This is a genomic window from Saccharopolyspora sp. 7B (assembly GCF_020177435.1).
GTDB classification, from domain to species: domain Bacteria; phylum Actinomycetota; class Actinomycetes; order Mycobacteriales; family Pseudonocardiaceae; genus Saccharopolyspora_C; species Saccharopolyspora_C gregorii.
This window is the reverse complement of the sequence record NZ_JAIUKC010000020.1, coordinates 4847-62517: the sequence shown is the minus strand read 5'-3', so window position 1 is coordinate 62517 and position 57671 is coordinate 4847. Positions and strand designations below refer to the sequence as shown.

51 protein-coding genes (1 of these 51 cut by a window edge) are annotated in these 57671 nt (G+C 72.4%); 20 read left to right on the top strand and 31 right to left on the bottom strand.

Annotation, left to right across the window (positions count from 1 at the left end; all coding sequences use genetic code 11):
- The 3 genes from dxs to LCD33_RS04615 form a co-directional block, all read right to left on the bottom strand.
- Window positions 1-404, bottom strand: partial view of a 1-deoxy-D-xylulose-5-phosphate synthase gene (gene dxs, locus LCD33_RS04625; protein ID WP_224955418.1) — the 5' end (the start) only. Its footprint begins 1528 nt before the window's first position; 404 of the gene's 1932 nt are visible here — the first part of the coding sequence; the start codon lies at window positions 402-404; the stop codon falls past the left edge of the window.
- A 551-nt stretch (window positions 405-955) separates the two neighbouring features.
- Complete coding sequence (locus LCD33_RS04620) at window positions 956-2197, bottom strand: class I SAM-dependent RNA methyltransferase (RefSeq protein WP_224977545.1); 1242 nt, start codon at window positions 2195-2197, stop codon at window positions 956-958.
- Window positions 2194-4206, bottom strand: a complete 2013-nt coding sequence (locus LCD33_RS04615) for an APC family permease (protein ID WP_224955416.1) — start codon at window positions 4204-4206, stop codon at window positions 2194-2196. The genes LCD33_RS04620 and LCD33_RS04615 overlap by 4 nt, the downstream gene beginning before the upstream one ends.
- Window positions 4207-4444: 238 nt before the next feature.
- Between LCD33_RS04615 and LCD33_RS04610 the strand changes: the two genes are divergently transcribed.
- Window positions 4445-5110, top strand: coding sequence for a TrkA family potassium uptake protein (locus LCD33_RS04610; protein ID WP_224955415.1), 666 nt, complete (start codon window positions 4445-4447; stop codon window positions 5108-5110).
- Entirely contained in the window at window positions 5110-5769 is a 660-nt protein-coding gene (locus LCD33_RS04605) for a TrkA family potassium uptake protein (RefSeq protein WP_224966436.1), read from the top strand. The genes LCD33_RS04610 and LCD33_RS04605 overlap by 1 nt, the downstream gene beginning before the upstream one ends.
- 185 nt (window positions 5770-5954) lie before the next feature.
- Here the strand turns inward: LCD33_RS04605 and LCD33_RS04600 are convergent, their stop codons facing one another.
- The 4 genes from LCD33_RS04600 to dut form a co-directional block, all read right to left on the bottom strand.
- A complete protein-coding gene (locus LCD33_RS04600; protein WP_373689967.1) occupies window positions 5955-6734 on the bottom strand; it encodes a DUF3159 domain-containing protein in 780 nt (259 codons plus the stop codon).
- A complete protein-coding gene (locus LCD33_RS04595) occupies window positions 6731-7108 on the bottom strand; it encodes an OB-fold nucleic acid binding domain-containing protein (RefSeq protein WP_224955413.1) in 378 nt (125 codons plus the stop codon). The genes LCD33_RS04600 and LCD33_RS04595 overlap by 4 nt, the downstream gene beginning before the upstream one ends.
- 197 nt (window positions 7109-7305) lie before the next feature.
- Window positions 7306-7944, bottom strand: coding sequence for a DUF3710 domain-containing protein (locus LCD33_RS04590; protein WP_224955412.1), 639 nt, complete (start codon window positions 7942-7944; stop codon window positions 7306-7308).
- 4 nt (window positions 7945-7948) lie between these two features.
- Window positions 7949-8443 (bottom strand): dUTP diphosphatase, encoded by a 495-nt coding sequence (gene dut / locus LCD33_RS04585; protein WP_224955411.1) that lies wholly within the window; start codon window positions 8441-8443, stop codon window positions 7949-7951.
- Window positions 8444-8467: 24 nt separating this feature from the next.
- Here dut and LCD33_RS04580 point away from each other — a divergent pair, with 24 nt between their 5' ends.
- Window positions 8468-8971 (top strand): DUF3093 domain-containing protein, encoded by a 504-nt coding sequence (locus tag LCD33_RS04580; RefSeq protein ID WP_224955410.1) that lies wholly within the window; start codon window positions 8468-8470, stop codon window positions 8969-8971.
- 310 nt (window positions 8972-9281) lie between these two features.
- On the opposite strand, the gene LCD33_RS04575 is transcribed toward LCD33_RS04580, so the two are convergent.
- A complete protein-coding gene (locus LCD33_RS04575; protein ID WP_224955409.1) occupies window positions 9282-9584 on the bottom strand; it encodes a DUF4193 domain-containing protein in 303 nt (100 codons plus the stop codon).
- Window positions 9585-9941: 357 nt separating this feature from the next.
- Between LCD33_RS04575 and cei the strand changes: the two genes are divergently transcribed.
- Window positions 9942-10670 (top strand): envelope integrity protein Cei, encoded by a 729-nt coding sequence (gene cei, locus LCD33_RS04570; protein ID WP_224955408.1) that lies wholly within the window; start codon window positions 9942-9944, stop codon window positions 10668-10670.
- A gap of 70 nt (window positions 10671-10740) precedes the next feature.
- On the opposite strand, the gene LCD33_RS04565 is transcribed toward cei, so the two are convergent.
- Entirely contained in the window at window positions 10741-11547 is an 807-nt protein-coding gene (locus LCD33_RS04565) for an inositol monophosphatase family protein (RefSeq protein ID WP_224977544.1), read from the bottom strand.
- Window positions 11548-11634: 87 nt separating this feature from the next.
- Between LCD33_RS04565 and ppgK the strand changes: the two genes are divergently transcribed.
- On the top strand, window positions 11635-12393 hold the full coding sequence (ppgK, locus tag LCD33_RS04560) for a polyphosphate--glucose phosphotransferase (protein WP_224955406.1): 759 nt from the start codon (window positions 11635-11637) through the stop codon (window positions 12391-12393).
- Between the two features lie 306 nt (window positions 12394-12699).
- A complete protein-coding gene (locus LCD33_RS04555) occupies window positions 12700-14100 on the top strand; it encodes an RNA polymerase sigma factor (RefSeq protein WP_224955405.1) in 1401 nt (466 codons plus the stop codon).
- Between the two features lie 82 nt (window positions 14101-14182).
- Here LCD33_RS04555 and LCD33_RS04550 read toward each other — a convergent pair whose 3' ends face one another.
- Entirely contained in the window at window positions 14183-14797 is a 615-nt protein-coding gene (locus tag LCD33_RS04550; RefSeq protein WP_224955400.1) for a hypothetical protein, read from the bottom strand.
- A 147-nt stretch (window positions 14798-14944) separates the two neighbouring features.
- On the opposite strand from LCD33_RS04550, the gene LCD33_RS04545 reads away from it, so the two are divergent.
- Both LCD33_RS04545 and LCD33_RS04540 read left to right on the top strand, forming a co-directional pair.
- A complete protein-coding gene (locus LCD33_RS04545; RefSeq protein WP_224955399.1) occupies window positions 14945-15940 on the top strand; it encodes a pentapeptide repeat-containing protein in 996 nt (331 codons plus the stop codon).
- Window positions 15941-16752: 812 nt separating this feature from the next.
- Complete coding sequence (locus tag LCD33_RS04540; RefSeq protein ID WP_224955398.1) at window positions 16753-16938, top strand: hypothetical protein; 186 nt, start codon at window positions 16753-16755, stop codon at window positions 16936-16938.
- A gap of 67 nt (window positions 16939-17005) precedes the next feature.
- Here the strand turns inward: LCD33_RS04540 and LCD33_RS04535 are convergent, their stop codons facing one another.
- Both LCD33_RS04535 and LCD33_RS04530 read right to left on the bottom strand, forming a co-directional pair.
- A complete protein-coding gene (locus LCD33_RS04535) occupies window positions 17006-18214 on the bottom strand; it encodes a cysteine desulfurase-like protein (RefSeq protein ID WP_224955397.1) in 1209 nt (402 codons plus the stop codon).
- A gap of 72 nt (window positions 18215-18286) precedes the next feature.
- A complete protein-coding gene (locus LCD33_RS04530) occupies window positions 18287-20029 on the bottom strand; it encodes a DEAD/DEAH box helicase (protein ID WP_224955404.1) in 1743 nt (580 codons plus the stop codon).
- Window positions 20030-20356: 327 nt separating this feature from the next.
- Between LCD33_RS04530 and LCD33_RS04525 the strand changes: the two genes are divergently transcribed.
- Window positions 20357-21538 carry a YihY/virulence factor BrkB family protein gene (locus tag LCD33_RS04525; RefSeq protein ID WP_224955396.1) on the top strand — a complete coding sequence of 394 codons (1182 nt, stop codon included), beginning with the start codon at window positions 20357-20359 and terminating at the stop codon, window positions 21536-21538.
- 54 nt (window positions 21539-21592) lie between these two features.
- Here the strand turns inward: LCD33_RS04525 and LCD33_RS04520 are convergent, their stop codons facing one another.
- Window positions 21593-21847, bottom strand: a complete 255-nt coding sequence (locus LCD33_RS04520) for a DUF3039 domain-containing protein (RefSeq protein WP_224955395.1) — start codon at window positions 21845-21847, stop codon at window positions 21593-21595.
- A 60-nt stretch (window positions 21848-21907) separates the two neighbouring features.
- Complete coding sequence (locus LCD33_RS04515; protein WP_224955394.1) at window positions 21908-22228, bottom strand: DUF3099 domain-containing protein; 321 nt, start codon at window positions 22226-22228, stop codon at window positions 21908-21910.
- A 182-nt stretch (window positions 22229-22410) separates the two neighbouring features.
- Between LCD33_RS04515 and LCD33_RS04510 the strand changes: the two genes are divergently transcribed.
- Window positions 22411-23085 (top strand): 1-acyl-sn-glycerol-3-phosphate acyltransferase, encoded by a 675-nt coding sequence (locus LCD33_RS04510; protein ID WP_224955393.1) that lies wholly within the window; start codon window positions 22411-22413, stop codon window positions 23083-23085.
- A 238-nt stretch (window positions 23086-23323) separates the two neighbouring features.
- On the opposite strand, the gene LCD33_RS04505 is transcribed toward LCD33_RS04510, so the two are convergent.
- Window positions 23324-23899: an HhH-GPD-type base excision DNA repair protein gene (locus LCD33_RS04505; RefSeq protein WP_224955392.1), complete on the bottom strand. Its 576-nt coding sequence runs from the start codon at window positions 23897-23899 to the stop codon at window positions 23324-23326.
- Between the two features lie 74 nt (window positions 23900-23973).
- Here LCD33_RS04505 and LCD33_RS04500 point away from each other — a divergent pair, with 74 nt between their 5' ends.
- The 3 genes from LCD33_RS04500 to LCD33_RS04490 all read left to right on the top strand — a co-directional run bounded on the left by LCD33_RS04500 (window position 23974) and on the right by LCD33_RS04490 (window position 27285).
- The gene (locus tag LCD33_RS04500) at window positions 23974-25488 is read left to right on the top strand and encodes a methyltransferase (protein WP_224955391.1); all 1515 of its coding nucleotides are present in this window, start codon (window positions 23974-23976) and stop codon (window positions 25486-25488) included.
- The gene (gene dtd / locus LCD33_RS04495; protein WP_224955390.1) at window positions 25488-25913 is read left to right on the top strand and encodes a D-aminoacyl-tRNA deacylase; all 426 of its coding nucleotides are present in this window, start codon (window positions 25488-25490) and stop codon (window positions 25911-25913) included. The genes LCD33_RS04500 and dtd overlap by 1 nt, the downstream gene beginning before the upstream one ends.
- Window positions 25914-26316: 403 nt before the next feature.
- Window positions 26317-27285, top strand: coding sequence for a sigma-70 family RNA polymerase sigma factor (locus LCD33_RS04490; RefSeq protein ID WP_224955389.1), 969 nt, complete (start codon window positions 26317-26319; stop codon window positions 27283-27285).
- 235 nt (window positions 27286-27520) lie between these two features.
- On the opposite strand, the gene LCD33_RS04485 is transcribed toward LCD33_RS04490, so the two are convergent.
- Window positions 27521-28234 (bottom strand): tyrosine-protein phosphatase, encoded by a 714-nt coding sequence (locus LCD33_RS04485; protein ID WP_224955388.1) that lies wholly within the window; start codon window positions 28232-28234, stop codon window positions 27521-27523.
- Between the two features lie 133 nt (window positions 28235-28367).
- Between LCD33_RS04485 and LCD33_RS04480 the strand changes: the two genes are divergently transcribed.
- Complete coding sequence (locus LCD33_RS04480; RefSeq protein WP_224977543.1) at window positions 28368-30020, top strand: fumarate hydratase; 1653 nt, start codon at window positions 28368-28370, stop codon at window positions 30018-30020.
- A gap of 156 nt (window positions 30021-30176) precedes the next feature.
- Here LCD33_RS04480 and LCD33_RS04475 read toward each other — a convergent pair whose 3' ends face one another.
- From LCD33_RS04475 to LCD33_RS04455, 5 genes are all read right to left on the bottom strand, one after another.
- A complete protein-coding gene (locus LCD33_RS04475; RefSeq protein ID WP_224955386.1) occupies window positions 30177-30602 on the bottom strand; it encodes a hypothetical protein in 426 nt (141 codons plus the stop codon).
- A gap of 177 nt (window positions 30603-30779) precedes the next feature.
- Window positions 30780-31679, bottom strand: a complete 900-nt coding sequence (locus LCD33_RS04470) for an alpha/beta fold hydrolase (RefSeq protein ID WP_224955385.1) — start codon at window positions 31677-31679, stop codon at window positions 30780-30782.
- A 132-nt stretch (window positions 31680-31811) separates the two neighbouring features.
- Window positions 31812-34853, bottom strand: a complete 3042-nt coding sequence (locus LCD33_RS04465; RefSeq protein ID WP_224977542.1) for a bifunctional GNAT family N-acetyltransferase/acetate--CoA ligase family protein — start codon at window positions 34851-34853, stop codon at window positions 31812-31814.
- A gap of 84 nt (window positions 34854-34937) precedes the next feature.
- Window positions 34938-36113, bottom strand: coding sequence for an acetoin utilization protein AcuC (locus tag LCD33_RS04460; RefSeq protein WP_224955383.1), 1176 nt, complete (start codon window positions 36111-36113; stop codon window positions 34938-34940).
- 83 nt (window positions 36114-36196) lie between these two features.
- Complete coding sequence (locus tag LCD33_RS04455) at window positions 36197-37048, bottom strand: sulfurtransferase (protein ID WP_224955382.1); 852 nt, start codon at window positions 37046-37048, stop codon at window positions 36197-36199.
- 150 nt (window positions 37049-37198) lie between these two features.
- Between LCD33_RS04455 and LCD33_RS04450 the strand changes: the two genes are divergently transcribed.
- Genes LCD33_RS04450 through galE form a run of 3 tightly spaced genes read left to right on the top strand, consistent with a single transcriptional unit; the run spans window position 37199 to window position 40095 of the window.
- The gene (locus LCD33_RS04450; RefSeq protein WP_224977541.1) at window positions 37199-37897 is read left to right on the top strand and encodes a metal-dependent transcriptional regulator; all 699 of its coding nucleotides are present in this window, start codon (window positions 37199-37201) and stop codon (window positions 37895-37897) included.
- Entirely contained in the window at window positions 37894-39072 is a 1179-nt protein-coding gene (gene galK, locus LCD33_RS04445; protein ID WP_224955380.1) for a galactokinase, read from the top strand. The genes LCD33_RS04450 and galK overlap by 4 nt, the downstream gene beginning before the upstream one ends.
- A 60-nt stretch (window positions 39073-39132) precedes the next feature.
- Window positions 39133-40095, top strand: coding sequence for a UDP-glucose 4-epimerase GalE (galE, locus tag LCD33_RS04440; protein ID WP_224955379.1), 963 nt, complete (start codon window positions 39133-39135; stop codon window positions 40093-40095).
- Window positions 40096-40184: 89 nt separating this feature from the next.
- Here the strand turns inward: galE and LCD33_RS04435 are convergent, their stop codons facing one another.
- Together LCD33_RS04435 and LCD33_RS04430 are read right to left on the bottom strand one after the other, a co-directional pair.
- Window positions 40185-41315, bottom strand: coding sequence for a DUF4192 domain-containing protein (locus LCD33_RS04435; RefSeq protein ID WP_224966429.1), 1131 nt, complete (start codon window positions 41313-41315; stop codon window positions 40185-40187).
- Between the two features lie 104 nt (window positions 41316-41419).
- Complete coding sequence (locus LCD33_RS04430) at window positions 41420-44749, bottom strand: phosphodiester glycosidase family protein (RefSeq protein WP_224966428.1); 3330 nt, start codon at window positions 44747-44749, stop codon at window positions 41420-41422.
- A 193-nt stretch (window positions 44750-44942) separates the two neighbouring features.
- Here LCD33_RS04430 and LCD33_RS04425 point away from each other — a divergent pair, with 193 nt between their 5' ends.
- Window positions 44943-45242 carry a hypothetical protein gene (locus tag LCD33_RS04425; RefSeq protein WP_224955376.1) on the top strand — a complete coding sequence of 100 codons (300 nt, stop codon included), beginning with the start codon at window positions 44943-44945 and terminating at the stop codon, window positions 45240-45242.
- 111 nt (window positions 45243-45353) lie between these two features.
- On the opposite strand, the gene LCD33_RS04420 is transcribed toward LCD33_RS04425, so the two are convergent.
- From LCD33_RS04420 to LCD33_RS04410, 3 genes are all read right to left on the bottom strand, one after another.
- Complete coding sequence (locus LCD33_RS04420) at window positions 45354-48182, bottom strand: vitamin B12-dependent ribonucleotide reductase (RefSeq protein ID WP_224955375.1); 2829 nt, start codon at window positions 48180-48182, stop codon at window positions 45354-45356.
- Window positions 48183-48306: 124 nt separating this feature from the next.
- Window positions 48307-48798 (bottom strand): transcriptional regulator NrdR, encoded by a 492-nt coding sequence (gene nrdR, locus LCD33_RS04415; protein ID WP_224955374.1) that lies wholly within the window; start codon window positions 48796-48798, stop codon window positions 48307-48309.
- Between the two features lie 274 nt (window positions 48799-49072).
- On the bottom strand, window positions 49073-49426 hold the full coding sequence (locus tag LCD33_RS04410; RefSeq protein ID WP_224955373.1) for a LysM peptidoglycan-binding domain-containing protein: 354 nt from the start codon (window positions 49424-49426) through the stop codon (window positions 49073-49075).
- A 442-nt stretch (window positions 49427-49868) separates the two neighbouring features.
- Between LCD33_RS04410 and lexA the strand changes: the two genes are divergently transcribed.
- Window positions 49869-50537 (top strand): transcriptional repressor LexA, encoded by a 669-nt coding sequence (gene lexA / locus LCD33_RS04405; RefSeq protein WP_224955403.1) that lies wholly within the window; start codon window positions 49869-49871, stop codon window positions 50535-50537.
- 55 nt (window positions 50538-50592) lie between these two features.
- Here the strand turns inward: lexA and LCD33_RS04400 are convergent, their stop codons facing one another.
- The 5 genes from LCD33_RS04400 to LCD33_RS04380 form a co-directional block, all read right to left on the bottom strand.
- Window positions 50593-51699, bottom strand: a complete 1107-nt coding sequence (locus LCD33_RS04400; RefSeq protein WP_224955372.1) for a hypothetical protein — start codon at window positions 51697-51699, stop codon at window positions 50593-50595.
- A 64-nt stretch (window positions 51700-51763) separates the two neighbouring features.
- The gene (hflX, locus tag LCD33_RS04395; RefSeq protein ID WP_224955402.1) at window positions 51764-53134 is read right to left on the bottom strand and encodes a GTPase HflX; all 1371 of its coding nucleotides are present in this window, start codon (window positions 53132-53134) and stop codon (window positions 51764-51766) included.
- 288 nt (window positions 53135-53422) lie between these two features.
- Window positions 53423-54274 carry a diaminopimelate epimerase gene (gene dapF / locus LCD33_RS04390; protein WP_224955371.1) on the bottom strand — a complete coding sequence of 284 codons (852 nt, stop codon included), beginning with the start codon at window positions 54272-54274 and terminating at the stop codon, window positions 53423-53425.
- A gap of 10 nt (window positions 54275-54284) precedes the next feature.
- On the bottom strand, window positions 54285-55202 hold the full coding sequence (gene miaA / locus LCD33_RS04385) for a tRNA (adenosine(37)-N6)-dimethylallyltransferase MiaA (protein ID WP_224955370.1): 918 nt from the start codon (window positions 55200-55202) through the stop codon (window positions 54285-54287).
- Between the two features lie 42 nt (window positions 55203-55244).
- Window positions 55245-55955, bottom strand: coding sequence for a hypothetical protein (locus LCD33_RS04380; RefSeq protein WP_224955369.1), 711 nt, complete (start codon window positions 55953-55955; stop codon window positions 55245-55247).
- A gap of 278 nt (window positions 55956-56233) precedes the next feature.
- Between LCD33_RS04380 and LCD33_RS04375 the strand changes: the two genes are divergently transcribed.
- Window positions 56234-57562, top strand: coding sequence for a DUF349 domain-containing protein (locus LCD33_RS04375; protein WP_224955368.1), 1329 nt, complete (start codon window positions 56234-56236; stop codon window positions 57560-57562).
- Window positions 57563-57671: the final 109 nt, after the last annotated feature.

The window sequence follows — 57671 nt, the reverse complement described above, 5'->3', positions numbered from 1 at the left end:
CCGCCGGTGAGCTGGAACGACCGGGCCAGCCCGTCCGCGTAGGACAGCGAGGTGGAGGCGTGCGAGTTCTCCACCAGGTCGTGCTCGCTCTCGGCGCGCGACGGGTAGCCGGACAGGCCGTCCCGCTTGCGCAGCCGGTCGAAGCCCTCCTGACGACCGGTCACGATCTTGTGCACGTACGCCTGGTGCCCGGTGTCGAAGACCACCGCGTCCCGCGGTGAGTCGAACACCCGGTGCACCGCCAAGGTCAGCTCCACGGCGCCCAGGTTCGGGCCGAGGTGCCCGCCGGTGCGGGACACCTTCTCGATCAGGAAGGAGCGGATCTCAGCGGCCAGCTCCACCAGCTCACCGTGCTCCAGGCGTTTCAGGTCGGCCGGACCTTGCACGGATTCCAGCAGCGTCACCGCTCCACCTCGTTCGTCATCCCGCATCACATGCCTTCACCACCGGGGCGGGGCGCCTCGCGACGGCCGGGCTCACCCTCGGGGAACCGCGACCAGTCTACGGAGCACGACCACCCGCTCCGGACAAGGTACGCACGCCACCGGGGAGGCCGGATCACCGGTCAAGGCGACGCCCGCACCGGTCTCACCGGCCACAACGAACACCCGGCGACAACTGGGAACGGCTTGCGCAGCGGGATTTCCTCCAGTCGAGCGGACCAGCACCACCCGTTCCGACCAACGCGACCACTCACCGCACACGTCGCACGTTCGAGGCGGACGACCACCCGGCCCGGGAAGCCGGCCGCGTCATAGCCCTGTCCTGTCAGCGGCGAAGCCGATGAGCAGCGCCCACGCACGCAACAGGACCACCCGCGGGTTCTCAGCGGGATTCTCGCGAGGACAGCTTTTTTCCTCGTGGCCGAGCCACTAGGGAAAAAGATCCCGCAGCGAGAATCCCGCTGAGGTTCCGCCGCCCCAGCCCTACGCAGCAGAAGACAGCGAGACAGGCATCAGCCGCGGGTCAGGAGGGCTATGCACTCCATGTGATGAGTCATCGGGAACGCGTCGAACGCCTCCAGGTCCGCGAGCCGGTAGCCCTGCTCGGCGAACAGGCTCACGTCCCGCGCCAGCGCCGCCGGATCGCAGGCCACGTGGACCACGCGCTCCGGCCCCGCCGCGCACACGGCCTCGACGATGCGGCGCCCGGCGCCCTTGCGCGGCGGGTCCAGCACCACCACGTTCGGTGCGGGCAGCTCCTCGTCGGCCAGCACCTCCTCCACGGTGCCCGCCCGGAACGACACCTGCGGCAGGTCGCGGAGGTTCGCCACGGCGTCCTCGGTGGCGCGCCGCGAGGACTCCACCAGCAGCACGTCCCCGGCGGGCCCGGCCTGCTCGGCGAGCACCGAGGCGAACAGCCCCACCCCGCCGTAGAGGTCCCAGGCCACCCCGCCCGCCGGAACCTGCGCCATCCGGGCGACGGCCCGCGCGAAGGTGTCGGCGGCCGCCGGGTGCACCTGCCAGAAGCCGTCCGCGGACACGTCCCAGGAGCGGCCGGCGGCCTGCTCCCGCGCCGTGGCGGAACCGTGCACCGGCGTGCTCACGACGGCACCGCGCTTGCCGCGGCGGCGCTGCGGGGCGCGTTCGCGCAGCGTCAGGTGCACCGCGGAGTCCGCGTCGGCCGCGACCTCCAGCTCGGCGCCCTGCGGCCACTCCCGGTCGGTGAGCCCGTCCAGCGCACCGCGCACCGTGATCGGGCAGTCCTGTACCGGCAGCACCCGGTGGCTGCGGTGCGGGTGGAACCCGGGCCGCCCGACCCGGTCCACGGCCAGCCGCACCCGGGTGCGCCAGCGCAACGGCCCGCCGGGCAGCTCCTGCACCTCGACGGACCGGTCCAGCCCGGCGAGGCGCTGCAACTGCTCGTGCAGCACCGCCGCCTTCAGCTCCCGCTGCGTGCCGTGGTCGGCGTGCTGCCAGTCGCAGCCGCCGCAGCGGTCGTGGCCCAGCGCCATGTCGGCCAGCGGGCACGGCGGCGCGACGCGCCCCTCCGCGGCGGTGAACACCTCGACGGCGTCCGCCCGGCAGAAGCCCTTGCCCGGGTCGTCGGTGACCTCGGCCAGCACCACCTCGCCGGGCAGCGCGTGGCGCACGAACACGACGCGCCCCTCGTGCCTGGCCACGCAGTGGCCGCCGTGCGCGACCGGCCCCACGTCCAGCTTCAGGCGCCTGCCGGTCCAATCCAACTTCTCGGTCACCGACGTTCAGTCCCCTTCGATTCGCCCAAACCGCGGCGCAACGCGCCCGGCATCACCCGGGTCTTGGCGCGCTGCTTCGCCCGGGTCGACGACGCGAGCTGCCACGGCACGCTCGTCACCATCACCCCCGGCTCGAACAGCAACCTGCCTTTGAGCCGCAACGCGCTCTGGTTGTGCAGCACCTGCTCCCACCAGCGCCCCACCACGTACTCCGGGATGAACACCGTGACCACGTCACGGGGGCTGTTGCGGCGGATCCGCTTCACGTACTCGATCAGCGGCCGGGTCACCTCACGGTACGGGGACTCGATGACCTTCAGCGGCACCGGCATGTCCTTCGACTCCCAGATGGCGGTGAGCTTCCTGGTCCCGGCGTCGTCGACGTTCACGGTGACCGCTTCGAGCGTGTCGGGGCGGGTGGCGCGCGCGTAGGCCAGCGCGCGCAGCGTCGGCAGGTGCAGCTGCGAGACGAGCACCAGGGCGTAGTTGCGCGACGGCAGCACCGCGGGCTCGGCGTCGTACTCCGCCAGCTCCTCCTGCACCGAGTCGTAGTGCCTGCGGATCGCCGTCATCAGCAGGTAGATCGCGCCCATCGCCGCCAGCGCGATCCACGCGCCCTTCGCGAACTTCGTCACCAGCACGATCACCAGCACCGATCCGGTCAGCACCAGCCCGAACGCGTTGATCGCCTGGGAACGCCGCATCCGGCGCCGCGCCGCCTGGTCCTGCTCCTTGCGCAGCAGCCGGTTCCAGTGCCGCACCATGCCGGTCTGGCTCACCGTGAACGACACGAACACGCCCACCACGTACAGCTGCACCAGCCGGGTGACCTCGGCGTCGAAGGCCAGCACCAGCACCACCGCGAACGCGGCGAGGAACAGGATCCCGTTGGAGAACGCCAGCCGGTCGCCCCGGGTGTGGAACTGGCGCGGCAGGTAGCGATCCTGGGCGAGGATCGATCCGAGCACCGGGAACCCGTTGAACGCGGTGTTCGCCGCCAGCACCAGGATGATCGCGGTCGCCGCCGTCACGAAGAACGCACCGGGCGGGAACACGTCGAACACCGCGCCCGCGATCTGCGCCACCATCGTGTGCTGCACGTAGCCGGGCGGCGCCGAGGTGATCTGCGCCGCCGGGTTCTCCGCGAGCCGCACCCCGGTGAGCTGCGCGAGCCAGATCAGGCCCATCAGCATCGCCACCGAGATGGCGCCCATCATCAGCAGCGTCGTCGCCGCGTTGCGCGACTTCGGCTTCTGGAACGCGGGAACGCCGTTGCTGATCGCCTCCACCCCGGTCAGCGCGGCCGCGCCCTGCGAGAACGCGCGCATCACCAGGAACACGAACGCGAGCCCGGCCAGCTGGTTCTCGTCCGGCATGACCTCGACGCCCGCGCTCTCCGCGCGCATCGGCTGGTCCAGCACCACGGCCCGGAACAGGCCGAACACGATCATCCCGAGCACGCCGAGCAGGAACGCGTACACCGGCACGGCCAGGAAGCCGCCGGATTCGCGCAGGCCGCGCAGGTTGATCGCGGTGAGCACCACGATCGCCGCGACCGCGAACCACTCCTTGTGGGTGGCCACGAACGGGATCAGCGCGCCGACGTTCGCCGCCGCCGAGGAGATCGACACCGCGACGGTCAGCACGTAGTCGACGAGCAGCGCGCTGGCCACCGTCAACCCGGCGTGCCTGCCGAGGTTCACGGTCGCGACCTCGTAGTCGCCACCGCCGGACGGGTAGGCCCGCACGTTCTGCCGGTAGCTGGCCACCACGGTGAGCATCACCAGCGCGACCAGCGCTCCCACCCACGGCGTCCACGCGTAGGCGGACAGGCCCGCCACGGACAGCACCAGGAAGATCTCCTCCGGTGCGTACGCCACCGAGGACATGGCGTCGGAGGCGAACACGGGCAGCGCCAGCCGTTTCGGCAACAGCGTGTGCGACAACCGGTCACTGCGGAACGGACGCCCTACCAGCAGGCGTTTCGTCGCGGTCGCGAGCTTGGACACGGGCATGAGCGTAAGTGCTCCGCTCGCGCGCGCCGCCGGGCCCGCCCGTGGCGCAGGTCTCCCCGCCCCCGGCCGCGTGACCGGCGCCGTCGGCCTCGGCTACCGTGCACACGCTGAGAGCGGCGGTTCCCCGCCGGCGAGCGTGCGGCAGCCGCGCAGCCGCCTCGCCGGGTACCGTCACGCTGGCGCGGCGGTCGGCCGCCGTGCCGCCGACCGCCCGTGATGAGGAGACAAGGCCGTGCACGTCGTGATCCTGGGCTGCGGCCGGGTGGGGGCATCCCTCGCCGCCGCCCTGCAACGGCTCGACCACACCGTCGCCGTGGTGGACAAGGACGAGGGCGCGTTCCACCGGCTCGGCAAGGACTTCACCGGCCGCCAGGTCACCGGCAACGGATTCGACCGGGACGTGCTGACCGAAGCGGGCATCGAATCCGCCGCGGCGTTCGCCGCCGTCTCCAACGGCGACAACTCGAACATCATCGCTGCCCGGGTGGCGCGCGAGACGTTCGGCGTGGAGCACGTCGTCGCCCGCATCTACGACCCGAAGCGCGCCGCCGTGTACGAGCGGCTCGGCATCCCCACCGTGGCCACCGTCCCGTGGACCACCGACCGGTTCCTGCGGATGCTGCTGCCCGAAGGGGTCGCGACCGCCTGGCGCGAACCGTCCGGCGCCGTCGCCGTGCTGCAGCTGCCGCTGCACGAGGACTGGGTCGGCAGGCGCGTCGTCGAGCTGGAGGACACCACCGGCGCCCGGGTGGCGTTCGTGATGCGCTTCGGCGGCGGCGTGCTGCCCGACCGCAAGACCGTCATCCAAGCCGACGACGACGTCTACGTCGCCGCGCTGTCCGGCACCGTCACCGACGTCACCGCGGCGGCGCTGCGCGCACCAGAGGAGACCGAGTGATGCGCATCGCGATCGCCGGCGCCGGGGCCGTCGGCCACTCCATCGCCGGTGAGCTGCTCGACGGCGGCCACCAGGTCATGCTCATCGAGCGCGGCACCGAGAACTACCGGCCGAAGACCCTCCCCGACGTGGAGTGGGTCCTCGCCGACGCCTGCGAACTCGCCTCGCTGGAGGAGGCCGGGTTGCAGTCCTGCGACGTGGTCATCGCGGCCACCGGCGACGACAAGGTGAACCTGGTGGTCTCGCTGCTGGCGAAGACCGAGTTCGCGGTGCGCCGCGTCGTCGCCCGGGTCAACGACCCGCGCAACGAGTGGCTGTTCACCACCTCCTGGGGCGTCGACGTGGCCGTGTCCACGCCGCGGATGCTCGCCGCCATGGTCGAGGAGGCCGTCAACGTGGGCGACCTGGTGCGGCTGATGACGCTGCGGCAGGGCCAGGCGAACCTCGTGGAGATCACCCTGCCCCAGGACACCTCGCTCGCGGGCCGCCGGGTGCGGGACCTGGCGCTGCCGCCGGACGCGGCGCTGGTGACGATCCTGCGCGGCGGCCGGGTCATCGTCCCGCAGCAGGACGACCCGGTGGAGGCCGGCGACGAGCTGCTGTTCGTGGCGGCGGCCGAGGTGGAGCCGCAGATCCGCGAAGCGGTCCACGGCCGCTGAGCGACTGGTAGCGGAGTCCCCCTGCTCCCGCAGGCGGGGAGCCAGCCACCATCTGGGCAGCAGGGCCCCGCGGGTGCTTCAGCGCCGCCCTCGCGGGGACGGCGCCCCCGTGCGGCGGAGCCGACGATCCCGCGACGAGGACGGGAGGTTCACCCGTCCCCGCGGCGAGCGGAGGCGGGAGGAGCTCAGTTCTCGCCTTCGGGCAGGGTGTGGCGGGCGTAGGCGGCCCGGTCGGCGGCGTCGCGCTCGGCCTGCTCGCGGTCCGCGGCCTCCTGCGCGATCTTCGAGGCGCGGCGAACGGCCCACACGGTCACCAGCAGCGCCAGCACCGTCAGCGGGTAGCCCATCGCGATCCGCGCGAACCCGAGCCACGCGGTCTCGTCCGCGTTGTACAGCCACTGCTGCACCACGTACTTGGCGGCGAACACGACCACCCACGCGAGCGTGGCGATGTCGTAGGCGCGCAGCGCCGCCCGCTGCTTGCGCCAGCCGAAGCCCAGCGAGTTCAGCGCCGACCAGGCCACGCCCACCAGCGGCCAGCGCGCCAGCACCGACAGCAGGAACACGCCGCCGTACACCAGGCTGGTCCAGATGCCCAGCAGGAAGAAGCCCTTGGCGTCCCCGGAGCGGTAGGCGATGAACGAGCACACGGCCACGCCCAGCACCCCGGAGATCGCGGGCTGCAGCGGTTCCTTGCGCACCAGGCGCCACACCGCGATCGCCACCGCCAGGCCGATCGCCGACCAGATCGCGGGCATCATCCCGGTGAACGCGTTCACCAGCACGAACACCACGATCGGCACGGCCGAGTAGGCGAGGCCGGAGACCCCGCCCATCTGCTCCAGCAGGGTCTTTTCGGACAGCGGGGTCGCGGCGTCGTCCGCGGCGCCCGGTGGCACCTGCCCGGTCTCGGGCTCGGCGGCGGGCCGCTGGTGGTCGGCCGCCGGTGTCTCGCGTTCGCTCATGCGGTGTTCTGCAACTCGTAGTAGGGGTTGTACAGCACCTTGCAGCCGTCCCGGACCGCGATCCGGCCGCGGGCCTTGATGGTGCGGCCCGGTTCGATGCCGGTGATCCGGCGCCTCCCCAGCCACACCAGCGTCACGCCTTCGGTGCCGTCGAACAGTTCGGCTTCCAGCGTCGGAGCGGAGTTCTTCGGCGACATGTCCACGCTGCGCAGCCTGCCCAGCACCACGGCCTCCTGGCCGCACCGGCAGTCGCAGGCGCGCTGCGCCCCGTCCGCCTGCGCGCGCTCGGAGAGGTCGTCGGCGTCGAGCTCGGCGACGTCGCTGGTCAACCGACGCATGAAGCGGCGCCAGTAGCCGCCCCCGGTGTTGCTCATCGCTAGCGCTCCACGTACGCCTGGGACTGAACACGATCGGCGGAAGCCCGTCGGAACGGCGGGCCACCGGGTCTTCCGATGACTTCTCGGGGCACTGCTGCGCGCTCCGAACACCAGCGTAGCCCGCGCTCAGCCGCGCGTCGCCACCCTGGCGCCAAAACGAAGTCGATCACCCGAAAGCGTGATCAACTTCGGGATCAGGCCTGCTGCTGCTCGCCGTTCTGCGCCTGCTGGATGTGCCGCGCGATGGATTCGGGCAGCTCGATCGGCAGCGGCGTGCGCACCGGCAGCGGGTCCTCACCGCGGACCACCACGGTCTCGTCGAGCACCGTGTACAGCAGCTTCGAGCAGGCCTCCGCGGTCTCCGCCGGCCCGGCGGCCACCCCGCGGACCATCCAGCGCGGGCCGTCGACGCCGACGAACCGCAGTGCGGCGCGCGGCGAGTCGCCGACCAGCTCGCGGCCCCACTCGCCGTCCTCCTCGTGGACCGTGGCGCCGTCCCGGCGCAGCTGCGCGGTCAGCTCGGCGCGGACCTCCGGCCACAGCTCGGCGCTGCGCGGCGCGGCGAACGCGCTGATGGTCAACCGGCCCACCCGGGTCACCAGGTGCACCGCGCGCACCGGGCCCGCCGGGTCCACCTCGACCTGCAGCTGGCTGCCCTCCGGTACCGGCAGCCGCACCGAACCCAGGTCCAGCCTCTCGACCTCGTCGCCCGCGGGCAGCTCACCGAGGTCGTAGGGCCCCAGGCCCGACTCCGACCCGGCGGCCTCCGCGCTCTCCGCCGGCACGCCCTCGTCCTGCCGCGAGTCCCGCCCGCGACGGCCCAATCCGAACATCCCCTCAGACCTCCGTCCTGTGCTCGGAACCGGCGGACGCCGGTCCCGTCAGCACCTCGTGCCCGCCGGTGGATCCGTGGCCACCGGTCCCCCGCTGCGATTCGGGCAGCGCCTCGACCTCTTCGAACACCGCGCACTCCACGCGCTGCACGACCAGCTGGGCGATGCGGTCGCCGCGCCGCAGCGACAAGGTCTCAGCACGATCATGATTGATCAAGCAGACCTTGATCTCACCGCGGTACCCGGAATCGATCGTGCCCGGGGAGTTCACCACCCCCAACCCGGCGCGCGCGGCCAGCCCGGAACGGGGATGCACGAACCCGGCGTACCCCTCGGGTAACGCGAGCGAGACGCCGGTGCCGACGAGCGCTCGCTCGCCGGGGCGCAGCACGAGGTCGCTGGTCGTCACCAGATCGGCGCCGGCATCACCGGGCCGGGCGTACGACGGGATCGGCACTTCGGGGTCGAGACGGGTCAGCAGGACCTTCACGTTCGGCACGGGCGGCGAGACTACCCTGGAGGCGTGTCGGAGAGCGCAGAAGCAACCAGCCCCGCCGCGGACGCCCCCGGTCAGGGGAACGTCGGCGAGTCGCGGACCTACCGGGAACGGCTGTACGCGGCCTGGTGGACCTGGCCGTTGCCGCTGGTGATGGCGGGCCTGCTGGCCGCCGAGGTGCACATGGGCTATCCGGGGATCCGGGCGTGGCTGCCGTACGTGCTGCTGCTGCCGATCGCGGTGGCGGTCCCGCTGTGGCTCGGCCGGACGAAGATCGAGGTCACCCGCGGGGAGCTGTGGGTCGGCGACGCGCACGTGCCGCTGCGCTTCATCGAGGACGCCGAGGTGGTGCCCGCCGCGGAGAAGCGGCGCGCGCTGGGCCCGGAACTCGATCCGGCCGCATTCGTGGTGCACCGTCCCTGGGCACCCGCATCGGTGCGGATCTGGCTCGACGACGAAGACGACCCCACCCCCTACTGGGTGGTGAGTTCCCGCCGTCCGGAGCAATTGGCCGCCGCATTGCGGAGTTGAGCGGATCCGCGGAGCACACCGCGCCACTCCGGCCGTCGGCCACCGGAAACAACAAACCTGGGCGCACGACCACTCGTGAGCCCAGGTCCGTGTTCGGTCTTCGCCGTTCCCATTCGCCGCGTCCGCCGACTCGCCGCAGCCGATCAGCCCGCCCCGGACCGGTGGCCCACCGGTCCGAAGCCGCCGGGTCGTGCTGCGCCCGGACAGCCGTGGCCCGACCGCGAGAACGCCCCTCCAGGTCGCCCTCGCCACCAGGCCCGTCCGGGCGTCACCGCAGGCCACCCCGCCTGCGGACCCCGTCCGGTACTGCTCAGGCAGCGCAGTCGCGGCAGATCAGGCCGCCGTTGCGCTCCTCGGCCAGCCTGCTGCGGTGGTGCACCAGGAAGCAGCTGGAGCAGGTGAACTCGTCGGCCTGCTTGGGCAGGACCTTGACGGTCATCTCCTCACCGGACAGATCGGCTCCCGGCAACTCGAAGTTCTCCGCGATCTCCGATTCATCGGCGTCGACGACGCCGGATTGCGCTTCGTTGCGCCGCGCCTTGAGCTCCTCCAACGAGTCTTCCGTCATTTCCTCGGACTCGCTGCGGCGCGGAGCGTCGTAGTCGGTCGCCATCGTGATTCACCCCTGCGATAGTGGAGACTGCAATGGTGTGCCGCTGGTAAACGTTCCAGGGCTCTCATTTGTGCCCGGAGGCATGCGTGACGGTGATCTCGCCTGCTGCGCCCCAAGTTCCCCCTGAAACGAGCCGCTCTCGCTCCCCGTCACTGCCCGAGGCGCCGAGAGGGTAGCCCATCCTCGAACCGCAGACGCATGAGGTCACCCATATGTGTGGTGTGCACTGCACCGAGGCATCCGACAAGATCACCCGAACGTCTGCTTCAGCAGACGCAACGAGTGCGACACGACGGCCTGTCCGGCGACGCGGAACCGACCGCCAACGCCTAGGCTGATCGCGCAACGTCCGATCCGATGACGGCAAGAGGAGAGTGGCAGGACGTGTCAGCCGCGACTTCACGCTGGGGCGCCCAAGGCCCCCGATACCGGCGACGGCGACCGCTGCCAGCTCTGCTCGTGCTGGGGCTGCTGGTCGTCCTGTCCGGTCTGATGTGGACCCGGGTCTTCGAGACCACCGAGGACGTCGAGACCGCCACCCGGTGCACCGTCCCGGGCGCGCCAACCGCGCCGCCCGAACCCGACGCCGATCCGCAGCAGGAACCGCCCGCGCTGGGCCAGATGCTGCCCCGCGACGCGCTGGACCGCACCAACCCCATCCCGGCCCACGACGTGAAGGTGCGGGTGCTCAACGGCAACGGCGAGGCCAACCAGGCCGGTCTCATCAGCCAGGAGCTGACGAACTACGGGTTCGCGCCCGGCGGTGAGCCGGACAACGACCCGGTCTACCCGAACTACGACCTCGACTGCCACGGCCAGATCCGCTTCGGCGCGGCCGGGGCGAGCGCGGCCCGCACGCTGAGCCTGATGGTCCCGTGCGCGCAGCTGGTGCGCGACGACCGCAACGGCGACACGCTGGACCTGGCGCTGGGCAAGGACTTCCGGGACATCCGGAACAAGCCGGAGGCCCGGCAGATCCTGCAGGAGCTGAAGAACCGGGAGCCGCAGGGCGCCGCCGAGCAGGAGGTCCGGGCGCCGCAGATCGACGAGGAGCTGCTGGAAGCCGCCCGCGACGTGGCCTGCTGAGCCGGCACCGGCTCCCCGAACGCGGCGATGCCCGCCTGCCGCCCCGGACGGCAGGCGGGCATCGTGGCGTTCACACCTCGAACGCCCCCACTTCGCGCAGCACCGCGGTCAGCCGGTCGGCGACGCCCGGCGCCGCGCAGACCATCGCCTCGTCACCGAGCCCGTCGGACGTCCCGGCCGCGGGCAACCGCAGCAGCGCACCGGCCTCCTGCGCGATGAGCGCTCCGGCCGCCCAGTCCCACCGCTTCAACCCGACCTCGTAGTAGGCGTCGAGCCATCCCGCCGCGACCGCGCACAGGTCCAGCGAGGCCGCGCCCGAACGCCGGATGTCGCGCACCCGCCCCAGCAGCCTGCCGGTCGCCGCGGCCTGCCCGCGGCGCCGCTCGACGTCGTAGGCGAACCCGGTGCCCACCAGGGCCAGGTCGAGCCGGTCAGCAGCGGAGGCGCGCAGCCGCTCCTCGCCGCAGAACGCACCACCGCCCTCGGCCGCGCTCCACACCCGGCCCGAAACCGGCTCCACCACGGCCCCGGCGATGGACCGGCCGTCGACCTGCGCGGCCAGCGACACGGCGTACCAGGGGTAGCCGTAGAGGTAGTTCACGGTTCCGTCGATCGGGTCCACGACCCAGCGCAGCCCGTCCAGCGCTCCCGCGCCGCCTTCCTCCTCGCCGAGCACCGATTCGCCGGGGCGCAGCTCGGCGAGCCGGTCCCGCACGAGCCGCTCGGCCGCCCGGTCGGCCTCGGTGACGACATCGGTCTCCGTGCTCTTGGTCCGCACCGCACCGCCGATCACCGATTCGTCACGAATCGTGCTCGCCAGCTCGGCCGCCTCGCCCGCGACCTGCGTCGCGACGGCGCGGAGGGTTTCGTTGTCCATGTCAGCTGTCAATCCCACGTTCACATCGCAGCACAGCGCGGATAAGGTCTGCACACCTCGTTCTGAATCGAATAGGAAGGATCGGGCATGGGCACTGCCCGCGGTTTCGGCGTGGATATCGGCGGGTCCGGCATCAAGGGGTGTCCGGTGGACATCGACGGTGGTGTGCTGGCCGAAGAACGCATGCGAATCCCCACCCCCCACCCCTCGACACCGGACGCGGTGGCCGACGCGGTCGCGGAGATCGTCGAGAAGTTCGGCTGGTCCGGTCCGGTCGGCGTCACCCTGCCCAGCGTGATCAAGGAGGGTGTCGCCCATTCGGCGGCGAACATCGACAAGAGCTGGATCGGCACCGACGCGCAGGCGCTGTTCGCGGAACGGCTCGGCAAGTCGCGCGATCAGGTGGTCGTGCTCAACGACGCCGACGCCGCCGGCCTCGCCGAGATGCGCTCGGGCGCAGGGGCGGGCCGGAACGGGCTGGTGGTCGTGCTGACCTTCGGCACCGGCATCGGCAGCGCGATGTTCCTGGACGGCAAGCTGGTCCCGAACACCGAGTTCGGGCACATCGAGGTCGACGGGCACGACGCGGAGAAGCAGGCCGCCGCCTCGGTGAAGGACGACCTGGACCTCAGCTACCCGGAGTGGGCGCCGCGGGTGAGCCGCTACGTCCAGGGCCTGGAGAAGTTCCTCTGGCCGGACCTGTTCATCGCGGGCGGCGGGGTCAGCAAGAAGGCGCACAAGTGGCTCCCGCTGCTGGACGTCCGCACGCCGATCGTGGCCGCGACGTTGAAGAACGACGCGGGCATCGTCGGCGCGGCCACGGCCGCGGCGGCGCTCGGAGACTGATCTCGACGGCGACCGGGGCGATGTCGTGGCGTTTCCCCGGTACGTCCGTCCGAGTGATCTCGGAAGGACCGCGTTGCGCTGGGACGGGACCGATCTCCGCCTTGCAGCGGAACCGCACTCCACCGTCGCGGTTACAATGGAACACGACCGACCTCATCCGGAACCTCCGGCACGGCGCCGGAACAGGCGTTCAGCCGAAATCGACTCCGCTTCGGAAGTTCTGGCAGGTGGGTCGTCCCCGACCTCTGGCGGCCGAGGTTTCGCGCCCTCCGGCCTGCCCTGATCGACCGTCGCGAAAGGGCGTACGTGGCAGCCGCAGAAACCGCAACCCGACGCTCCAGCTCCGCTGCAACCGCCGGCGGTGGCCAGTCTTCGTCGGCCAAGTCCGCATCCCAGTCCCAGACCGAGGCGTCCGCGCAAGAGACCGGCCAGACCGGTACCGGCGCGGCGAAGGCCAAGTCCGCGACAGCCGCGAAGTCGGCGGGTCGCAAGACCGCCGCGAAGCCGGCGGCCAAGAAGGGCACCAAGGCCGCTCCGGCCAAGTCCGGCGCGGGCAAGGCCGGTGCGAAGAACACCGCCAAGAACGGCGAAGGTCTGGAGATCGACGAACCGATCGAGACCGACCTGACCTCGCCCGACGTGGGTGACCTCGCCGAGGTCGAAGTGGAGATCCCGGAGGAGCCGACCGTCCCCGAGGACGAGGACGGCAAGACCGACTCCGACTTCGTCTGGGACGAGGAGGAGTCCGAGGCGCTGCGGCAGGCCCGCAAGGACGCCGAGCTCACCGCCTCCGCCGACTCGGTGCGCGCCTACCTGAAGCAGATCGGCAAGGTCGCGCTGCTCAACGCCGAGGAGGAGGTCGAACTCGCCAAGCGGATCGAGGCCGGCCTCTACGGCGCCGAGCGGCTCCGCCAGGCCGAGGAGGCCGACGAGAAGCTCACGTTCCAGATGAAGCGCGACCTGCGCTGGATCGTCCGGGACGGCGAGCGGGCCAAGAACCACCTGCTGGAGGCCAACCTCCGGCTCGTGGTCAGCCTCGCCAAGCGCTACACCGGCCGCGGCATGGCGTTCCTGGACCTGATCCAGGAGGGCAACCTCGGGCTGATCCGCGCGGTCGAGAAGTTCGACTACACCAAGGGCTACAAGTTCTCCACGTACGCCACCTGGTGGATCCGGCAGGCCATCACCCGCGCGATGGCCGACCAGGCCCGCACCATCCGCATCCCGGTGCACATGGTCGAGGTCATCAACAAGCTGGGTCGCATCCAGCGCGAGCTGCTGCAGGACCTGGGCCGCGAGCCCACGCCCGAGGAGCTCGCGAAGGAAATGGACATCACCCCGGAGAAGGTGCTGGAGATCCAGCAGTACGCCCGGGAGCCCATCTCGCTGGACCAGACGATCGGTGATGAGGGGGACAGCCAGCTCGGGGACTTCATCGAGGACTCCGAGGCGGTCGTCGCCGTCGACGCCGTGTCGTTCACGCTGCTGCAGGACCAGCTGCAGTCGGTGCTGGCGACGCTGTCCGAGCGGGAGGCGGGCGTGGTGCGGCTGCGCTTCGGCCTCACCGACGGCCAGCCGCGGACGCTGGACGAGATCGGCCAGGTCTACGGGGTGACGCGCGAGCGCATCCGGCAGATCGAGTCGAAGACGATGTCGAAGCTGCGCCACCCGTCGCGGTCCCAGGTGCTGCGCGACTACCTGGACTGAGTTCCCGAACCGCATTGGAGGCCGGTACCCCGCGGGGTACCGGCCTCCTGTGCGTTCGAGGCGGGTCCAGGTCTGCTCCCGCTCAGCGGAGCCGGTCGGCGAGGTGCTCGGCGAAGGCGTCGCCGAGCAACCGGGTCCGTCCGGCGAAGCCCCAGGTGCGGTAGCGCAGCGTGCGCCCGTCGGTGGTGCGCAGCAGCACGACGGTGCGACGGAACCGGTGCAGCACGCGGCCTTCGACGACGGAGTCGTAGCGGTGCGCGGCGACCGGCGCGGACGGTTCGCCGGGTGCGGACTTGCGGCGCCGGGCGGCGCGCAGCCGCTGCAGCCAGCGCGGCGGGTTCCGGTGGAAGTGCCCGAGGGTGACGACGGTGAACACGATCGACAGGACCTCGGCGAGCAGGTTCACCACCCAGTACAGCAGCAGGCCGACCAGGATCAGGAACATGGGCGTCGCGATGATCGCGGCGACCAGCTGGGCGGTGTCGTCGTGCTCCAGCCGCTCGCGGAAGGGCATGGCCAGCACCGCCAGCACCCAGGTGGCGACGACCACCCAGATCATCAGCCGTTTGAGGTCGGGCCAGGCGAAAGCGGTGCGGTGCAGGGTCCAGCCCTGCTGGTCGAAGCGCAGCACTCCGCGGCCACCGGGGCGGGCGTGCACGTGGGTCAGCGCGGACACGCCGACATGTTCGGTGATCACCCGCGGAGATTATCGAGACGCCGCGGTCCGGCGAGGTGGTTCGGTGAATCCGGGAGCGCGGTCACCCCGCGCGGTCGTCGCCGCGCATCCGGGTGGCGTCGGGTCGTTCGGTGGCTCGACCGCGCGCCGGAGCCACATGATCGAGTGGTGAGCGAACGGCGGAGCGCGCAGCGGCCCGAAGTGCTGTCCAACGCGGCGATCGCGGCCTGGGGGATCGGGCTGGTGCTGCTGGGATTGATCTCGATCATCGCGCTGTGGGTGCTGGTGAGCAGCACCGGGCCGGAGGCCGGAACCCGGCTGGACGCCATCCGCACCGCGTTCAGCATCGTGCTCGGCGGTGGCGGGGCGGCCGGCCTGCTGCTGACCGCGCGCAAGCAGCGGTCCACCGAGCTGGACATCGAGATCAAGAGCCACGACTCGGCCGTGGCCCGGGTGACCGAGCTGTACGGCCGGGCCGCGGACCAGCTGGGCAGCGACAAGGCACCGGTGCGGCTGGCCGGGATCTTCGCGCTGGAACGGCTCGCCCAGGGCAACCCGGAGCACCGGCAGACCATCGTGGACCTGCTGTGCGCCTACCTGCGGATGCCCGCCGCCACGTCCGGCGCGGACGACACCGACCCCGCCCTGGAGCGGGAGGTGCGGGAGACCGCCCAACTGGTGCTGACCGCGCACCTGCGCGCCGACGAGGACACCGCCGAGCTGTTCTGGCCGGACATCCGGCTGAACCTGGCGGGCGCGGTGCTGAGCACGTTCCGGTTCACCCGCTGCCGGGTGCGGCGGGCGACGTTCGCCGGGGCCCGCTTCGACGGCGCCGGCGTGTTCCGCGGCGCCGTGTTCGAGCAGCAGGCCGACTTCCGGTCCGCGCGGTTCACCGGACTCGCGGACTTCCGGCGGGTGGGCTTCGACGGCCAGGGCGCGAACTTCCGCGACGCCCTGTTCGCGGGCGAGGTCGACTTCGGCACGCACACCGAGACCACTCTGACCGACGCCTCCGCGACGCCACCCGCCGACGGGGTCCGCCGCAAGTGGCCCGCCGGCTGGTGCGAGGAACCGGACGGGGAGCGGCACGTGCTCGTACGATCGGGTAATGGATCTTCCGGCTCGGTCACCGTTCGTGACAGCATGAGCCGGTCGGAAGACTGAACCGCCGAAGTGCGTGGAAGTGGGTGAACCCCTGTGTCCAGGATGCACGCACGACTCTCCAGTGCGCGCTGCACGTGCGCGAACCGCTCGACGCGGCCGGCACGGCCGTTGCTCGGCCGCGGTGGTTCGCCCACGGGCCCGCTCGGTTAGGTGATCGCGGCGGCCGTGGGTCGACCGCGGTCGCTCTCCCGGCCGGAGCAGTCCGCCTCGCCCGGAGCTCGGACGCCCGGATTCGCGGGGCGATCCGCGCGATCGGTCGACGGCACCGGTGCGGCTTGGTGGCCGCTCCGCGCGATCGATCCGCACGGTCCCGCCGCGGGGATCCTGGCGGACCGAGACCGGAACGTTCCGCCGCGGAGGCCCCTCAGCGGCGGTTCCACGCCGGATTCGCCGGAATTCGCGGGGAATCGAGGCGTGATTCATCACACAGTGAATCTCGGGAATTCGGCGCATCCCAGGCGTGCCGGTCGTTCGCTTGCAGCAGAACCGTTCGCGCCCGGAGCCGGGAATGCGCACCGCCGGTACGCACGAAACGCCGGTCGGCGCAATTCGAGGTTCACCATTTTCCCTGGTCAGGGGACTCGAAAACGGCTCCGTGCCGGGATTGCCACGCTCCGCTACCGGTGCTGCGGCAAGCGGGTACTTCGACGTGACGACGGTCGCCACTCCGCTCGGGAACACTGACGTACGGCTGTGCGTCTGCAAGAGTGGGGTAAGCGAGCACCGGCCCCGCCGCCAGTGGGCCACCGGTGGTCGCAGCAGGATCGAGGGCGTCGGGGTACGACCCGGCGCCGGGACGGAGGGAGATCACGATGCCTGGAACGCTCACCCGCCCCGAGCTGACCGCCGCCGACCGCTGCGACCGCTGCGGGGCCGCTGCGAAGCTTCGCGCCGTACTGCCATCCGGTGGGGAGCTGTTGTTCTGCGGGCACCACGGCCGGGAGTTCGAGCCGCGCTTGCGGGAAATGGACGCCGAACTCCAGCAGGACGAGCAGTAACGACACCCGACCCGAAAGCCCCGGAGAACCTGGTTCTCCGGGGCTTTCGCCGTACCGGTACGCGCGGTCAGGCCAGTTCGCCGAGCGCGTCGAGGAGCCGCCGCACGTCGGCCTCCTCGCTGTAGTGGCACAGCGCGGCGCGCACCGCGCCCTCCTCGCCGAGGCCGAGCGCGCGCACCGCCTGCCACGCGTAGCCGTGCCCGGCGGACACGTTGATGCCCCGCTCGGCGAGCCACCCGGCGACCTCCGCGGGCGAGCGGCCGGGCACGGTGAACGCCGCGATCGGCGTGCAACGGCCTGTTGGCCGGCCGACCCGGCGCACGTGCGGCAGCTCGGCGAGCCCGTCGAACAGCAGCGCGGCCAGCCGGTCCTCGTGGGCGACGACCGCGCGGCGGCTCGCGAGCAGCCGCTCCCGGCGGGTTCCGGTGGCCGCGGGGTCCAGCTCGGCGAGGTGGTCGACGGCCGCGGTCACCCCCGCCAGCGACTCGAACGGTGCGGTGCCCAGCTCGAACCGGGTCGGGATCTCGTCCGGCGAGGGCAGCAGCTTGTCCGGGTTCAGCGTCTCCAACGACCACGGGTCGGCCGCCACCACGGCTGCCAGGTGCGGGCCGGACCACTTGTAGGCGCTGGTCGCGTAGAAGTCGGCGCCCAGCGCCGCGACGTCGACCTCGGCGTGCGGGCAGTGCTGCACCCCGTCGACGAAGCTCGTCGCCCCCACCTCGCGGGCCCGCCGGGTGATGGCCGCGACGTCCGGGACCTCACCGACCAGGTTCGACGCCGCGGTGACCGCGACCAGCCTGGTCCGCTCCCCGATCAGCTCCACCACCCGTTCGGCGGGCAGCGACCCGGTCTCCGGATCGATCGGGGCGAACCGCACGGTCGCTCCGGCCCGCTGCGCGTGCTGCACCCACGGGCGCACGTTGGAGTCGTGGTCGAGCTCGGTCACCACCACCTCGTCGCCCGGGCGCCAGCCCGCCGCGAGGACCCCGGCGAAGCGGTAGACCAGCGCCGTGGTGCTCGGCCCGAACACCACGCACTCCGGGCCGGGCGCGCCGGTCAGGTCGGCCAGGGCGGCGCGCGCCCCGGCCACGACCGACACCGCCCGGCGGCTGGAGTCGAAGTCCCCGCCCACGTTCGAGACGCCGCGCGCCAGCACCTCCGCCACCGCGTCGATCACCTGCTGCGGGACCTGCGTCCCGCCCGCCGAATCGAGCCAGGACCGGCCGTCGGACAGCGCCGGGTACCGGGCCCGCACCTTCTCCACGTCGAATGCCATGGGGAGCAGGGTAGGCACGGGCGATCACACCGGGGTCGCGATCGGACACCGTCCGCAGCGGGCAGCGAGCCCTCACCAGGACCGCAGGGTGGCGATCCGCTCCTCCAGCTGCTCGACCGTGGCCATCGCGGTGGGCGGGCCGCCGCAGATCCGGCGGAGCTCGTTGTGGATCTTGCCGTGCGGTTTGCGGGTGCGGTGGTGGTGCAGCGAGACGAGCGTGTTGAGCTCCTTGCGCAGCCCCTTCAGCCGTTCCTGCACGCTCTGCGGGCGACGGGCCTGCTCGGCCTGCTCGGCGCGTTCGGCGGCCTTCTGCTCCTTGTCCGCGGCCTCGCGCTTGCCGACGGTCTCCAGCTGCTGCTCCTGGCGCTGGCGCAGCAGCGCTCGCACCTGGTCCGGTTCGAGCAGCCCTGGCAGGCCCAGGTAGTCCTGTTCGTCCTCGCTGGTGCCGAACGCGGCCGTGCCGAACGAGGAACCGTCGTAGATCACCTGGTCGAGCTCGGCGTCGGCACCCAGCGAGGTGAACGCCTTCTCCTCCTCGCCCGGCTCGTCCTTGGTGCGGTTCGCGTCGGCGAGGAGCTCGTCCTCCCAGCCGTCCTTCTCCCGGTGCGGTTTGCCCAGCACGTGGTCGCGCTCGGCTTCGAGCTGGCTGGCCAGTTCCAGCAGCACCGGCACGCTGGGCAGGAAGATGCTCGCCGTCTCCCCCGGGCGCCGGGCGCGGACGAAGCGGCCGACGGCCTGCGCGAAGAACAGCGGGGTGGAGGCGCTGGTGGCGTAGACGCCGACGGCCAGCCGCGGGACGTCGACACCTTCGCTGACCATCCGGACCGCGACCATCCACTCGCCGTCGGAATCGGCGAACTCGGCGATGCGGCCGGAGGCCTTCGGGTCGTCGGAGAGCACCACCGTCGGCGTCGTGCCGGTCATCCGCTCCAGCGTCTTCGCGTACGCCTTCGCCGTGACGTGGTCGGAGGCGATCACCAGACCGCCCGCGTCCGGCACCCCGCCGTTGCGGAGCTGCTGCAGCCGGGTGTGCGCGGCCTGCAGCACCGCTGGGATCCACTCCCCCGCCGGGTCCAGCGCGGTGCGCCAGGCCCGCGCGGTCTGCTCCGCGGTGAGCGGCTCACCGAGGCGCGCGGAGAACTCGTCGCCCGCGTTGGTGCGCCACCGGGTCTCCCCCGAGTACGCCAGGAAGATCACCGGGCGCACCACGCCGTCGCGCAGCGCGTCCGAGTAGCCGTAGGAGCTGTCGGCCTTGCTGCGCATCGACCCGTCGGCGTCCGGCTCGTAGTTCACGAACGGGATCGGCGTGTCGTCGCTGCGGAACGGGGTACCGGTCAGGGCCAGGCGCCGCACCGCCGGGGTGAACGCCTCGCGCGTCGCGTCGCCCCACGACTTCGCGTCGCCCGCGTGGTGGACCTCGTCCAGGATCACCAGGGTCTTGCGCCGCTCGGTGCGGACCCGGTGCAACGTGGGGTGCGCGGCGATCTGCGCGTAGGTGACCACCACGCCGCGGTAGTCGCTGGAGGTGAAGCCGTCGGAGTTGCGGAAGTCCGGGTCCAGCGGGATCCCGGCACCGCCCGCGGCCATCGCCCACTGGTGCTTGAGGTGCTCGGTGGGGGCGACCACCGTCACCGACTCCACCGTCCGGTCCGCCAGCAGCTCCGCGGCGATGCGCAGACCGAACGTCGTCTTGCCCGCACCGGGCGTGGCGACGGCGGTGAAGTCCTGCGGGTTGCTGGAGAGGTACTTCGCCAGCGCCCGGCGCTGCCAGGCGCGCAGCGGGCGCTGGGCGGCCTGCGACGGGTCGCTGAGCACAGATCGGACTGGATCGAGTTGTGCCTCGGACACGCTTGCTCGCCGCTCCTTCCTGAGCCTTCTCCCCCTCGCGATGCGCGCGGCGCGTACCTGCGGATCACCGGCCGGGCGCGAGACGCCCCGGCGGCCCGGTGGAACCCGTCCACCCGTCCCGCCGCGCGGCTCCGCGCCGAGCGGGAGATCCGCCGAGGGCGACCCGCAGCCTACCGCCCCGCCTCCCGTGACCGGGCGCACCGACCCGCCAGCCGGATCGAGATCGCGCTGACACTCCCGGTTCGCCGGGTCCACGCCCGCTCGTCGTTCGCATGCAGCATCCTTGTAGCCGCGATGGGTTCCTCAGGTCCGACCGGTGACAGCCAGCGGCCCGGCCAGCACGGCCGACGGCCGGAGCCCTCCGATGCGCGCGCGCCGGAGGAGGACGCCCAGTCGCCGCCCGAGCAGGGCTGGGCCGCCACCGCCGGAACCCGCCCGCGACGAGGGCCGTTGCAGCTGATCTGGCGCACCATCGACAAGGCGTGGTGGGACAACATCTTCTCCGAGTCGGCGGCGGCCGCGTTCTGGCAGACGCTGTCGATGCCGCCGCTGCTGCTGGGGCTGCTGGGCAGCCTCGGGTTCCTCGGGGACTGGTTCGGGCCCGCCGTCGTGGACGCGGTGCACGGCAAGATCCTGTCCGGGGCGCGCGCGGTGTTCAGCGGCAACGTGGTGGACCAGATCATCGGGCCGACGGTGGAGGACATCCTCACCAAGGGGCGCAGCGAGATCGTGTCGGTGGGCTTCCTGCTGTCGTTGTGGGCGGGATCCTCGGCGCTGGCCTCGCTGGTGGACTCGATCACCATGGCCTACGACCAGTACACGGTGCGGCACAGCGTGTGGCAGCGGATCTTCGCGCTGCTGCTCTACCTGGCGGCGCTGCTGCTGGCCGTCGTCGGACTGCCGGTGATCGCGCTCGGCCCGGAGTGGCTGCCGACGGTGTTTCCGCCGTCGATGCAGGACGACGTGGCGTGGCTGATCCAGGTGTTCTACTTCCCCGCCACCGGGCTGCTGCTGGTGCTGGCGCTGGCCACGCTGTACAAGGTGGCGCTGCCGCGGAAGCTGCCGTGGCACCGCGGGGTGCCCGGCGCGCTGGTGGCGATGGCCGTGTTCCTGTGCTCCAGCGTCGGACTGCGCTGGTACATCACCTGGGTGACCGGCACCGGCTACACCTACGGGGCGCTGGCCACGCCGATCGCGTTCCTGCTGTTCGCGTTCTTCATCGGGCTGGCGATCATCATCGGCGCCCAGTTCAACCAGGCGCTGCAGGAACTGTGGCCGGCGAAGATGACCCGCCGGGAGCGGCGCAAGTGGCGGCGCCTGGAGATGCGCCGCGCCGAGCAGCAGCTGCGCACCGAGGAGGGCTACCGGGCGTGGCGGGCGAAGGACGAGCGGCCACGCGCCGCCGTCGATCCGCCGACGACGATCGTGACCACCGCGCTCGCGCAGGAGAAACCGGACCCCGACGAGGAGTCCTAGCCGGTCCAGCTCTCAGTGGCTCCCCGGCACCGGCGAGCCACTGAGCAACCCGGCTCAGTCGTCGTCGCCACCACCGGGGGGCAGGCCTTCGAAGACCTTCTTGCAGTCCGGGCACACCGGCGAGCCGGGCTTCGCCGACTTCGTCACCGGGAACACCTCGCCGCACAGCGCCACCACGTACGTGCCCATGACCGCGCTCTCGGCGATCTTGTCCTTCTGCACGTAGTGGAAGACCTCTGGACGGTCATCCTGGGTCTGGTCCGTGGTCTCCGGCCGGACATCGGTCTCCGGAAGCGTCATCGTGCTCATCACCCCATGATGCCGCACCGCGCGCGGCGTGCACCGCGCACCTCGGACGCCCGAACCGATTCAGGAGTCGTCGATCACCCGGTGGTCGCGGGATTCCAGCGCGCGCGCCGACTGCTGGTAGCGGTTGACCTGTTCGCTCTTGCGCGGCGGGCGGTCGTTGGCGATGAGCACCGCCATCCACGGCAGCGGGATCGAGATCGCCACGATGATCAACGCCAGCCACCAGATCTGGTAGCACGCCGCGCCCGCGATCAGGCACGGGATGCGCATCGACATCATGATCGCGTACTTGCGGCGGCGCTCCGCCTGCTGATCGTCGTAGGACGGCTGCGCCTCGGTGATCAGCACCGGGGTGTCGTCGCCGTGCCGAGTGCTGCTCACGACACCACCTCCACGTCCTCCATCGTCCCACTCGGCCCGCGGCTCCGACACCCTGGTCGCGGGGTGACCGCCGCCGCACCGATCCACGGGTTTCACGTGGACTTGACCCGGTGGCGACCGCGGCGACCTGCGGCGGCGGTAGGTTCTGGGGTGGCGGGAGAGACGGACGGGGAGGCTGCGCGATGTTGTACATGCTCACGAAACGGGTGCTCGGTTCGGTGGCGCGGGCGGTGTACCGCCCGAAGGTCACCGGTGCCGAGCAGGTCCCCGCCGAGGGCCCGGTCATCTTCGCGGTGAACCACCTGTCGGTGGCCGACAGCTTCATCGTGCCGCTGGTGGTCCCCCGGCCGGTGGCGTTCCTGGCGAAGGCCGAGTACTTCCAGGGCGGCGGGGTCAAGAACCGGCTCGTCGGAGGCGTGTTCCGGTCGCTCGGAGCCATCCCGGTGGAGCGCGGGCGCGGGCGGGCCGCGAAGGAGGCGCTGGGCGCGGCCGAGCGGGTCCTCGCCGACGGCGGCGCGTTCGGCATCCACCCCGAAGGCACCCGCTCCCCCGACGGACGCCTCTACCGCGGCCGGACCGGAGTGGCCCGGCTGGCGCTGAGCGGGGCGGCGAAGGTGGTGCCGGTGGCGCTGCACGGCACCGACCGGCTGCTGCCCATCGGGGCGAAGGTGCCGCGGCTCACCCGCGTCGAGGTCCGGTTCGGCGCACCGCTGGACTTCTCCCGCTACCACGGCATGGAGGGGTCGCTGCCGGTGCTGCGGTCCATCACCGACGAGATCATGTACGCCATCTCGGAGCTGTCCGACCAGGAGTACGTGGACCGCTACCAGTCCCCGTCCTCCCAACAGGCGGCTTGATCGGCCAGGACACCTGATCGAACCTGCCCAGCGGGTCCTATCTGTTTCTTGTCAGCGGCGAAGCCGCTGAGCCGCCGATCACCTGATCAACCGGACCACCAGCGGGTTCTCAGCGGCGTTCTCGCGAGGACAGCGTTTTCTCATGTGGCGGAGCCACCTGTGAAAACGATCCCACAGCGAGAACGCCGCTGAGGTTCCGCCACCCGAGCCCTACCCGACCCGAGTTCGAAGCCCCGGATCACTTCTTCTTGGCGGCTGCTTTCTGGGCCTTCTTCCAGGAGCGGACCTCGTCCAGGGTCTCCTGGTCGACTACGTCGGCGATGGAGCGGCGGGCGTCCGGATCCCCGTAGGCGCCCGCGGCCTCCCGCCAGCCGTCCGGGTGCACCTGCCACTGCTTGCCGAGCAGCGCCAGGAAGATCCGCGCCTTCTGGTCGCCGTACCCGGGCAGGGCCTTGAGCCGGGCGAGCACCCGGGCCCCGTCCGGGTCCCCGTCGGTCCAGATCCGCTCGGCGTCGCCGTCGTAGTGCTCCACCAGGTACGCGCACACCGCCTGCACCCGCTTGGCCATCGAGCCGGGGAATCGGTGGATCGCGGGCGGGGTGGCGCAGGTGGCCGCGAACTCCTCCGGGTCCATCGCTGCGATGCCGCGGGCGTCGAGCTCGCCGAGGCGATCAAGGAGGACCTTGGGGCCGGCGAAGGCCCACTCCATCGGCACCTGTTGATCGAGGAGCATCCCGAGCAGCAACGCCAGCGGATCTTCCGAGAGCAGCGCGTCGGCCTCGGCGTTCTGGGTCAGGTGCAGCGTCCGGCTCATGCGGTCAGGATCGCACGCGGGGTTCCGCGCGTCCCTGCGCAGGCCGTTCCGCGGGGCGTGTGAGGATCGGGCGCGTGATTCCGGATCTCTCGAACGACGTCCTCGACCGCCTCCGCGCCGCCTTCCAGGAGGTCGGCTACGACGCCGACGGCGTGGTGGACCTGCTCGGGCCGCAGGCCCACGCCGCGCTCGGGCGGGGCGAACCCGTCCCCGCGCTGCGGGCGACCGCGGACGGCGGGCCGCTGGGCACGCTGGTGCGGTTGTTCCTGCTCGGCGAGGCCGAACCGGCCGCCGAGGTGGCCGCGGCGCTGCGGCCGCTGCCGGTGGCCGACGCGGTCGCCGGTGGCGTGCTGGCCGCCGACGGCGATGCGCTGCGCGCGGCGCTGGACATCCGCCCGCACAGCGCGGGCGAGGACTCGTGGTGGGTGATCTCCGACCTCGACGCCGACCTGCGCCCGGAGGGCTGGGCGACCGGCGTCGACCACGTGCTCGGGGTCGGGCACGCCTCGCTGAGCCTGGTGCGGGCGACCTCGCGCAGGCAGGTCGGCTCGGTGCTGGACGTGGGCACCGGCTGCGGCGTGCAGGCCCTGCACGCCAGCACGCACGCGCAGCGGGTCACCGCGACCGACGTGTCCGCGCGGGCGCTGGCGCTGGCCTCGGCCACGTTCCGGCTCAACCGGATCGACGTGGAGCTCGCCGAAGGCGAGTGGTTCGAACCGGTGCGCGGCCGGCGGTTCGACCAGATCGTGTGCAACCCGCCGTTCGTGGTCGGCCCGCCGCGCACCGACTACGTGTACCGGGACTCCGGGCTCGCCGGGGACGACGCGAGCGCGCTGGTGGTGCGCCAGCTGCCGTCGTTCCTCGACGAGGGCGGCACGGGGCAGCTGCTGGCCTCCTGGCTGCACCGCAAGGGCGAGGACTGGCAAGACCGGGTGGCGCGCTGGCTGCCGCCGGGCGGGGTGGACGCCTGGTTCGCGCAGCGTGACGTGGCCGATCCGGCGCTGTACGTCGGCACCTGGCTGCGCGACGCCGGGTTCGACCCGCGCTCGCCCGCGGGCAGGCGCAAGGCCGCCGAGTGGCTGGACTGGTTCGACGCCAACGACGTGGACGGCGTCGGCTTCGGGTTCGTCACGCTGCGCCGCAGCGGCGCCGAGCGCGGCGAGGTCGTGTGCGAGGACCTCCGGCAGGCCTTCGACGACCCGCTGGGTCCGGAGAGCGACGGCTGGCTGCGCCGGGTGGCGTGGCTGCGCGAGCACGGCTCTGGCGACGGGCTGCTGGACGCGCGGCTGGTCACCGCGCCCTCGACGGTGCTGGAGGAGGTCGCCGCGCACGGCGAGGAGGGCTGGGAGCGCTTCGTGCACCGGCTGCACCGCACCGACGGCCCAGGCTGGCAGCACGAGATCGACGAGCTCGGCGTGCGGCTGCTCGCCGGCTGCCAGGGCGCGCTGCCGGTGCGGGACCTGGTGGAGCTGCTCGCGCTCGGCGCGGGCGAGGACGCCGCGGAGCTCTCCCGCGCCGCGGTGCCGGTGCTGCGGGAACTGGTGCGGCACGGAATGGTGATCCCGGCGGAATGGGCAGGCGGCGAGTAATGCGGGCGGTGGTCAGCCGGGTCACGCGGGCCTCGGTCCGGGTCGGCGGGGAGGCCGTCGGCAAGATCGAAGAACCCGGTCTGCTGGTGCTATTGGGCGTGACCCATTCCGACGGCTCCGAACAGGCGGCGAATATGGCGCGCAAACTGCACGAGATGCGGGCGTTGCGCGATGAGGAGTCCTGCGCCACCACCGGAGCCCCGCTGCTGGTGGTGAGCCAGTTCACCCTCTACGGCTCGACTCGCAAGGGCCGCCGCCCGTCGTGGACCGAGGCGGCCCGCCCTGAGCAGGCCGAACCACTGGTATCGGAGGTCGTCGAACGCCTGCGGGAGCGGGGCGCGCAGGTGGCCACCGGGCGCTTCGGCGCGATGATGGAAGTGGACAGCGTCAACGACGGACCATTCACGTTGTTGATCGACGTGTGAATGTAACGCCGGTTCTCAGCTGATCCTCAGACTTCGCGGAGCAACGGATGTGACCGCCGCGACGTCTCACGGTCGAGCAGTTCGGGAACGAATTCAAGGGTGCGTTCGTTTTCCAGGTATCCAAGCTTCGACAGCCCGGTCCACCGAGCCGCCACCGCAACGCGGCGGCTCGACGGCGAGTCGAGTGGAGTTCCGATCAGAACGGCCGTTCTCGCACCGGAACCACACGAGGCACGTCGTGAACACGCACCACTCCGACCCGACAGCACGACACCAGACAGCACAACCGTCACATCCGGACGGCGTGGCATTCGGCCCGCAACACCGAGCGTACGCGTCCTCCACAGCGCCAGTCCGCGCCGTGGGCACGCCCCGCAAGCCAGCCCGTCAGGGAGGGAGCTCAATGACCGTCCCGCAGACCAACACCATGACCGCCACCGACGCCGACCTCGACAACCAGGGCCCCTCGGCCGACCTGGTGCGGGTCTACCTGAACGGCATCGGCCGGACCGCGCTGCTCACCGCGCAGGAGGAGGTCGACCTCGCCAAGCGGATCGAGGCGGGCGTCTTCGCGAAGCACATGCTGGAGACGGACGGCAAGATCTCGCCCGAGCGGCGCAGCGACCTGCGGGCGGTGGTGCGCGACGGCCAGTCGGCCAAGAACCACCTGATGGAGGCCAACCTGCGGCTGGTGGTGAGCCTCGCCAAGCGCTACACCGGCCGCGGCATGCCGCTGCTGGACCTGATCCAGGAGGGCAACCTCGGGCTGATCCGCGCGGTGGAGAAGTTCGACTACACCAAGGGCTTCAAGTTCTCCACGTACGCCACTTGGTGGATCCGGCAGGCCATCACCCGCGGCATGGCGGACCAGTCCCGCACCATCCGGCTGCCCGTCCACCTGGTCGAGCAGGTGAACAAGCTGGCCCGGATCAAGCGCGACCTGCACCAGAAGCTGGGCCGCGAGGCGACCGACGAGGAACTGGCCGCCGAGAGCGGGCTCACCCCCGAGAAGGTCTCCGACCTGCTCGACCACTCCCGGGACCCGGTGAGTCTGGACATGCCGGTCGGCGCCGAGGAGGACGCCCCGCTCGGCGACTTCATCGAGGACGCCGAGTCCGCCGACGCCGAGAACGCCGTGATCTCCGGCTTCCTGCAGGACGACCTGCGCCGCGTGCTGGGCACGCTGGAGGAGCGGGAGCAGTCGGTGATCCGGATGCGCTACGGCCTCGACGACGGCCAGCCGCGCACCCTGGACCAGATCGGCAAGGCCTTCGGGCTCTCCCGCGAGCGGGTCCGCCAGATCGAGCGGGAGGTCATGTCCAAGCTGCGGCAGGGCGACCGCGCCGACCGGCTGCGGGCCTACGCCAGCTGACGCTCGGCACCCGCGGCGACCCGAAGGAACGGACGTGCGCGTCCGGCCGGGCGACCGGCCGGGCGCATCCCAGGGGAGGTCGGACTCGCCCACCGAGGCAGGTCCGGCCTCTCGCCCTGTCCGCGCCCGTCACCCGCACCGGGTGCGTCCGTGCTCCGGGGCCGACCGTGCTCCGGGCGGGCCGCGGCAGGGCCGTCCGTGCGGCGGGCGACCCGGTGTCCGGGCCGGCCCCCGTTCAGTCGCGGAACTTGCGGCGCCAGCGGTCGATCTCGTCCGCCGTGACGCCGTGCGCGCGCAACCAGCCAGCCGCGTGCTCCTCGTGCTCGGCCCACGTCGCCAGCACGCCCTCGATCGCCTCCACCGGCGTCGAGATCAGGTGCCGCACGTCCTCCTCGCTGACGCCCGGCGGCAACGCGGGCGCCATCTCCAGACGCTGCAGCACCCGGAACATGTTCCGGTCCGTCCGCACGTAGTCCGCGATGATCGCGTCCGACCGGACTCCCGCCGCGCTCAGCAGCATCGCCGAGACCACGCCGGTGCGGTCCTTGCCCGCCGCGCAGTGCACCAGCACCGGCCCCTCCGCCGCCAGCACCAGGCGGAACACCCGCACCAGCTTGTCCGCCGCGTTCCGCAGCGCCAGCTGGTAGAGCTCCGGCAGCGGATGCGCCACCTCAGTGGAGTGGATGCCCGCGAGCAGCTCGATCTGGTGCACCTCCGCCACCTGCGCCAGCGGGTGCGCGGTGCCGTTCAGCTCCGACGCGTCCCGCAGGTCCAGCACCAGCCGCGGCGGCCACGCCACGTCCTCCGGGTCCCGGTCCCCCGCGCGCGGGGCGTCGCTGCGCAGCACGATCCCCTCCCGGGTGGTCCCCGGTTCGGCGGGCAATCCGCCGAGATCGCGCAGGTTGACCAACCCGTCGAGGGCCTCGGAGGTCGGATCCGTCGTGGACAAGGGCGTCTCCCATCGGCTCGGTTACCGTCCGACAGCCTCGCAGGTGTCCGACCCCTGCCGACAGACCCGGTCCGGCTCCGCGCGCCGTTGCGTTAACGTCACCGCATTCCCGAACGCGCAAAGGAGCGGCGTCGTGACCACCACGTTCGACCACACCGAGATCCTTCCGCTCGGTCCGGACGACACCGACTACCGGTTGCTCACCACCGAGGGCATCCGCACCGTGGAAGCCGCCGGGCGGCGCTTCCTGGAAGTGGCGCCCGAGGCGCTGACCGCGCGCGCGAGCGCGGCGATCAAGGACATCCAGCACCTGCTGCGCTCCTCGCACCTCGCGCAGCTGCGGGCCATCGTCGACGACCCGGAGGCCAGCGCCAACGACCGGTTCGTCGCCACCGACCTGCTGCGCAACGCCTGCGTGTCCGCCGGTGGCGTGCTGCCGATGTGCCAGGACACCGGTACCGCCATCGTCATCGGCAAGCGCACCGAGACGATCCTCACCGGCGGCGAGGACGAGCAGCGGCTGGCGCGCGGCGTGTTCGACGCCTACCAGGAGCTGAACCTGCGGTACTCGCAGATGGCGCCGCTGAACTTCTGGGAGGAGCGCAACACCGGCAGCAACCTCCCGGCCCAGATCGAGCTGTACAACAAGGCGGGCACCGACCCGCACTACGAGTTCCTGTTCATGGCCAAGGGTGGCGGCAGCGCCAACAAGACCTTCCTCTACCAGGAGACGAAGGCGCTGCTGAACCCGACGCGGCTCGCCCGGTTCCTGGAGGAGAAGCTGCGTTCGCTGGGCACCGCGGCCTGCCCGCCCTACCACCTGGCGATCGTCGTCGGCGGCACCTCCGCCGAGCACAACCTCAAGACCGCCAAGCTCGCCTCCGCCCGCTACCTCGACGGCCTGCCCCGCGAAGGCTCCCCGTCCGGGCACGCGTTGCGGGACGTCGAACTCGAAGCGCAAGTGCTGGAGATGACCCGGCAGTTCGGCATCGGCGCCCAGTTCGGCGGCAAGTACTTCTGCCACGACGTGCGGGTCGTCCGGCTGCCCCGGCACGGCGCTTCGCTTCCCGTCGGCGTCGCCGTGTCCTGCTCCGCCGACCGCCAGGCCAAGGCGAAGATCACTCCCGAGGGCGTGTTCCTCGAACAGCTCGAACGCGACCCCGCCCGGTACCTGCCGGAAGTCGGCGACGAGCAGCTGTCCAGCGACGTGGTGCGCATCGACCTGAACCGGCCGATGGCCGAGATCCGCGCGGAGCTCTCGAAGCTGCCGGTGAAGACCCGGGTGTCGCTGACCGGACCGCTCGTCGTCGCCCGCGACATCGCGCACGCCAAGATCGCCGAACGGCTGGACGCGGGCGAACCGATGCCGCAGTACCTGCGGGACCACCCGGTGTACTACGCGGGGCCGGCGAAAACGCCGGACGGCTACGCCTCCGGCTCCTTCGGGCCCACCACCGCGGGGCGGATGGACTCCTACGTGGAGCAGTTCCAGGCGGCCGGCGGCTCGCTCGTCATGCTGGCCAAGGGGAACCGCTCGTCGAAGGTCGCCGCCTCCTGCCGCGAGCACGGCGGGTTCTACCTCGGCTCCATCGGCGGCCCCGCCGCGCGGCTCGCGCAGGACTGCATCCGGTCGGTCGACGTCCTCGAATACGCGGAGCTGGGCATGGAAGCGGTGTGGCGCATCGAGGTGGAGGACTTCCCGGCGTTCGTCGTCGTCGACGACAAGGGGGAGGACTTCTTCGCGGACTCGACGCAGCCCACGCTGCAGATCTCCTTCGCCCGCTGAGAAACGAGGCCCCCGCAACGGCGACGGCCGGCGGCTCCCTTCCGGGAACCGCCGGCCGTGGCACACCACAGTGGGGGGACACGCACTTTCTCCCGTAGGAGCCCCACCTCCTACGGGAGAAGTGCCTGCGAAGCGCAGGTCAGCACGTCGAACTCATCAACGCGGAACCTTCACCTCGCGCTTTTCGAGCACGACGGTGCGCTCGCCCAGCGGCTCGTCCAACTGGACGGCCACCGGCGGGTAGCGCAGATCCATCGTGCAGATCCCCGGCGGATCCGGGGTCTCGTTCACCAGCACGACCTTCACCTGCTGGGCGTTCTGGTCGGCGACTTCGGCGTGGACCTTGCTGCAACCGCCTTCCTGGCCGTTGGTGACGACGGCCGAACCGCCGTCCTGGGTCCACACCCGGGGCACCGTGGTCCCGGACTGGCTCTCGGCCTTGATCAGGTTCTCCGGCACGGGAGTTCGTTCCTGCTCGGGCTTCGGCTGCACCGGGGCGGCCGGCTCAGGGGCGGGCGGCTGCCCGCCGAATCCGACGTCTTCTTGCTGTCCGGCGCAGGCGGTGAAAGCGAGGAGCAGCACGCCCGCGCCCACTGTGGTGTGTAGGCGTTTCATGCCCGGTAGACGGAGCCCGGTCCGCGCCGGGTTGCGCGGATCCGGGATCTTTTGGGCGGACACTGTGGAATCCGCCGCTAGGGCCACCGTTTTCGCTGGTCAGGAGCATTCACTGTGAACGGTCCGCGTCGAACCGGTCCGAGTTCACCGCACGTCGGCACCTGCGGAACCGGGCCAGGTGGTCCCGGTCGCCGCTGCCGCCCAGCCCGTGATCCAGTCCGCCAGCACCCCGCTGGTGTACACCCACGCGTAGTGGCCGAGCTTCGCCGCGCCCGCCACCTCGCAGGAGTAGTGCCGCCGGGTGCGCGGCGCCGCCACCGCCTTCGCCGCCAAGTGATCCACTGAGGACGCGGGGGCCAGCTCGTCGCCCTCGACGCTCACCGTGAGCAGCGAGACGTCCAGCTCCCGCAACGCCCGCTCGTAGTCGAAGTCCGATCCGCCGAGGCGGTAGCGGCCGGTGCGCCCCTGGCGGGCCCAATCCGCCATGATCCCGGCCGGCTGGCGGCCGCCGAACCCGAGCCGCTCCCCCGGCCAGAAGCCGAGCAGCGAACTCACCGCGGCGACGAACTGGGTCGCCACCAGGTTCTTCCAGCCCTGCATTCCGGGGAAGCTGCGGAACCACACCGAACCGGAGGCCAGCAGCGTCACCCCCCGCACCCGGCTCGGGTCCGCGGCGGCGAGCAGCAGCGCGATCTGCCCGCCGAGGCTGTGCCCGACCAGGAAGCGCGGCGCGGCGGGGAACTCGCGCGCCACGAGGTCCACGACGGCGGCGGCGTCGTCTACCAGGTCCTGGTACCCGAAGCGGATCTTGCGGTCGGCGCGCGGCGGCGCGGTGCCCTGGCCGCGCCAGTCGACGCTCACCACCGTGCAGCCGCGCTCGTGCAGCTCGCGCAGGAACGGCAGGTAGTAGGAGGCGGGGACGCCCATCGCGGGCAGCAGGACGACGGCCGGGGCGGCCGGGTCCTCGGCGGCGCAGGCGCGGACGGTCAGCCGGTGCTCGCCCGCGGGCAGCTCGCCCAGCTCGGTCAACGTCAGGTCGGCCATTCCCGGGCTCCCGTCCTCGCTTCCTCGGCGCGCACAGAATAACGGTACGGGTGAGTCTCGGAGAGGTGGGCGCCGGGAGTCAGGCGCGCGGTCCGCGATCCCGCCCCGGACTCGCGGACCCCCGCCGCGGAATCAGCGCAGCCTGCGCGGACCCGTGTCCGGCACCGCGGCCGAACGCCCCACGCTGATCCGCGCTCCCGTCACCCGCACGCCGAGCGCCGAGGCCAGCACCGGCTGCAACGTCAGCTCCCGCACCTCCGGCAGGTCCTCCACCAGCGTCGCCACCCGCAGCACCAGGTCCTCCAGCGCCGCCAGATCCGCGGGCTCATCACCCCGGTAGCCCGCCAGCAGCGGTGCCGCGCGCGGCGAGCGCACCAGCGCCGCCACGTCCACATCGGTCATCGGAACCGCCCGGTACGCCTTGTCCCCCAGCAGTTCGCTGGCCACACCGGACAGTCCGAACGAGACCAGCGTGCCGAACGACGGGTCGTCCATCAGGTCGATCACGCAGGAATGCCCGCGCCCTGCCATGTTCTGCACGTACACCTCCGCGGTGTCCGACACCCGCAGCAGGTCCGCGTACGCCGCCCGCACCGCGTCCGCGTTCACCAGGTCCAGCCGCACGCCCACCAGGTCCGCGCGGTGCCGCAACTGGTCGTCGGCGGCCTTCAACACCACCGGGAAACCGAGCTCGGTCGCCGCGGCCACCGCGTCCGCCTCGTTGCACACCCGGCGGAACGGCACCAGCTCGATCCCGTAGTGCCCCAGCAGCTCCACCGACTGCTCGTCGCTGAGCCGCACCTCACCGTCCCCGAGCGAGGCCTCCACCAGCCGCCGCGCCCGCTCCGGCGCGATGCCCTCCGGCCGGGCGAAGTGCCCCTGCGGCGCGGCCCGCCACCGCGCGTAGCGCGTCGCCCTGGCCAGCGACAGCACCGCCCGCTCGGGGCTCGGGTAGGACGGCACCGAACCCCAGCCAGCCGAACCGTCCGGCCCCGGCACCGCCAGCTCGTCCGGCACACCCTCGGCGGCCAGGAACGTCGTGACCACCGGTTTCGTCGCCGCGACCGCGGCCTCCTGCAAGGCCTCCCGCAACGCCCTCGCGTAAGCGGTGCCCGGCACCGCGACCGGCGGCACGAACACCGTCACCAGCGCGTCCACGTCGTCGGAGAGCGCGGCCGCGCGCACCGCGGCGGCGAACTCCTCCGGGCTCGCCGACGCGCCGACGTCCACCGGCTCACCCGCCAGCCGCAGGCCCTCCGCCTGCGCGACGTCCGCCGCCAGCATGCCCAGCGCCGAGGAGTTGCCGACGATCGCCACCCGCTCTCCCGCGGGCAGCGGCTGGTGGGCCAGCAGCAGCGCCGTGTCGAACATCTGCGCCACCGACTCGACGCGGATCACCCCGGCCTGCTCGAACAGCGCCTGCACGCTCGTCTCGTCCACCTGCACCGATGTGGCCGCGAGCCCGGGGCGCACCGCGTTGCGGCCCGACTTCACCACCACGATCGGCTTGGTCCGGGCCAACCGCCGGGCCAGCCGGGCGAACTTGCGCGGGTTGCCGAAGGACTCCAGGTACAGCAGCACCACGTCCGTCGCCGGGTCCGTCTGCCAGTACTGCAGCAGGTCGTTGCCCGAGACGTCGGCGCGGTTGCCCGCCGAGACGAACGTGGACAGGCCCAGGCCCCGCTCGGTCGCGGTCGCCAGGATCGCCACGCCCAGCGCCCCCGACTGGCAGAAGAACCCGGTGCGCCCGGACCCCGGCAACCGCGGCGCCAAGGTCGCGTTGAGCCGGTAGCCGGCATCGGTGTTGACCACGCCCAGCGCGTTCGGGCCGACGACCCGCATGCCGTGCACGCGCGCCGCGCGGACCATGCGGCGTTCGATCGCGCGACCGTCCGGTCCCGACTCGCTGAACCCGGAGCTGACGATCACCAGCGCCTTCACGCCCTTGGCCAGGCATGCGTCCAGCACCTCGTCCACGCCCGCCGCCGGGATCGCCACCACCGCCAGATCCACGTCGTCCGGGATGTCCAGCACCGACGGGTAGGCCCGCACGCCGCGGACCGCCCGGTGCTCCGGATTCACCGGGTACACCGGGCCGGCGAAGTCCGCGGTCAGCAGGTTGACGAGCACCGCGTGCCCGATCTTGCGGTGGTCGGTGGAGGCGCCGATCACCGCCACCGACCGCGGGTGCAGCAGGTTGTGCACGCTGCGCGCCTCCGCAGCCTGCTCCCGGGCCCTGGCCACCGCCAGCGACTCCTCGGTGGGGTCGATGTCGAACTCCAAGTGCACGACGCCCTCTTCCATCGCGCGCCGCACCTGGTAGCCGGCGTCCCGGAAGACCCGCACCATCGCCGAGTTCTCCGCGAGGACCTCCGCGACGAACCGGCGCAGCCCGCGCTCCTGGGCGGCCGCCGCCAGATGCTCCAGCAGGATCGAACCGAGGCCGCGGCCCTGGTGCTGGTCCTGCACCACGAACGCCACCTCGGCCGAGTCCTGGTCGTCGAGCCGGTCGAAGCGCCCCACCGCCACGATGTCGTCGCCCAGCAGCGCCACCAGCGCCACCCGGTCCCGGTGGTCGACGGTGCTGAACCGCTCCACGTCCCGCTTCGGCATCCGCGGATACGGGCCGAAGTAGCGGAAGTACCGGGTGCGGTCGCTGAGCCTGCTGTGGAACGAGATCAGCTGGTCGGCGTCGTCCGGTGAGATCGGCCGCAGGTGCACGGTGCCGCCGTCGGAGAGCACGACGTCGGCCTCCCAGCTGCGCGGGTACGGCTTGCCGTCGCCGGTGGGCGGCGCATCCGGCCGGTCCGAGTCGCCTCGCTGACCCGCGCGGGGCGGCTCGCCGGGACGGGCGGGCTGGCCGGACGGGGCGGCGTCGGCCGCCGAGGCGGGTTGGCCGGCTGGGCGCGGCTGGGCGGGCTGCTCCGCCCGGCCGGGCTGGTCGGGCGATCCGGGTTTGCCGGGTTTGCCGGGCTGGTCGGGCTGGTCGGGCTGGTCGGGCTGGTCGGGCGGGGTGCGCTGGTCGGCTGAGCCGGGCTGGTCGGGCTTGGACTGGTCCGGCCGCTGGTCGCCCGTCCCGAGGTCCGCCCGCCGGCCGGGCTCCGGCCGAGCACCGCCCCGGTCCGCGGCCGCACGACCGCCGCCGCTCGTCCCGCGTCGCTTCGACCCGCCCATCAGCCAGCACCCTCTCAACCGCACCGGCGTCGAGCAGGCCGGGCGCACTGCGCCGCCGGTGCGGGTGCGCGTGCGCCGCCGAGGTCAGTCGCGGACATCGGCCGGGTCCAGACCGTGCAACGGGAACAACGCGTGCCGCGCGTCCCGGATCGCAGTGTCCACCGTGGACTCGGTCACCCCCGTCCAGGGTACGAAGGTCGGGTCCTCCCCATCCGTCAACGATGTCGGCAGCGGAACGTTCCCCGCCACCCGCAAGGCGTGCGCCAGCCACTCCGGCGGCAACGCCGTCGCCGGATCCAGGTCCCGGTCCAGCGCGGTCGCCAGCAGGTGGGTCCAGCTGCGCGGCACCACCCGGTGCAGCGCGTAGCCACCACCACCGAGCGCCACCCACCTGCCACCGGCGCACCGCTCCGCCAGGCCCCGCAGCGCGTGGTAGCTCTCGCGCTGGCCGTCCACCGACATCGCCAGGTCCGCGAGCGGGTCCTCCCGGTGCGCGTCGGCTCCGGCTTGCGTGACCAGCACCTGCGGGCGGAATTCATCCAGCAGCGACGGCACCACGGCGTGGAACGCCCGCAACCAGTCCGCGTCTCCCGTACCCGGCGGCAGCGCCACGTTCACCGCGGTCCCCTCCGCCCCGGGGCCGCCGGTCTCGGTGGCGAAGCCGGTGCCCGGCCACAGCGTGATCGGGTGCTGGTGCAGCGAGACGGTCAGCACCCGCGGGTCGTCGTAGAACGTCTTCTGCACCCCGTCGCCGTGGTGCACGTCCACGTCCACGTAGGCGACCCGCTCCACGCCCTGGTCGAGCAGCCAGGCGATGGCCACGGCGCAGTCGTTGTAGACGCAGAACCCGGCGGCCCGCTCCGGCATCGCGTGGTGCAGCCCGCCGGCGAGGTTCACCGCCCGATCGGCCTTCCCGGACAGGACCTGCTCGGCCGCGGTGATCGACGCTCCGGCCACCAGCGCCGAGGCCTCGTGCATCCGGTCGAAGATCGGGTTGTCCTCGGTGCCGAGCCCGTACCCGATGTCCCAGGCCGCGGTCGGTGCGGCGCGCACGGCCGCCAGGTAGTCCGGGCGGTGCACGCGGAGCAGCTCCTCGTCGGTGGCCGGCCGCGGCGGCACCGGCGTCACACCGTCCAGCACCCCGAGCGAACTGGCCAGCCGCATCGTGAGGTCCAGCCGGATCGGGTGCAGCGGGTGCTCACCACCGAGGTCGTAGCCGAGGACCGACTCGTCCCACACCACCGCGCACTGGTTGCCCATGCGCCGGACGCTACCCGGCCCGTGGCGGCGCTCACAGTGTCCCGGGACACACCGCGGCACCGCCGTGCTCGCCGTCCCGGACGTCAGCCCGGAGCGTCCCCCGTCTTCGCCGGCCGGTTCGGGTCGGACGACCAGTGCGACCACGAACCCGCGTAGAGCGCGGCCGGATTCCCCGGCCCGCTCAGACCCGCGTGCTCCAGGGCGAGCAGGGCGGAGCAGGCCGTGATCCCGGAACCGCAGTAGGCGCCGACCGGAGTCTCCCGGTCCACCCCGAGCTCGCCGAACGAACGCGCCAGCTCCGCCGGCGTCCGCCAGGTCCCGTCCGCGGTCACGTTGTCGGCGAACGGGGCGTTGCGCGCCCCGGGGATGTGGCCGGGCCGCGGGTCGACCGGTTCCACCTCACCGCGGTACCGCTCCGGGGCGCGGGCGTCGAGCAGCCGCCCCTCCGCGGCCAGCCGGGCGGCCTCGTCGGCACCGATCACCGGCAGCGAATCCGGCACCACCTCGTAGTCGGTGGGCGCCACCTCCGGCACCTCGGCGGTGACCGGGTGGCCGCCGTCGACCCACGCCCGGTACCCGCCGTCGAGCACCCGGACCCGCGGGTGCCCGGCCCAGCGCAGCAACCACCAGGCCCGCGCCGCCGCGGAACCGTCGGCGGCGTCGTAGGCCACCACCTCGCGGTCCGCGGTGACCCCGGCCCGCCGCAGCACCACCTGCAGATCCGCGGCGGCGGGCAGCGGGTGCCTGCCGCCGGGGCCGGGAGGGGCCGCGAGTTCGGTGTCCAGGTCCACGAACACCGCGCCCGGCAGGTGGTCGCGCTCGTAGTCCTCCCGGCCGGGTGGCCCGAGCAGGCTCCACCGCACGTCCAGCAGCACCGGTGGGCGCGCGCCCGCCAGCGACTCGGCAAGATCGTCTGCACTGATCAGCGGATCCATCGGACCTCCTGGACTGCTCGGGGACGGAACGACTCGGGAAAGGGGCCGAAAGCATGCTCCGGCGGCGGAAACGCCTGCTCGGAAGCCACCGACCGGCGGTACGGCACCGGGACTAGAATCACAGGTGGGACCGCAAATCGGGGAGCCAGCGTGAACGATCTCATCGATACCACCGAGATGTACCTTCGCACCATTTACGACTTGGAGGAGGAGGGCGTCGTCCCGCTGCGCGCCCGCATCGCGGAACGCCTGGAGCAGAGCGGGCCGACCGTGAGCCAGACCGTGGCCCGGATGGAGCGCGACGGCCTGCTCACCGTTGCCGAGGACCGGCACCTGGAGCTCACCGAGGCAGGCCGCACCCGCGCCGTCCGCGTGATGCGCAAGCACCGGCTCGCCGAACGGCTGCTCGTCGACGTGATCGGCCTGGAGTGGGAACACGTGCACGACGAGGCCTGCCGCTGGGAGCACGTGATGAGCGAGGCGGTCGAGCGCAAGCTGGTGGCGCTGCTCGGCAACCCGTCCACCTCCCCGTACGGCAACCCCATCCCCGGCCTCGAAGAGCTCGGTGCCGAACCGGCGACCGCGGCGATCGGTGAGTCCGATCTGAAGCGGGTCGACGAGATCGCCCGCAACGGTGGCGGCCAGGCCGTGGTGTGCCGGATCGCCGAGCACGTCCAGCTGGACCCCGACGTGATGAGCGAGCTCAAGGAAGTCGGCCTGATGCCCTCGGAGAACATCAAGATCGTGCCGGTCACCGGCGTGAACAAGCCGATCCAGGTGAACGGCCCCAAGGGCAGCACCCAGCTCGCGCCCGGCATCGCCCACGCCGTCCTGGTCCGCGCCCGGTGAGCCCCGCCGAGACCGCCGCCGAGGCCTTCACCTCCGAGCACGGACGCGCTCCCGAGGTCGCCTGGTCGGCACCCGGCCGGGTCAACTTGATCGGCGAGCACACCGACTACAACGACGGGTTCGTGCTGCCGATCGCGTTGCCGCACCGGATCGCCGTGGCCGCCGCGCCGCGCACCGACGGAGTGCTGTCGGTGGCCACGCTGGGCGACGACGGCGTGCTGCACCGGGCCGAGTCGACCCCGCTGGACGCGCTCGCGCCGGGCGCGCAGACTGGGTGGGCCGCATACCCCTCCGGCGTCGCGTGGGCGCTGCGCGGGCAGGGCGTCGAGGTGCCCGGGGCGGACCTGGTCATCGCGGGCGACGTTCCCGCCGGGGCCGGGCTGTCGTCGTCGCACGCGCTGGAGTGCGCGGTGGCGCTCACGCTGCTCGACCTGGCCGGGCGCCCCGCCGACGGGCCGGAGGCCCCGGCGACCGCCGACATCGCCCGCTGGGTGCAGATCTCGGAGAACGACTTCGTCGGCGCCCCCACCGGCCTGCTGGACCAGACCGCCTCGTTGAGCTGCACCGAATCGCACGCGCTGTTCTTCGACGTGCGCTCCGGCGAGCTGGAGCAGATCGCGTTCGACACCGCCTCCGTCGGCCTCGAACTGCTCGTGATCGACACCCGCGCCAAGCACTCGCACAGCGAATCCGGCTACGGCGAGCGCAGGCGCGGCTGCGAGCACGCGGCGGACCTGCTCGGGGTCAAGGCGCTGCGCGACGTGTCGATCGGGGAACTCGACGGCGCGCTCGAGGTGCTGCCGGAGGAGCTGCGGCCCCTGGTGCGCCACGTCGTCACCGAGAACGAACGGGTGGTGTCCACCGTCGCCGCGCTCGACGCCGGGGAGCTCGCCTCGATCGGACCGCTGCTGACCTCCTCGCACGTGAGCATGCGCGACGACTACCGGATCTCCTGCCTGGAACTGGACGTGGCGGTGGACGCCGCGCTGGAAGCCGGTGCGCTGGGCGCCCGGATGACCGGCGGTGGTTTCGGCGGCTCGGCGATCGCGCTGGTGCGCGCGCAGGACCGGGAGGCGATCGGGCAGGCCGTGCTGGACTCCTACGCCGAGCAGGACCTGCCGGCGCCGCGGCTGTTCACCGCGATTCCGGCCGCCGGAGCGGGCCGCGACCGCTGATCCGGCCCCGCGGCACGGCGGGGCCTTCGAGTTGGACGTACCAGGAAAGGCAGAACCTCCGTGAAGCTCCTCGTCACCGGTGGTGCGGGATATGTGGGCAGCGTGTGCGCGGCACGGCTGCTGGAGAACGGTCACCAGGTGACCGTGGTCGACGACCTCTCGACGGGACACGCCGACGCGGTGCCGCCGGGCGCCACCTTCGTGCGGGCCGACATCGCGGAAGCGGCCGGTGATCTGCTGGCCGAGGGGTACGACGGCGTGCTGCACTTCGCGGCGAAGTCGCTCGTCGGCGAGTCCATGGAGGACCCGCACAAGTACTGGCAGGGCAACGTGGTCACCTCGCTGCGGCTGCTGGAGGCGGTCCGCGAGCACGGCACGCCGCGGCTGGTGTTCTCCTCCACCGCCGCCACCTACGGCGAGCCGGACGTGGTGCCGATCCCGGAGGACGCCCCGGCCCGGCCGACGAACACCTACGGCGCGACGAAGCTGGCCATCGACCACGCGATCAGCTCTTACGCCACGGCGCACGGACTGGGCGCGGTGAGCCTGCGCTACTTCAACGTTGCCGGCGCGCACGGCTCGTTCGGCGAGCGGCACGCCGTGGAGACGCACCTGATCCCGATCGTGCTGCAGGTCGCACTGGGCAAGCGCGAGCAGGTGCAGATGTACGGGACCGACTGGCCCACCGAGGACGGCACCTGCGTCCGCGACTACATCCACGTCACCGACCTCGCCGACGCGCACCTGCTGGCGCTGGAGAACGCGCGGCCCGGCGAGCACCGGATCTACAACCTGGGCAACGGCACCGGCTTCTCGGTGCAGCAGGTGATCGAAACCTGCCGCGAGGTGACCGGCCACCCCATCCCGGCGGCGGTGGCACCGCGGCGCGCCGGTGACCCGGCGACGCTGGTGGCCGCCAGCGACCGCGCCCGCGAAGAACTGTCCTGGAAGCCGAAGCTGGCCGACCTGTCGGTCATCGTGCGCGATGCCTGGGAGTTCACCCGGGCCCGCGAGCAGAGCTGACGCCCGCCGGTGCCCGGTCGCCGCGCGATCGGGCACCGGCCGGCCCGGCCGCGGGCGCGCCGCCGAGCGGTGCCGGATCGCGGCGCTCATCAGGACTCCTCCGCTTCGATCATGAGCTGGGCGTCGCTCATCGCGTCCTTGGCCACTTCGCCCAGTTCCTTCGGTGAAATGCCCCGTTCGAGGGCCTGCCGCAGCAGGGACCCCAGGGAGTGCTCGGGCCGGGCGGCCTCCACGCGCTCCAGCGCGACGCTCGCCAAGGCCCCCTCGCCGCGCAGGTAGGCGGAGAAGGCCAGCAGCGCGGCCACGTCGGCGACCTCGGGTTCCGGCGCCTTGCGCACCAGGCTCAGCCACAGCTGCTCCGCGGCCATCGCCTGCTCGCCCAGCGCCACGCCGAGGCACAGGTCGCGCACCCGCTGGTCGTTCAGCGCGAGCAGGATTCGCAGCTGGTCCTCCTCGGTCAGCGCCTCCCCCGCCGCCGTCCGGCGGATCCCGGCGAGCGCGGTGGCCACGTCCTCGTGCACGTCGCCCCCCTCCCGCTCGGAGTCGTCGAGCATGCCGTTCAGCCGGGCCGACCAGCGGGCGGTCGTCCGCTCGGATTCGGGGGCGACCAGGCCCTGCAGCTCGCGGCGGCTGTCGAAGGTGACCGAGCCGGACGCGGCCATCGCGGCGCCGAGTGCGGTGCGCTTCGGGTCCGGTACCTCGCCGCGGCAGGGCGGGTCGTCGTAGCAGCGCCACGGGCTGCCCGCGACGAGCCGGTCGGTCCAGATCTCGTGCAGCACGTCGATGCCCGCCGCGGCGAATCCGTCCCGCAGCAGCAGGATCAGCTCGCGGTGCGGGACCGCTTCGTCCACTTCGGGCTCCGACAGGGGTCGCGCGCCGCCGTCCGGTTCAGGGCCCGCGTCGGCGGCGGACGGCTCGGCTTCACCGTCCGGCGGGCCGTGGCCACCGCCCCCGCCCGGTCCGACGGCCACGACGATGACGCGGGTCGCGCCCCGCCGCACCATCGGACCGGCCGAGAGGTATTCGATCACCGACCTGCGGTGTTCGGGCGGTGGCAGGTCGATCCGCAGCGTGAGGCAGAACGTCCCGGTGTCTCCCTCGGTGCGCAGGCCCAGCAGGACCAGGGAATCGGTGGGCGTGAACCCGAGCAGGTGGGGAACGGCGGCGAGGATCTCGCCCGCGTCGCCGAGGTGGATGCGTGCGTTCAACGGAGTGGTCATACCCAGAACATCGGGAGAACCGGCAGAGCCGCCGCAGGGTGGATTTCAGATCTGTGGACGAACCGGCGCCCTGTGGAAGAACTCCCCGGTATAGCAGGAAGAACTCACCTCCGGGTGACAGCGAATACGGTGGACTTCTTCACCCCGTTGATCATCACGCTCAGTTCCGCCCGCCCCGGACGCAGCCCGGTGAGCACCCCGGTGCCCGGATCGAACGCGGCCACCGCACCCGGCCCCACCTCCGCGGCAGGTCCGATGTGGACGGACCGGCCCGACCAGTCCGCGCTCACCGGGTACCGCACGGGCACCACCCGGTCCTCCTGCAGCAGCGTGGCCGCCACCGGCGCAGCACCACCCGCCACCACCGGCGGCACCGGCAGCTCGATCCGGTCGACGCGCGGCCTGGTCTCCCAGCGCACCGGGTCGCGCCGGTCGCCGGGATCGATCCGCAGCAGGCTCCACCCGGTGAAACCACCCGCGTCCGGGGCCGTGGCAGGCCGCTTGCCCGCATTGCCGTTCACCTGCCGCGGCACCCCGTCCACGGTGGAGGAGTGGAAGGTGCCGGCATGTCCGGCCACCAGCACGGCGGGCTTCCCCGAATCCCGCCGGAAATCGGCCAGCCACCGGCCGAGCAGCTCCGCCTCCTTCGGATCCTCCAGCTGGGAGGCGTCCGTCGGGCCCGGATCGCGCGGCGGGTGGTGCAGGAACACCGCCACCGAACGCACCGCCGGATCCCGCGCAGCCTCGTCCAACGCCGACCGCAGCATCCGCACCTGGCCGAACCCGCCGCCCAGCAACGAGCCCGCCGACGAATCCAGCAACACCGCCCGAGTCCCGGCCACATCCGCCACCTGGTGGGTGGCCCCGAACTCGGCGGCGAACTCGCGCAGGTCCCCCGGCCCCGAGGCCTCGTGGTTCCCCGGCACGTAGTACCAGGGAACCCGATCCCCCACCTCCGACTCGATCACCCGGCGGGCCAGGTCGAAATCGGCCGCGGTCCCCCGATCCACCAGATCACCGTTGATCACCAGCGCGTCCGGCCGCGCCGCCACCGCCTCGCGCAACGAACGCCGAGCGGCCGCCACCAGCGGACCGTCCGGCTCGTCGGCGGTGAACTGGGCGTCGCTGACCACCGCGATCCGGGACGCGCCCGGCACAGGCGGCAACGTCCCATCCCGCACCACCGACGGGTCCTGCGGTTCCGCGTCGACCGGCACCTGCACCTCCGGGGCGACCAGCGCGGTCAACTCGTCGAACACCAACCGCCCCGAGTACTGCCGCGCACCGTCCGGCTCGACCGCGTAGATCCGCTGCAACCGGAGCGATCCGGACACCCCGGCGGGCAGCGGTGCCTCGACGTAGCGCCACCCCGTCCAGTCCACGTTGCGCGCCCAATCCACCGTCGTGGCCACCCCAGCGGAATCGACGACGGAACCGCGCAGCCACGCGCCGCGGCCATCGCCGTTCACCCACATCCCGAGCCGCTGCGTTCCCGGTCGCAACGGGAGCGGCTCGGTGACGTTCACGTACGCGGCTCGGGTCGTCGTGGCGCCCGTCAACGCGTAGTCCAAGGCCAGACCGGGAGTGCCCGCGTGCCCCGGTGCCTCGTGCAGCGACGCCGCCACCTGCTGCGGGAACACCGACACCTCCCACCCCCCGGGACCGTCCAGCGGCGCCAGCGGCTCCGGTCGAGAACCGGTGGTGACGCCGAGGTGCGCGGTCAGGTCACCGACGCGGACGGTCACCGCCGAAGTCGCCGAGTCCGACAGCGCCGTCACCGCGAACCCGGCACCGTCCGGTTCGATCCGCACCGCGTCGCGGTCGTACTCCAACCGCACGTCCACCGGTTCCACCCAGGTCCGGAAGCCCTCGGCGTCCTGGCCCAGCACCTGGAAGCGCCCCCGCGCGCCCGCGTCCGGCAGCTCCACCCGCCGCACATCGGTGCTGATCGACGCCGGCGGGCCCAAGACGGCCAGCTCCGCCGAACCGCGTGCGCCGGGAGCGCTCGCCGTCACCGTGGCCGTGCCCGGGTGACCCGCGCGCAGCACTCCCCCGTCCACCCGGCCGGCCGCGGCCGGCGACACCGACCACTCGGGATCCGCGGGTACCGGTGCCCCGGTCTCGTCGTGGCCGTGCGCCGCCACCGCCCTGGACAGCCCGGACAGCACCCGTTCCCCATCGGGCTCGACCCGGAACCCGCGCAACCGGCGGCTGCCCGCGGCGGTCGCGAACCCGATGCCGTTCGGCACCGGGCGCAGCTCCCCGTCCGACGGCGCATTGCGCACGTCCGCCTCGTCCGCGCCGCGCTCGCGCGCCAGCAGCGTCGACGAACCACCGCCGTCCAGGTTGATCGCGTCCGACGCCCCCAGCGCCCGCAGCCGTTCGGCCAGTTCCCGCTCCGTCGCACCGCGGCTGTCGGCCTGCCTGCCATCGATGGTGACCAGCCACATCCGGGTTCCGTCAGCGGAGAAACCCGCCGCGGTGCGGGGGTGCAGGGCGGTGTCGTCGACGGGCTGCACCTCCCCGTTCCGCAGCAGCATTTCGTTGCCGCCGATCGCCACGTCCACCGGGCCGTCCGTCCGCGGCCGGTACCGCACCGAGACCCGATCGCCCGGCCGCAGCGAGCCGAGCGCGGCGGCTCCGGCGCCGGTGCCGAGCAGCCGCACCGCACCCGGCGGCATCGGCCCCTCCGCCGGGGCGGGTCGCACCTGGGCCACCACGTCGCCCGCGAGCTCCACCTCCAGCACCGGCGCCGAACCGTCCACTGCGGACTTCCGGGACGCCGCGCCCCAGTACGGCGTGTAGAGACCGATGCCGCCGGTGGCGACGCGCGGGGAGTTCAGATCGGTGATCGGCACGGTCCCGCCGTCCGGGCGGATCAGCTCGGCGGCCAGGAACACCTGCATCAGGCGCCCCGCCGAGCCGCCGACCGCGGCGACGTCGTTGTGCCCGCCGGACGGCGCGGAGAGCAGCTCACCACCCGACATCGCGGCACCGAGCGGAGCTCCGGACGCGTCGATGTCGAAGAAGTCCCCGTTCACCCCGGCGACCGCGCCGCCGAGCTGCTCGGAAAGCGGAGCGCGCGCCGACGCCGAACCAGGGCTCAAGTACTCCGGTCGCAACCCGGACCCGGCCAGGTCCGCGGCGAGCACGTCACCGCGCACCCAGCCCTCCGGCTCGTACCGGTCGAACTCGGTCAACGTGAGCCCCGGGGCCACCTCGGACGTCTCCCGCGACGTGTCGAAACCGTCCGGGCCCGCCGCCCTCGCCGTGGCGGAGCGGACGCTGACCGGGCCGCGTTCGGTCGCGGACGCGCCGGGAAGGTCCTCCACCGGTGGTGGACCCAGCAGCGGCGCACCGCTCGCGGCAGGTGCGGTCAACGCACCCGCCAGCACCGCACCGGACAGCCCCAGCACCAGACCGCGCGACCTCATGCGCCCTCCCGATCACCCCGGAACCTCAGCGCACCAGCAGACCGCACCGGCACGACCGGGGGCGAGCGCCGAGCTGAACAGCACTCGAACAGCCCACACCGATCACCGGACCAGGTTCCGGCGACGATCCGCCCCGGGCACGTCCGCCGGTAGAGTCGGCGCACGACGATCCGGACCAGCAGGAGGATTCGCCATGCGCAGCGTTCCGCCCGCCCTGCTCAGCTCCGCCGGGCTGATCGGCGGCTTCGCCGTCACCCGGGTGCAGCGGCACCGCTCGTGGAGCGGGCTGGTCGCCGGGGCCGGCGGGCTGGCCGCGGTGGAGAGCTGCCGACGGCGCGGCGGTACCGGTCGCGCGCTGCTGCTCGGCGGTGCCTACGCCGCCGGGCTCGCCGGGTCGCACCCGTTGGCCCGGCGCATCGGGGCCTGGCCCGCGGTCGTCACCGCGACCGCGGGAGTCGCCGCCGCGGCGCACCTGCTCTCCCGCCACGGCTGAGTCCGGAACCCAGCCGCTCGTACGCGCGAAAAGGGTGGCCCGGCATCGCGCCGGACCACCCTCCGCGTCGGTGAGGCGCCGCTACCCGCAGGTCGGCGCCCCGTCACGAGGTCAGCTGCACCCCGAGGTGGAACCGCAGCCCTCGCACAGGTAGCAGGAACCGGACGGACGCATCTTCGTGCCGCAGGTCATGCACAACGGCGCGTCCGCGGCCTTGCCCAGCCGCAGCTCCAGCAGCTCGGTGGAGCTGCCCGCGCGGGGCTCCTCGCCCTCGCGCCGCGACTCGGCGACCGAGGAGTCCACCGTGGACCGCATGGTGTCGAGGTCGACCTCACCACCGCCGGTGGAACCCGAGTCGTACTCCGCGGTCTGCGCGGTGCGCTCCTCGGAGGTGAAGATGCCCAGCTGCGCGCGCTTCTCGTAGGGCAGGTAGTCCAGCGCCAGCCTGCGGAACAGGTAGTCGAGGACGCTGCCCGCCATCCGCACGTCCGGGTCGTCGGTCATGCCCGCAGGCTCGAAGCGCAGGTTCTGGAACTTCGAGACGTAGAACTCCAGCGGGATGCCGTACTGCAGACCCACCGAGATCGACATCGAGAAGGCGTCCATCACGCCCGCCAGCGTCGAGCCCTGCTTGCCCAGCTTCACGAAGATCTCGCCGAGACCGTCGTCCGGGTACGAACCGGCGTGCAGGTAGCCCTCGGCACCGCCCACGGTGAACGAGACCGTCTGGCTCGGGCGCTTCTTCGGCAGGCGCTTGCGGACCGGGCGGTACTCGATCTGCTTCTCGACGGCCTTCTCCGCGGTGCCCTTGTCGCCCTTGCCCGCGGACAGCGGCTGGCCGACCTTGCAGTTGTCCCGGTAGATCGCCAAGGCCTTGAGGCCGAGCCGCCAGCCCTCGAAGTAGATCTCCTCCACGTCGGCGACCGAAGCGGCCTCCGGCATGTTGACCGTCTTCGAGATGGCGCCCGACAGGAACGGCTGCACCGCGGCCATCATCCGCACGTGGCCCATCGGCGCGATGGAGCGCTCACCCATCGCGCAGTCGAACACCTCGTAGTGCTCGGGGCGCAGGCCGGGCGCGTCCACCACGTGGCCGTGCTCGGCGATGTACTCGACGACCGCCTCGATCTGCTCTTCCTGGTAGCCCAGCGCCTTCAGCGCGCGCGGGACCGTCTGGTTGACGATCTGCATCGAGCCGCCGCCGACCAGCTTCTTGAACTTCACCAGCGCGAGGTCCGGCTCGACCCCGGTGGTGTCGCAGTCCATCATCAGGCCGATGGTGCCGGTCGGGGCCAGCAGCGAGGCCTGCGCGTTGCGCCAGCCGTTGCGGGCACCGAGTTCCAGGCCGTCCTGCCACACCTTGGTGGCCAGCTTGTGCACGGCCACGTCGTTGCGGTGGTAGGTGCGGACCAGGTCGTTGGCCGCGGCGTGCTTGCGCATCACGCGCTGGTGCGCGTCGGCGTTGCGGGCGTAGCCCTCATACGGGCCGACGGCGCCGGCGAGCTCCGCCGAACGCTTGTACGCGGTGCCGGTCATCAGCGAGGTGATCGCCGCCGACAGCGCGCGCCCGCCGTCGGAGTCGTAGGCGTGCCCGGTGGCCATCAGCAGCGCGCCCAGGTTCGCGTACCCGATGCCGAGCTGGCGGAACTTGCGGGTGGTCTCGCCGATCGCCTCGGTCGGGAAGTCCGCGAAGCTGATCGAGATGTCCATCGCGGTGATGACCAGCTCAACGGCCTTCTCGAACAGTTCCGCGTCGAAGGTCAGATCCGAGCGCAGGAACTTCATCAAGTTCAGCGAGGCGAGGTTGCAGCTGGAGTTGTCCAGGTGCATGTACTCCGAGCACGGGTTGGAGGCCGAGATCCGGCCGCTCTCCGGCGCGGTGTGCCAGTCGTTGATCGTGCCGTCGTACTGGATGCCCGGGTCGGCGCTCTCCCACGCCGCCTTGGCCATCTTCCGGAACACGTCGCGGGCCTGCACGGTGTCCACGACCGAGCCGTCGGTGCGGGCGCGCAGGTTGAACGGCCCGTCGCTCTCCACGGCGCGCATGAACTCGTCGGTGACGCGCACCGAGTTGTTCGCGTTCTGGTACTGCACCGAGGACATGTCGGCGCCGCCGAGGTCGACGTCGAATCCCGCGTCGCGCAGCGCGCGGATCTTGCCCTCTTCCTTGGACTTGGTCTCGATGAACTCCTCGACGTCCGGGTGGTCCACGTCGAGGATGACCATCTTCGCCGCCCGGCGGGTCGCACCGCCGGACTTGATGGTGCCCGCGGAGGCGTCCGCACCCCGCATGAACGACACCGGGCCCGAGGCGGTGCCGCCGGAGGACAGCAGTTCGCGGGAGGAGCGGATCCGGGACAGGTTCAGGCCGGCGCCGGAACCGCCCTTGAAGATCAGGCCCTCTTCCTTGTACCAGTCGAGGATCGACTCCATCGTGTCGTCCACGGACAGGATGAAGCAGGCGGAGACCTGCTGGCGCGAGCTGGTGCCCACGTTGAACCACACCGGCGAGTTGAAGCTGAACACCTGGTGCAGCAGCATCCAGGTCAGCTCGTGCTCGAAGATCTCCGAGTCCGCCTCGGTGGCGAAGTAGCCGTGCTCGACGCCGGCGCGCACGTAGGTGTGCACGACCCGGTCGATCAGCTGCCGCAGGCTGCTCTCCCGCTGCGCGGTGCCCTGCGCCCCCCGGAAGTACTTGCTGGTCACGATGTTGACCGCGTTCAGCGACCAGAAGTCGGGGAACTCGACCCCGCGCTGCTCGAAGTTGACCGAACCGTCGCGCCAGTTGGTCATCACCACGTCCCTGCGCTCCCACGACACCTCGTCGTAGGGGTGCACCCCCTCGGTGGTGTAGACGCGCTGCACCCGGATGCCCTCGGTGCGGGCATCTGAATCCGGCTCCCCCGCGGCGCCGGCCGGGCTGCCCACGGTCTCTGTCATGACCTGTCCCTCTTCCCTGTTGCTCGCTCGTGCGTTCCCGGCGTCGTCCGGGGTGCTCCCCGGGCGGCGCTGGTGCATCCCACCCGCATTCGACGGCTCGCGCCTGACGTGCCGCCGCTTCGACCTAGCCACCGGTGCTCCCCTCGGCGACCTGCGGGACCGCGCCTGCGCCGGCGGCGGCCCGGAGGTCGGCGATCTCCTCCTCGAAGTCCTCGACGGAGGAGAACGCCCGGTACACGCTCGCGAACCGGAGGTACGCCACCTCGTCGAGCTCCCGCAGCGGCCCCAGTATCGCGAGTCCCACCTCGTGGCTGGACAACTCCGACACACCTCGGGAGCGGACCGCGTCCTCGACGCGGTGGGCGAGCTGCTGCAGCGCGTCCTCCTGCACCGGGCGGCCTTGGCAGGCGCGCCGCACGCCCCGCACCACCTTCTCGCGGCTGAAGGGCTCGGTGACGCCGGAGCGCTTCACCACCGACAGCACGAGTTCCTCGATCGTGGTGAACCGGCGACCGCACGACGAGCAGGATCGCCTGCGCCGGATCGCCTGGCCCTCCTCGACCTCGCGCGAGTCGACCACTCGCGAATCATCGCCCCGGCAAAACGGGCACCGCATCGGACTCACCCCCTCCCCGGCATCATCGTCATCCACACCATCGAGCTCACCGGCGCGACTCACGGTCCGTGGATGCGCGAACACTCCGCGATCCCAACCCGTGGAGTAACTACACCGGCGTAACTACTAGATGTTGTGGTCGACTCTAATCCGCCCCCACACGGGAAGCAAACCGACCCACCCCGTCTTCCCCGGTCGAGTGACACCGAACCCGACGACCTGCGGAAGCCCTCCCGGGACGCCCGCGAACCACCCTCGAACGCGCCCCGGGCGGTCAGCCCCGCTGCGCCGGCACGACGAGCGCGCCACCCAACGCGGGCGCCGCCGGGTCGAGCCGGTTCAGCTCCACGATCCGGTCAACGACCGCACCCTGATCACTGTCCGGAGCGAACCGGGCGGCCATCGACCACAGCGTGTCGCCCTCGGCCACCCGCACGACCGCAGTGGCGTCCGGCACCGGCCGCGCACCCGAGTCCAGCGCGAGCAAGCCGAACAGGAGGACCCCGATGAACGCGCAGGCACCCACGGCGGCGAGCCAGGCGCACTCGCGGGCCAGGCGGAACCACCGCGCCCGCGCGACCACGAGGACCGGGGCGGACGGGGCCGCCGCCACCTCGACGGAAAGCACCGCATCCCCGCGCTCCGCGCGCGGCCGACCGATCGGAGCCGCGGACGGCTCCATCGTCGCAGCGCCGGATCGCGACCGGGACACCGCACCGGACATCGCCACCATGAGCACCTCCAGACACCAGGACCTCGGGACGGCCCGGCGATCGCTCCATGATCGAAAAGGTGTTCGATCGAACCTGCGTGCGATTGTGTACCAGCAGTGCCGGAAAAGGCCAGAGTCGCGGCCAAATTAACTCGAACAGGTGTTTGATCTTCCACTTCAGCCCGTCTACTGTGGAAATCGGAGTCACGAGCAGTCCCGTTCACGAGGACAGGAGGCAGTGGTGGTCAGCAACACGACCGAATCGATCAACGGCGAACTCGGCGGCACGTCCGGCGACGCCGGGTCGGCGAACGGTTCTCGCGGCGCGGAGGCGATCGTGACCGACATCAAGGGCGGCATCGCGGCGGAGTCGACGAGCGCCCCGGCGGTCCCCGAGCAGCCCGGTACCGACGAGCTCAGCGACCGGCAGCTCAAGGTGCTCGAGGCGATCCGCAGCTGGATGCGCGAGCACGGCTACCCGCCGAGCGTGCGGGAGATCGGCGACGCGGTGGGCCTGACGTCCACCTCGTCCGTCGCCTACCAGCTGCGGGTGCTGGAGCGGAAGGGCTTCTTGCGGCGCGACCCGCACCGCCCGCGCACGGTCGGCGTGCTGGTGGCCGATTCCGAGCAGACCGAGCTCGCCGGGCGCCCCAAGCCCGCCTACGTCCCGGTGGTGGGCCGGATCGCCGCGGGCGGCCCGATCCTCGCCGAGGAATCGGTCGAGGACGTCTTCCCGCTGCCGAAGGAGATCGTCGGCGAGGGCTCGCTGTTCCTGCTCCAGGTGGTCGGCGACTCGATGACCGACCTGGCCATCACCGACGGCGACTGGGTGGCGGTGCGCCAGCAGCCGGACGCCGAGAACGGCGACGTGGTAGCGGCGATGATCGATGGCGAGGCCACGGTCAAGACCTTCAAGCGGACCGACGAGCACGTCTGGCTGGTGCCGCACAACGAGGCCTACCAGCCGATCTTGGGCGACGACGCGACGATCCTCGGCAAGGTGGTCGCGGTGCTGCGCCGGCTCTGATCCGGGGCGCCGTCCGGCCGGTGGACCGCCCGGGCCGCGCGCCCGAGATGGGTTCTCAGCGGCGGCGCATCCGGACCAGGAAGTACAGCAGCAGGGCGGCCAGCCCACCGGCCACGACGAGCGCGGGGGCGGTGGAGAGCACGGACCCGTCCGCCGCGTCGTCCGACCCAGGAGCCGGTTGTTCGCCCTCGGCGGGTTCCGAAACGCCGGGGGCGGGTGTCCCGGGCGCCGCGGAGGGGTCGGGTTCGGCACCCGTCGCCAGCAGGGCCGCGGCCCCGGGCAGCACGTACACCGGTTGAAGTCCTTCCGAACTCGTCACGAGCGACCCGTCCGGCTCCCACGCGATCGCCTCGCCCTGCGGTTCCGACGGCAGCCGCAGAGCCACCGGCGGGCGCCGCAGCGCCGCGGGCACGTCGCCGTCGGGTGCGTGGAACAGGTAGGCCTCGGTGTAGGTGCGCAGCGCGATCAACGTGCCGTCCCGGCTCACCGAACCACCCGTCACCAACCGGGTGCCGATGCCCTTGATCGGGCCGTCCGGGGAGTCGGTGGTGGGCAGCGCGAGCTCCCCGACCCGCTCCCACGACACCGTCCCGCCGGCGACCAGGGGCTCTGCCGGGCGGTACACGAAGGCCATGCCGAACGGTTCTTTGGTGACCACGTGCGGTGTCCCGGCCCGGTCCAGCAGGAGTGCCTCGGCGTCGTGCGGACCGTCCGGGTAGCTCAGCCGGTACAGCTGCGAGTCGCCGTCCGCCGTCAACCGGTGCAGGGCCACGGTGGAGCGAGTCCGCCGGTTGTCACCGGTGTCGGCCAGCCACGCCGCACCGTCCGGGGCCAACGCCAAGTCCTCGACGTCGTAGGGGTCGGTCGGCGAAGTCCACTCCGCCCGCACCTCGCAGCTGTCGCGGTCGAGCAGGGCGACCCGCAACGAGCTGCCGCCATCGTCGACCGCGTACCAATACCGGCCGTCCGAGGCCAGGCCGGACAACTCGGTCAGTCCCGGGTCCGTCACCCGGCAGCGCTGCACGGGAGCAGGCGGCTCCGGTGCCGCGGCCGCACCTGGAGCCCCGGTGCCGAGCCCGCACAGCACCACGACCGCGGACAGCGCGCTCCCCCGCCGCACCGACCGGGCCGGGGCTCGGCGCCGCCGACGCAGGCCGCTCACCGCACGGGTGGGGTGAGCCGCACCGCGAGCACGCGGCCGCGGGCGGAAGCCGGCCGCACGCCGCTCATCCGACGGCCACGAACGGCTGCAGCGCTCCCGCCAGGTCGGGCCGGACCTTGGCCCGCACCCTGGTGCCGTCGGCCGTGTGCTCCTCGGCCACCAGCTCGCCTTCGGCGTGCACCCGGGCGACCAGCTCACCTCGGGTGTACGGCACCAGCGCGTCGATGAACACGTCCGGCCTCGGCAGCCGGTCGGAGATGATCTCGCGGAGTGCGGCGATGCCCTCGCCGCTGTGCGCCGAGACGAACACCGCACCGGGCAGCAGCTGCCGCAGTTCGGCGAGGCGGGTGGCGTCGACCTGGTCGACCTTGTTCACCACCAGCAGCTCCTCCGGCACCGGAGCGCCGTGCTCCTCGGCGATGTCGGAGACGACGGTGCGCACCGCCGCGACCTGCTCGTGCGGCTGCGGTTCGGAACCGTCCACCACGTGGACCAGCAGGTCGGCGCCGGTGACCTCCTCCAGCGTGGAGCGGAAGGCCTCCACCAGCTGGTGCGGCAGGTGCCGGACGAACCCGACGGTGTCGGTCAACGTGTAGGGCCTGCCGTCGGGGGTCTCGGCCCGGCGGGTCGTCGGGTCCAGGGTCGCGAACAACGCGTCCTCGACGAGCACTCCGGCACCGGTGAGCGCGTTGAGCAGGCTGGATTTGCCGGCGTTGGTGTACCCGGCGATGGCCACGCCCGCCACCCGCTGCGCCTCGCGCCGCCCGCGCTTGGTGCTGCGGATGGTGCTCATGGCTTTGAGCTCGTTGCGGAGCTTGCTGATGCGCTTGTGGATCCGCCTGCGGTCGGTCTCCAGCTTCGTCTCACCGGGACCGCGGGTGCCGACGCCGCCGTTGGCACCACCGGCACGACCGCCAGCCTGCCGGGACATCGCCTCGCCCCAGCCGCGCAGCCGCGGCAGGAAGTACTGCAGCTGGGCGAGCTCGACCTGCGCCTTGCCCTCCTTGGAGCTGGCGTGCTGGGCGAAGATGTCCAGGATCAGCGCGGTCCGGTCGATGACCTTGACCTTCAGCTTGTCCTCCAGCTGGCGCAGCTGGCCCGCGGAGAGCTCGCCGTCGCAGATGACGGTGTCCGCACCGGTGGAGATGACGACTTCGCGCAGCTCCTTGACCTTGCCGGAACCGACGTAGGTAGCCGGGTCGGGCCGCGGCCTGCGCTGCACCAGCCCGTCGAGGACTTCCGAACCTGCCGTCTCGGCGAGGCGGGCCAGTTCGGCCAGCGAGCTCTCGGCATGCTCGGCGTCGCCTTCGGTCCACACCCCGACCAGCACCACGCGCTCCAGGCGCAGCCGCCGGTACTCGACCTCGGTGATGTCCGCGAGCTCGGTGGACAGCCCGGCGACGCGGCGCAGCGAGTTGCGCTCTTCTAGCTCCATCTCACCCGCGGACGGGTCGTCGGAGTAGGAGTCGGCGGTGAAGTCGACCTCACCGTCGTCGAAGCGGTCGTCGAACGGACCGTCGTCGAAGGAGTCGAAGTGGCCGCCGTCGTAGCGGGAGTCCTCGGGGAGGTCGTCCCGCCCGACGTCGGATGCCGTGCGAGCGTTCCCGTCGCGGGTGCCCGCCTCATGTGACCACAGTGCGGATTTCTTCATATCGACACCATTGTCCCACGGCACGCGAGTGGTTTTCACCCTTCGACCGGGGTGACCGCGTCCGGATGCGGATCAGCCGCCCGCGAGCTGCCGCCACCAGCCGGCGTCGATCCGGCCGCCGCCGACGAGCACGGCGGGCCCGGTGAGCAGGGTCGTCGCGCCGGTCACCTCGACCTGCACGGTGCCGCCGGGGACGTCGACGGTGCGGATCCCGGTCGTCTCGCCGTCGGCGCGGAGGGCGGCGACGGCGGCCGCGACGGTGCCGGTTCCGCAAGAGCGGGTCTCGCCGACGCCGCGCTCGTGCACCCGCATCCGCACCCGCCCGGGCCCGCTGGGGCGGACGAATTCCACGTTGACGCCGTTCGGGAACACCTCGGAGTCGTGCGCGGGGCTTCCGGCGAGGTCGAGCGCGTCGAGGTCGGCGTCGGTGACGCACGCCAGGTGCGGGTTGCCGAGGTCCACGACCAGGCCGGGGAAGTCCCGCCCGGCGAGGGTCGCTGCGGACTCGCCGAACACGTTCGCAGCGCCCATGTCGACGGTGCTGCCGCCGTCCGAGTGGGTGCGGACCTGCCGGAGCCCGGCGCGGGTCCCGACGGGGAACTCGGTGCCGGTGACGAGCCCGGAGTCGACGAGGTACCGGGCGAAGACGCGGACCCCGTTGCCGCACATCTCGGCGATCGAGCCGTCCGCGTTGCGGTAGTCCATGAACCACACGTCCGGGTGAAGGTCGGCGGGTGCGTCCGGGATGGCGGCGGTCGGGACGACGCGCAGCACGCCGTCGGCTCCGAACCCGCGGCGCCGGTCGCAGAGGGCGCGCACGTGCGCGTCGGTGAGCTTCAGCTCGCCGTCCGGGTCGGGCAGCACGACGAAGTCGTTCTGCGTGCCGTGGCCCTTGGCGAACTCTGGTCCTTCGGAAAACCGCACGTCGACGAGTCTACGTGCGCAGCAGTGCGCGGACGGCGGGCACCGCGCTCGCCGGTTCGGGCGCCAGCCACCGGATGCGGTCGTCGCGCCGGAACCAGGAGCGCTGCTTGCGCACGAACCGGCGGGTGAGCCGGGCGGTCTCGGCGGCGGCCGCGGCCATGTCCCCGGACCCGTCGAGTTCGGCGAGCACCTGCTGGTAGCCGAGGGCGCGGGAGGCGGTGCGCCCGTGGCGGAGGCCCTGCTCGCAGAGTTCGCGGACCTCGGCGGCCAGCCCGTCGTCGAACATGCGGGTGACGCGCCGGTCCACCCGGTCGTCGAGTTCCGCGACGGGCCGGTCCAGCCCGACGAGCACGGTGCCGTAACGCGGTGGTCCGGGCACCGGCAGGTTCGCGGAGAACGGTTCGCCGGTGATCTCGATGACCTCCAGCGCCCGCACCATGCGTCGCCCGTTGGAGGCAAGGATGGCTTCGGCGGCGGACGGGTCGAGCTCGGCGAGTCGGCGGTGCAGCGCGTCCGGCCCGCGTTCGGCGAGTTCGGCCTCCCAGCGCGCCCGCACCTGCGGGTCGGTGCCGGGGAACCGCAGGTCGTCGAGCACGGCCTGCACGTACAGCCCGCTGCCGCCGACGAGCACCGGGGTGCGGCCGCGGGCGAGGACGTCCTCGACGGCGGCGCGCGCGTCCCGCTGGTAGGCGGCCACCGAGGCGGCTTCGGTCACGTCCAGCACGTCGAGCAGGTGGTGCGGAACGCCGTGCCGCTCCCCCGGCGGGAGCTTCGCGGTGCCGATGTCCATGCCCCGGTAGAGCTGCATCGCGTCGGCGTTGACGACCTCACCGCCGAGTTCGGTCGCGACCTCGACGGCGAGGTCGGACTTGCCGGTGGCGGTGGGCCCGACGATCGCCACCGGTCGAGCTGGGGATGCGGCGGACACGGTGGGGACTGTAGTGCCACCGGCCGGGGTCGCGGCGGGCCGTCAGCCGGTCCGGGTCCAGACGCCGACGTGGTAGGTGATGCCCAGCGGCGTGTCGGAGTACAGCGGTTCGGCCTGCCAGGTCCCGCGCGCGGCGGCCCCGGCGGCGACCTGCCACGCGGCGCGACTGTGCACGCCCAGCTCGGCGCATTCGCCGGGGTCGAGGCCGAGCAGGGCGGCGCGGTCGACGTCGCGCAGCGCGCGGCGCAGCACCTCGTCGAGGACTTCGGCCCGCGGGTCCGGCGGGTGCGGGGAACGCTCGTCGCGGTGGCTGCCGCCTTCGGCCAGCACCAGCAGCGCGGTCTCCGTCCCGGAGGCGTCCAGCCGTTCACCCAGTTCAGCGGCCTGCTCGGCGGGCGCGTCGGGATCCAGCAGGTGCATCCGCACGGACCGGGCCCCGGCTTGCGCACGCAGCAGTCCGGCGACGAGCGCCGGCAGCGGCAGGTCCGGGTCGGGGGTGGTGCGCTCGCTCTCGTGCAGCGAGACCGGGACGTCGACGCCGTACCCGGCGAAGGTGCCCGTCGTGCCCGGCCCGAGTTCGGGAGGACCGGAACGATCTACCCCGACCGCCACCCATTCGGTTGCGGATTCGGTCAAAATGGTGGTGGCGCGCAGGCACGCGCTCCGCACGGGCTCGATCACCGAAGTGGACCGCACGGTCAGTTCGGGGACGAGCAGCGGCGGGTAGGGCACCACGGCGATGCGGGTGATCACACCCGTGCACGGTAGAGGTCACGGTCAGCGGTGAGCGGAGCAGGCATCCGATCGGCGGAGGCGGGCGTTCGAGGCACCCGCCCGCGGCCGCTCCGCGCGACCGGGCGAACCGCGCGGAGGAACGCCGGAATTCCGGCGCGGGTGCCGACCTGTTTGAATGCGCCAGCGGAGATCGGACTCGTCACCGGGGTCCGGATCGCCGCGTACCGGCCCCGCACGTGCGGGGCGCCCGTGCCCGGCACGGGCACCGAAGCGGGTACCCGAGGAGGATTCCGGTCATGACGCACCAGGACACGACCCCCGACAGCACTGCGGGCGCCACGCCCGACGCGGCCGCGGCCGCCGCTGGGACCGGGTCCACCTCGACGGCCCCCTCCGTCCCGACGGCGTCGACGCACCCGGAGCGGTGGGGTCGCGTCGACGAGGCGGGCACCGTGTGGGTGCGGACCGCCGACGGGGAGCGCGAGGTCGGTTCCTGGCAAGCCGGCGAGCCCGCCGAGGGCTTGGCGCACTTCGCGCGGAAGTTCGACGACCTGCGCACCGAGGCGGAACTGCTGGAGAACCGGCTCAACAGCCGGTCCGGGGACGCGAAGCAGTCGCTGACCAGCGCCAAGCACCTGCGCGACGGCTTGCCGGAGGCCGCCGTCGTCGGCGACTTGGCCGCGCTGGGCGCGCTGGCGGAGCACCTCGTGCAGCACGCCGAGCAGGCGGTCGAGGAGGCGAAGGCGCACAAGGAGCAGGCCCGCACGGACGCGGTGGCCCGCAAGGAGGCGCTCGCCGCCGAGGCCGAGGAGATCGCCGCGGAGGCGACGCACTGGAAGTCCGCCGGTGACCGGCTGCGCGCGATCCTCGAGGAGTGGAAGTCGGTGCGCGGCGTGGACCGCAAGACCGACGAGCAGCTGTGGCGCCGGTTCTCCAAGGCCCGCGACGCGTTCAACCGCAGGCGCGGTTCGCACTTCGCCGACCTGGACCGGCAGCGGGCCGCGGCGAAGGCCCGCAAGCAGGAGCTCGTGGAGGCCGCCGAAGCGCTCACCGAATCCACTGATTGGGGAGCGACGGCGGCGCGCTACAAGGAGCTCATGGCCGAGTGGAAGGAGAGCGGCCGGGCACCGAAGGACAGCGACGACGCGCTGTGGCAGCGGTTCCGGACCGCGCAGGACGCGTTCTTCGCCCGCCGGTCGGCGGCGTTCTCCGAGCGCGACGCCGAGTTCGCCGAGAACGCGCGGCACAAGGAAGCGCTGCTGGTCGAGGCGGAAGCGATCGACCCGGGTGCCGACCTGAACGCGGCACAGGCGCAGCTGCAGCGCATCCAGCAGCGCTGGGACGAGATCGGGAAGGTCCCGCGCGAGCGGATGCGGGAGCTGGAGGGGCGGCTGCGCACGGTCGCGGACCGGGTGCGGTCGGCTTCGGACGCGCAGTGGCGGCGCACCGACCCGGAGGCGCAGGCGCGCGTCGACCAGTTCCGGGAGCGCGTCGAGCAGTTCGAGGCGCAGGCGGAGAAGGCGCGCGCCGCGGGCGACGCGAAGCGGGCGAAGAAGGCCGACGAGCAGGCCGGCCAGTGGCGGGTGTGGCTCGCCGCTGCCGAGCAGGCGCTGGCCGATCGGTGAGGTCGCCGCCCCCCCCCCGGGGGGGGGGGGGGGGGGCCCCCGGGCGCGGGGGGGGCGGGGGGGCGGGGGGGGGGGGGCCCCCCCGGGCCCCCCCGGGGCGGGGGGCGGG

Bases quoted from the DNA above. Each gene is read 5' to 3' on its own strand.
- LCD33_RS04605 (WP_224966436.1), top strand. From the start codon at position 5,110: ATGCGCATCGCGATCGCCGGCGCCGGGGCCGTCGGCCACTCCATCGCC.
- LCD33_RS04600 (WP_373689967.1), bottom strand. From the start codon at position 6,734: ATGAGCGAACGCGAGACACCGGCGGCCGACCACCAGCGGCCCGCCGCC.
- LCD33_RS04595 (WP_224955413.1), bottom strand. From the start codon at position 7,108: ATGAGCAACACCGGGGGCGGCTACTGGCGCCGCTTCATGCGTCGGTTG.
- LCD33_RS04590 (WP_224955412.1), bottom strand. From the start codon at position 7,944: ATGTTCGGATTGGGCCGTCGCGGGCGGGACTCGCGGCAGGACGAGGGC.
- LCD33_RS04575 (WP_224955409.1), bottom strand. From the start codon at position 9,584: ATGGCGACCGACTACGACGCTCCGCGCCGCAGCGAGTCCGAGGAAATG.
- cei (WP_224955408.1), top strand. From the start codon at position 9,942: ATGACGGCAAGAGGAGAGTGGCAGGACGTGTCAGCCGCGACTTCACGC.
- LCD33_RS04565 (WP_224977544.1), bottom strand. From the start codon at position 11,547: ATGGACAACGAAACCCTCCGCGCCGTCGCGACGCAGGTCGCGGGCGAG.
- ppgK (WP_224955406.1), top strand. From the start codon at position 11,635: ATGGGCACTGCCCGCGGTTTCGGCGTGGATATCGGCGGGTCCGGCATC.
- LCD33_RS04540 (WP_224955398.1), top strand. From the start codon at position 16,753: ATGCCTGGAACGCTCACCCGCCCCGAGCTGACCGCCGCCGACCGCTGC.
- LCD33_RS04535 (WP_224955397.1), bottom strand. From the start codon at position 18,214: ATGGCATTCGACGTGGAGAAGGTGCGGGCCCGGTACCCGGCGCTGTCC.
- LCD33_RS04525 (WP_224955396.1), top strand. From the start codon at position 20,357: ATGGGTTCCTCAGGTCCGACCGGTGACAGCCAGCGGCCCGGCCAGCAC.
- LCD33_RS04520 (WP_224955395.1), bottom strand. From the start codon at position 21,847: ATGAGCACGATGACGCTTCCGGAGACCGATGTCCGGCCGGAGACCACG.
- LCD33_RS04510 (WP_224955393.1), top strand. From the start codon at position 22,411: ATGTTGTACATGCTCACGAAACGGGTGCTCGGTTCGGTGGCGCGGGCG.
- LCD33_RS04505 (WP_224955392.1), bottom strand. From the start codon at position 23,899: ATGAGCCGGACGCTGCACCTGACCCAGAACGCCGAGGCCGACGCGCTG.
- dtd (WP_224955390.1), top strand. From the start codon at position 25,488: ATGCGGGCGGTGGTCAGCCGGGTCACGCGGGCCTCGGTCCGGGTCGGC.
- LCD33_RS04490 (WP_224955389.1), top strand. From the start codon at position 26,317: ATGACCGTCCCGCAGACCAACACCATGACCGCCACCGACGCCGACCTC.
- LCD33_RS04470 (WP_224955385.1), bottom strand. From the start codon at position 31,679: ATGGCCGACCTGACGTTGACCGAGCTGGGCGAGCTGCCCGCGGGCGAG.
- LCD33_RS04465 (WP_224977542.1), bottom strand. From the start codon at position 34,853: ATGGGCGGGTCGAAGCGACGCGGGACGAGCGGCGGCGGTCGTGCGGCC.
- LCD33_RS04460 (WP_224955383.1), bottom strand. From the start codon at position 36,113: ATGGGCAACCAGTGCGCGGTGGTGTGGGACGAGTCGGTCCTCGGCTAC.
- LCD33_RS04455 (WP_224955382.1), bottom strand. From the start codon at position 37,048: ATGGATCCGCTGATCAGTGCAGACGATCTTGCCGAGTCGCTGGCGGGC.
- LCD33_RS04435 (WP_224966429.1), bottom strand. From the start codon at position 41,315: ATGACCACTCCGTTGAACGCACGCATCCACCTCGGCGACGCGGGCGAG.
- LCD33_RS04430 (WP_224966428.1), bottom strand. From the start codon at position 44,749: ATGAGGTCGCGCGGTCTGGTGCTGGGGCTGTCCGGTGCGGTGCTGGCG.
- LCD33_RS04425 (WP_224955376.1), top strand. From the start codon at position 44,943: ATGCGCAGCGTTCCGCCCGCCCTGCTCAGCTCCGCCGGGCTGATCGGC.
- LCD33_RS04420 (WP_224955375.1), bottom strand. From the start codon at position 48,182: ATGACAGAGACCGTGGGCAGCCCGGCCGGCGCCGCGGGGGAGCCGGAT.
- nrdR (WP_224955374.1), bottom strand. From the start codon at position 48,798: ATGCGGTGCCCGTTTTGCCGGGGCGATGATTCGCGAGTGGTCGACTCG.
- hflX (WP_224955402.1), bottom strand. From the start codon at position 53,134: ATGGAGCTAGAAGAGCGCAACTCGCTGCGCCGCGTCGCCGGGCTGTCC.
- LCD33_RS04375 (WP_224955368.1), top strand. From the start codon at position 56,234: ATGACGCACCAGGACACGACCCCCGACAGCACTGCGGGCGCCACGCCC.